The sequence below is a fragment of the Cognaticolwellia mytili genome (genome assembly GCF_002104475.1).
Classification (GTDB): domain Bacteria; phylum Pseudomonadota; class Gammaproteobacteria; order Enterobacterales; family Alteromonadaceae; genus Cognaticolwellia; species Cognaticolwellia mytili.
In genome coordinates, this window is record NZ_NBOF01000004.1 from 230,687 (window position 1) to 288,357 (window position 57,671).

50 protein-coding genes and 6 tRNA genes (2 of these 56 running past the window's edge) are annotated in these 57,671 nt (G+C 37.2%); 24 read left to right on the forward strand and 32 right to left on the reverse strand.

Annotated features, from left to right (window positions below; all coding sequences use genetic code 11):
* The 4 genes from B7C41_RS14565 to B7C41_RS14580 form a co-directional block, all read left to right on the forward strand.
* A protein-coding gene (locus B7C41_RS14565; protein WP_085299661.1) for an ABCB family ABC transporter ATP-binding protein/permease crosses the window boundary here: on the forward strand, positions 1 to 978 show its 3' portion. The gene continues 807 nt to the left of window position 1, outside the view; 978 of the gene's 1,785 nt are visible here — the last part of the coding sequence; the start codon falls outside the window, past its left edge; its stop codon occupies positions 976 to 978.
* An 89-nt stretch (positions 979 to 1,067) separates the two neighbouring features.
* Positions 1,068 to 1,616 (forward strand): DUF1415 domain-containing protein, encoded by a 549-nt coding sequence (locus B7C41_RS14570; RefSeq protein WP_085299663.1) that lies wholly within the window; start codon positions 1,068 to 1,070, stop codon positions 1,614 to 1,616.
* A 484-nt stretch (positions 1,617 to 2,100) separates the two neighbouring features.
* Entirely contained in the window at positions 2,101 to 2,889 is a 789-nt protein-coding gene (locus B7C41_RS14575) for a hypothetical protein (protein WP_085299665.1), read from the forward strand.
* Between the two features lie 65 nt (positions 2,890 to 2,954).
* The gene (locus B7C41_RS14580; protein ID WP_235839732.1) at positions 2,955 to 3,806 is read left to right on the forward strand and encodes a glucosaminidase domain-containing protein; all 852 of its coding nucleotides are present in this window, start codon (positions 2,955 to 2,957) and stop codon (positions 3,804 to 3,806) included.
* A gap of 112 nt (positions 3,807 to 3,918) precedes the next feature.
* On the opposite strand, the gene B7C41_RS14585 is transcribed toward B7C41_RS14580, so the two are convergent.
* From B7C41_RS14585 to B7C41_RS14650, 14 genes are all read right to left on the reverse strand, one after another.
* The gene (locus B7C41_RS14585; RefSeq protein WP_085299667.1) at positions 3,919 to 4,689 is read right to left on the reverse strand and encodes an outer membrane protein OmpK; all 771 of its coding nucleotides are present in this window, start codon (positions 4,687 to 4,689) and stop codon (positions 3,919 to 3,921) included.
* Between the two features lie 39 nt (positions 4,690 to 4,728).
* Positions 4,729 to 6,021: an NCS2 family permease gene (locus B7C41_RS14590; RefSeq protein WP_085299668.1), complete on the reverse strand. Its 1,293-nt coding sequence runs from the start codon at positions 6,019 to 6,021 to the stop codon at positions 4,729 to 4,731.
* Positions 6,022 to 6,070: 49 nt separating this feature from the next.
* The gene (ttcA, locus tag B7C41_RS14595; protein ID WP_085299670.1) at positions 6,071 to 7,006 is read right to left on the reverse strand and encodes a tRNA 2-thiocytidine(32) synthetase TtcA; all 936 of its coding nucleotides are present in this window, start codon (positions 7,004 to 7,006) and stop codon (positions 6,071 to 6,073) included.
* A gap of 121 nt (positions 7,007 to 7,127) precedes the next feature.
* On the reverse strand, positions 7,128 to 8,060 hold the full coding sequence (gene uspE / locus B7C41_RS14600) for a universal stress protein UspE (protein ID WP_085299672.1): 933 nt from the start codon (positions 8,058 to 8,060) through the stop codon (positions 7,128 to 7,130).
* Positions 8,061 to 8,226: 166 nt separating this feature from the next.
* A complete protein-coding gene (gene fnr / locus B7C41_RS14605; protein ID WP_085299674.1) occupies positions 8,227 to 8,946 on the reverse strand; it encodes a fumarate/nitrate reduction transcriptional regulator Fnr in 720 nt (239 codons plus the stop codon).
* 51 nt (positions 8,947 to 8,997) lie between these two features.
* Positions 8,998 to 9,660: a sulfite exporter TauE/SafE family protein gene (locus tag B7C41_RS14610; RefSeq protein ID WP_085299676.1), complete on the reverse strand. Its 663-nt coding sequence runs from the start codon at positions 9,658 to 9,660 to the stop codon at positions 8,998 to 9,000.
* A gap of 8 nt (positions 9,661 to 9,668) precedes the next feature.
* Positions 9,669 to 9,875 carry a cbb3-type cytochrome oxidase assembly protein CcoS gene (gene ccoS / locus B7C41_RS14615; RefSeq protein ID WP_085299678.1) on the reverse strand — a complete coding sequence of 69 codons (207 nt, stop codon included), beginning with the start codon at positions 9,873 to 9,875 and terminating at the stop codon, positions 9,669 to 9,671.
* Entirely contained in the window at positions 9,872 to 12,271 is a 2,400-nt protein-coding gene (locus B7C41_RS14620) for a heavy metal translocating P-type ATPase (protein WP_085299680.1), read from the reverse strand. Before B7C41_RS14620 ends, ccoS begins: the two co-directional genes overlap by 4 nt.
* A gap of 27 nt (positions 12,272 to 12,298) precedes the next feature.
* Positions 12,299 to 12,799, reverse strand: coding sequence for a FixH family protein (locus B7C41_RS14625; protein WP_085299682.1), 501 nt, complete (start codon positions 12,797 to 12,799; stop codon positions 12,299 to 12,301).
* Positions 12,800 to 12,976: 177 nt separating this feature from the next.
* Positions 12,977 to 13,945: a cytochrome-c oxidase, cbb3-type subunit III gene (gene ccoP / locus B7C41_RS14630; protein WP_085299683.1), complete on the reverse strand. Its 969-nt coding sequence runs from the start codon at positions 13,943 to 13,945 to the stop codon at positions 12,977 to 12,979.
* The gene (locus B7C41_RS14635) at positions 13,938 to 14,135 is read right to left on the reverse strand and encodes a cbb3-type cytochrome oxidase subunit 3 (protein ID WP_407919562.1); all 198 of its coding nucleotides are present in this window, start codon (positions 14,133 to 14,135) and stop codon (positions 13,938 to 13,940) included. The genes ccoP and B7C41_RS14635 overlap by 8 nt, the downstream gene beginning before the upstream one ends.
* Entirely contained in the window at positions 14,135 to 14,779 is a 645-nt protein-coding gene (gene ccoO / locus B7C41_RS14640; RefSeq protein WP_085299684.1) for a cytochrome-c oxidase, cbb3-type subunit II, read from the reverse strand. The genes B7C41_RS14635 and ccoO overlap by 1 nt, the downstream gene beginning before the upstream one ends.
* Positions 14,780 to 14,790: 11 nt before the next feature.
* Positions 14,791 to 16,212: a cytochrome-c oxidase, cbb3-type subunit I gene (gene ccoN / locus B7C41_RS14645; RefSeq protein ID WP_085299685.1), complete on the reverse strand. Its 1,422-nt coding sequence runs from the start codon at positions 16,210 to 16,212 to the stop codon at positions 14,791 to 14,793.
* A gap of 390 nt (positions 16,213 to 16,602) precedes the next feature.
* Positions 16,603 to 17,334: a Crp/Fnr family transcriptional regulator gene (locus tag B7C41_RS14650; RefSeq protein WP_085299686.1), complete on the reverse strand. Its 732-nt coding sequence runs from the start codon at positions 17,332 to 17,334 to the stop codon at positions 16,603 to 16,605.
* A gap of 190 nt (positions 17,335 to 17,524) precedes the next feature.
* Between B7C41_RS14650 and B7C41_RS14655 the strand changes: the two genes are divergently transcribed.
* Complete coding sequence (locus tag B7C41_RS14655) at positions 17,525 to 18,076, forward strand: hypothetical protein (protein ID WP_143764408.1); 552 nt, start codon at positions 17,525 to 17,527, stop codon at positions 18,074 to 18,076.
* Positions 18,077 to 18,131: 55 nt separating this feature from the next.
* Here the strand turns inward: B7C41_RS14655 and B7C41_RS14660 are convergent, their stop codons facing one another.
* Both B7C41_RS14660 and B7C41_RS14665 read right to left on the reverse strand, forming a co-directional pair.
* Positions 18,132 to 18,752 (reverse strand): LysE family translocator, encoded by a 621-nt coding sequence (locus B7C41_RS14660; protein WP_085299688.1) that lies wholly within the window; start codon positions 18,750 to 18,752, stop codon positions 18,132 to 18,134.
* A gap of 146 nt (positions 18,753 to 18,898) precedes the next feature.
* The gene (locus B7C41_RS14665) at positions 18,899 to 20,017 is read right to left on the reverse strand and encodes a DUF3083 family protein (protein ID WP_085299689.1); all 1,119 of its coding nucleotides are present in this window, start codon (positions 20,015 to 20,017) and stop codon (positions 18,899 to 18,901) included.
* Between the two features lie 263 nt (positions 20,018 to 20,280).
* Here B7C41_RS14665 and B7C41_RS14670 point away from each other — a divergent pair, with 263 nt between their 5' ends.
* On the forward strand, positions 20,281 to 21,915 hold the full coding sequence (locus B7C41_RS14670) for a M28 family metallopeptidase (protein ID WP_085299690.1): 1,635 nt from the start codon (positions 20,281 to 20,283) through the stop codon (positions 21,913 to 21,915).
* A 270-nt stretch (positions 21,916 to 22,185) separates the two neighbouring features.
* Here B7C41_RS14670 and B7C41_RS14675 read toward each other — a convergent pair.
* The 6 genes from B7C41_RS14675 to B7C41_RS14695 form a co-directional block, all read right to left on the reverse strand.
* Positions 22,186 to 22,274 (reverse strand) — tRNA-OTHER (locus B7C41_RS14675).
* A gap of 205 nt (positions 22,275 to 22,479) precedes the next feature.
* Positions 22,480 to 22,568 (reverse strand) — tRNA-OTHER (locus B7C41_RS14680).
* A gap of 195 nt (positions 22,569 to 22,763) precedes the next feature.
* Positions 22,764 to 22,839: transfer RNA gene (locus B7C41_RS14685), tRNA-Asn, on the reverse strand.
* Positions 22,840 to 22,887: 48 nt separating this feature from the next.
* Positions 22,888 to 22,963 (reverse strand) — tRNA-Asn (locus B7C41_RS14690).
* Positions 22,964 to 23,023: 60 nt separating this feature from the next.
* A tRNA-OTHER gene (locus B7C41_RS20195) sits at positions 23,024 to 23,116 on the reverse strand.
* A 58-nt stretch (positions 23,117 to 23,174) separates the two neighbouring features.
* Positions 23,175 to 23,250: transfer RNA gene (locus B7C41_RS14695), tRNA-Asn, on the reverse strand.
* Between the two features lie 557 nt (positions 23,251 to 23,807).
* On the opposite strand from B7C41_RS14695, the gene B7C41_RS14700 reads away from it, so the two are divergent.
* Together B7C41_RS14700 and uvrB are read left to right on the forward strand one after the other, a co-directional pair.
* On the forward strand, positions 23,808 to 25,181 hold the full coding sequence (locus B7C41_RS14700; RefSeq protein WP_085299691.1) for an MATE family efflux transporter: 1,374 nt from the start codon (positions 23,808 to 23,810) through the stop codon (positions 25,179 to 25,181).
* Positions 25,181 to 27,181: an excinuclease ABC subunit UvrB gene (uvrB, locus tag B7C41_RS14705; protein ID WP_328590807.1), complete on the forward strand. Its 2,001-nt coding sequence runs from the start codon at positions 25,181 to 25,183 to the stop codon at positions 27,179 to 27,181. The genes B7C41_RS14700 and uvrB overlap by 1 nt, the downstream gene beginning before the upstream one ends.
* A gap of 137 nt (positions 27,182 to 27,318) precedes the next feature.
* Here uvrB and B7C41_RS14710 read toward each other — a convergent pair whose 3' ends face one another.
* From B7C41_RS14710 to B7C41_RS14720, 3 genes are all read right to left on the reverse strand, one after another.
* Positions 27,319 to 27,531: a hypothetical protein gene (locus B7C41_RS14710; RefSeq protein WP_085299905.1), complete on the reverse strand. Its 213-nt coding sequence runs from the start codon at positions 27,529 to 27,531 to the stop codon at positions 27,319 to 27,321.
* Positions 27,532 to 27,726: 195 nt separating this feature from the next.
* Entirely contained in the window at positions 27,727 to 29,088 is a 1,362-nt protein-coding gene (locus B7C41_RS14715) for a sigma-54-dependent transcriptional regulator (RefSeq protein ID WP_085299693.1), read from the reverse strand.
* Positions 29,085 to 30,665, reverse strand: a complete 1,581-nt coding sequence (locus B7C41_RS14720) for a sensor histidine kinase (protein ID WP_085299695.1) — start codon at positions 30,663 to 30,665, stop codon at positions 29,085 to 29,087. Before B7C41_RS14720 ends, B7C41_RS14715 begins: the two co-directional genes overlap by 4 nt.
* A gap of 329 nt (positions 30,666 to 30,994) precedes the next feature.
* Here B7C41_RS14720 and B7C41_RS14725 point away from each other — a divergent pair, with 329 nt between their 5' ends.
* On the forward strand, positions 30,995 to 31,624 hold the full coding sequence (locus tag B7C41_RS14725) for a hypothetical protein (protein ID WP_085299697.1): 630 nt from the start codon (positions 30,995 to 30,997) through the stop codon (positions 31,622 to 31,624).
* A gap of 132 nt (positions 31,625 to 31,756) precedes the next feature.
* Here the strand turns inward: B7C41_RS14725 and B7C41_RS14730 are convergent, their stop codons facing one another.
* Together B7C41_RS14730 and B7C41_RS14735 are read right to left on the reverse strand one after the other, a co-directional pair.
* A complete protein-coding gene (locus tag B7C41_RS14730) occupies positions 31,757 to 32,239 on the reverse strand; it encodes a glutathione peroxidase (protein WP_085299699.1) in 483 nt (160 codons plus the stop codon).
* A 266-nt stretch (positions 32,240 to 32,505) separates the two neighbouring features.
* Positions 32,506 to 33,366, reverse strand: a complete 861-nt coding sequence (locus B7C41_RS14735; RefSeq protein ID WP_085299701.1) for an NAD(P)-dependent oxidoreductase — start codon at positions 33,364 to 33,366, stop codon at positions 32,506 to 32,508.
* A 198-nt stretch (positions 33,367 to 33,564) separates the two neighbouring features.
* Here B7C41_RS14735 and B7C41_RS14740 point away from each other — a divergent pair, with 198 nt between their 5' ends.
* Positions 33,565 to 34,380: a type 2 periplasmic-binding domain-containing protein gene (locus tag B7C41_RS14740; protein ID WP_085299703.1), complete on the forward strand. Its 816-nt coding sequence runs from the start codon at positions 33,565 to 33,567 to the stop codon at positions 34,378 to 34,380.
* A 21-nt stretch (positions 34,381 to 34,401) separates the two neighbouring features.
* Here the strand turns inward: B7C41_RS14740 and sbcB are convergent, their stop codons facing one another.
* Positions 34,402 to 35,865 (reverse strand): exodeoxyribonuclease I, encoded by a 1,464-nt coding sequence (gene sbcB / locus B7C41_RS14745; protein ID WP_085299705.1) that lies wholly within the window; start codon positions 35,863 to 35,865, stop codon positions 34,402 to 34,404.
* A 166-nt stretch (positions 35,866 to 36,031) separates the two neighbouring features.
* On the opposite strand from sbcB, the gene B7C41_RS14750 reads away from it, so the two are divergent.
* Entirely contained in the window at positions 36,032 to 37,201 is a 1,170-nt protein-coding gene (locus B7C41_RS14750; protein WP_085299707.1) for a tyrosine-type recombinase/integrase, read from the forward strand.
* A 93-nt stretch (positions 37,202 to 37,294) separates the two neighbouring features.
* Here the strand turns inward: B7C41_RS14750 and B7C41_RS14755 are convergent, their stop codons facing one another.
* Positions 37,295 to 38,218, reverse strand: coding sequence for a hypothetical protein (locus B7C41_RS14755; RefSeq protein WP_143764409.1), 924 nt, complete (start codon positions 38,216 to 38,218; stop codon positions 37,295 to 37,297).
* A 346-nt stretch (positions 38,219 to 38,564) separates the two neighbouring features.
* Here B7C41_RS14755 and B7C41_RS14760 point away from each other — a divergent pair, with 346 nt between their 5' ends.
* Positions 38,565 to 38,744, forward strand: a complete 180-nt coding sequence (locus B7C41_RS14760) for an AlpA family transcriptional regulator (protein ID WP_085299710.1) — start codon at positions 38,565 to 38,567, stop codon at positions 38,742 to 38,744.
* Between the two features lie 373 nt (positions 38,745 to 39,117).
* Entirely contained in the window at positions 39,118 to 39,798 is a 681-nt protein-coding gene (locus B7C41_RS14765; protein ID WP_158089141.1) for an inovirus-type Gp2 protein, read from the forward strand.
* A 93-nt stretch (positions 39,799 to 39,891) separates the two neighbouring features.
* On the opposite strand, the gene radC is transcribed toward B7C41_RS14765, so the two are convergent.
* Positions 39,892 to 40,377 (reverse strand): RadC family protein, encoded by a 486-nt coding sequence (radC, locus tag B7C41_RS14770; RefSeq protein ID WP_085299713.1) that lies wholly within the window; start codon positions 40,375 to 40,377, stop codon positions 39,892 to 39,894.
* Between the two features lie 143 nt (positions 40,378 to 40,520).
* Positions 40,521 to 41,081 (reverse strand): tyrosine-type recombinase/integrase, encoded by a 561-nt coding sequence (locus B7C41_RS14775; RefSeq protein WP_085299715.1) that lies wholly within the window; start codon positions 41,079 to 41,081, stop codon positions 40,521 to 40,523.
* 416 nt (positions 41,082 to 41,497) lie between these two features.
* Here B7C41_RS14775 and B7C41_RS14780 point away from each other — a divergent pair, with 416 nt between their 5' ends.
* The 10 genes from B7C41_RS14780 to B7C41_RS14825 all read left to right on the forward strand — a co-directional run bounded on the left by B7C41_RS14780 (position 41,498) and on the right by B7C41_RS14825 (position 56,873).
* Positions 41,498 to 41,782 (forward strand): DNA N-6-adenine-methyltransferase, encoded by a 285-nt coding sequence (locus B7C41_RS14780; RefSeq protein ID WP_211279537.1) that lies wholly within the window; start codon positions 41,498 to 41,500, stop codon positions 41,780 to 41,782.
* Between the two features lie 179 nt (positions 41,783 to 41,961).
* Complete coding sequence (mads1, locus tag B7C41_RS14785; RefSeq protein WP_085299716.1) at positions 41,962 to 42,135, forward strand: methylation-associated defense system helix-turn-helix domain-containing protein MAD1; 174 nt, start codon at positions 41,962 to 41,964, stop codon at positions 42,133 to 42,135.
* Between the two features lie 10 nt (positions 42,136 to 42,145).
* Complete coding sequence (locus B7C41_RS14790; protein ID WP_085299717.1) at positions 42,146 to 44,911, forward strand: type I restriction endonuclease subunit R; 2,766 nt, start codon at positions 42,146 to 42,148, stop codon at positions 44,909 to 44,911.
* A gap of 17 nt (positions 44,912 to 44,928) precedes the next feature.
* On the forward strand, positions 44,929 to 46,722 hold the full coding sequence (locus tag B7C41_RS14795; protein ID WP_085299718.1) for a restriction endonuclease subunit S: 1,794 nt from the start codon (positions 44,929 to 44,931) through the stop codon (positions 46,720 to 46,722).
* Positions 46,709 to 48,379 carry an AAA family ATPase gene (locus B7C41_RS14800; protein WP_085299720.1) on the forward strand — a complete coding sequence of 557 codons (1,671 nt, stop codon included), beginning with the start codon at positions 46,709 to 46,711 and terminating at the stop codon, positions 48,377 to 48,379. Before B7C41_RS14795 ends, B7C41_RS14800 begins: the two co-directional genes overlap by 14 nt.
* A complete protein-coding gene (locus B7C41_RS14805; RefSeq protein ID WP_085299722.1) occupies positions 48,379 to 49,296 on the forward strand; it encodes an HNH endonuclease family protein in 918 nt (305 codons plus the stop codon). The genes B7C41_RS14800 and B7C41_RS14805 overlap by 1 nt, the downstream gene beginning before the upstream one ends.
* A gap of 2 nt (positions 49,297 to 49,298) precedes the next feature.
* Entirely contained in the window at positions 49,299 to 50,837 is a 1,539-nt protein-coding gene (locus B7C41_RS14810) for a class I SAM-dependent DNA methyltransferase (protein ID WP_085299723.1), read from the forward strand.
* Positions 50,838 to 50,903: 66 nt separating this feature from the next.
* Complete coding sequence (locus B7C41_RS14815) at positions 50,904 to 52,304, forward strand: hypothetical protein (RefSeq protein WP_085299724.1); 1,401 nt, start codon at positions 50,904 to 50,906, stop codon at positions 52,302 to 52,304.
* Complete coding sequence (locus B7C41_RS14820) at positions 52,301 to 54,247, forward strand: phospholipase D-like domain-containing protein (protein ID WP_085299725.1); 1,947 nt, start codon at positions 52,301 to 52,303, stop codon at positions 54,245 to 54,247. Before B7C41_RS14815 ends, B7C41_RS14820 begins: the two co-directional genes overlap by 4 nt.
* Positions 54,237 to 56,873 carry a DEAD/DEAH box helicase gene (locus tag B7C41_RS14825; protein ID WP_085299726.1) on the forward strand — a complete coding sequence of 879 codons (2,637 nt, stop codon included), beginning with the start codon at positions 54,237 to 54,239 and terminating at the stop codon, positions 56,871 to 56,873. The genes B7C41_RS14820 and B7C41_RS14825 overlap by 11 nt, the downstream gene beginning before the upstream one ends.
* A gap of 112 nt (positions 56,874 to 56,985) precedes the next feature.
* Here the strand turns inward: B7C41_RS14825 and B7C41_RS14830 are convergent, their stop codons facing one another.
* Positions 56,986 to 57,342 carry a helix-turn-helix domain-containing protein gene (locus B7C41_RS14830; protein WP_085299727.1) on the reverse strand — a complete coding sequence of 119 codons (357 nt, stop codon included), beginning with the start codon at positions 57,340 to 57,342 and terminating at the stop codon, positions 56,986 to 56,988.
* 118 nt (positions 57,343 to 57,460) lie between these two features.
* Between B7C41_RS14830 and B7C41_RS14835 the strand changes: the two genes are divergently transcribed.
* Positions 57,461 to 57,671, forward strand: partial view of a C40 family peptidase gene (locus tag B7C41_RS14835; protein WP_085299728.1) — the beginning only. 284 nt of this gene lie beyond the right edge of the window; 211 of the gene's 495 nt are visible here — the first part of the coding sequence; it begins with the start codon at positions 57,461 to 57,463; its stop codon lies beyond the right edge, outside the window.

Here is a 57,671-nt window from a genome sequence, read left to right on the forward strand (position 1 = left end):
TCTTGCTCTATGACCGCGATGCTTGCATTGGCAGCCTATCAAGTTACTCATCAGCAAATGACTTTAGGTGACTTTGTCTTAATTAATGCCTTTATGATGCAGTTATTTATTCCTTTAAACTTCCTTGGTTTTGTTTATCGAGAAATAAAAGGGTCTCTAGCGAATATTGAGCATATGTTCGAGCTCATGCTGAGAAAACCAAAAGTAGAAGACACTGACAATGCTGGTGTGTTGGCATTGTCACAGGCGGAAATTAAATTTGAAGATGTGAGTTTTGCTTATGATGCAAAGCGTCCAATCATTAAGAACTTATCATTTACGATAAAGTCAGGGCAAAAAGTAGCGGTTGTCGGTGAAAGTGGCTCTGGTAAATCAACGTTAGTAAAGTTGCTGTTTAGATTTTATGATTGTGACTCAGGGGCCATTTCAATTGATGGGCAAAACATACATGAAGTTAGCCAGCATTCTTTAAGAAAAAATATAGGGATAGTACCGCAAGATACTGTGCTGTTTAACGATACCTTGTTTGCTAATGTTTATTATGGTGAACCGAGCGCAGACACAGCGGCAGTAAATAATGCATTTGAATTGGCACATTTGGCAGACTTTGTTTCACGACTACCTGAAGGTGTTGAAACCATTGTTGGTGAGCGTGGTTTAAAACTATCGGGTGGTGAAAAGCAGCGAGTAGCCATCGCTAGAACCATTTTGAAGAACCCTCGTATATTAGTATTTGATGAAGCAACGTCGTCACTCGATAGCCAATCAGAACAAGCGATTTTAACCGCGATTAAAGAAGTTGCAGAGCACCGTACTAGCTTGGTTATTGCTCATCGTTTATCAACTATCATTGATGCCGATAATATTATTGTTATGCAACAAGGTGAAATTATTGAGCAAGGCACTCATCAAGAACTACTAACGGAGCAAGGACACTATTTTGCCATGTGGCAGTTACAGCAAAGTAATGATGGCTAAGTAGTAACAGCTAAATAACACCAGTTAAGTGGTTAGTCGATAAATAGTTAGATTATTAGTAAAAAATTGCAAGGTTTATAACAATTAACATGACGACGAAAATTGAAATAGAACAAACAAAACAGTGGCTTGAACAAGTGATTATTGGGCTGAATTTTTGTCCATTTGCAAAAAAGGAATTTGTTAATCAAACCATTCATTATCATCTTAGTGATAAAGAGCAAATTAAAGCTGCGCTCAAAGAACTATTGCTGCAGTGTAACTACCTAAAGGACAACCCTGAAATTGAAACAAGTTTGGTAATTTATCAACAGGGCTTTAGGGACTTTAATCGTTTTTTAGATTTAGTCGACTATGGTAATGACTTGTTGGTTGATGAAGGCTTTGAAGGTATATTCCAAATTGCTAATTTCCATCCTGAGTACTGCTTTTCTGACGTTGACTACGATGATGCTGGTAATTACACTAACCGTTCCCCGTACCCAACTTTACATTTAATTCGTGAAGAAAGTATGGCGCGTGTGTTAAAGGTCTATAAAGATCCCGAAGCTATTCCGGAGAACAATATTGCTTTGGCGCATGAGAAGGGCGCAGGGTACTTTCAATCTTTATTGAAAAATATTAAGCAAGAGCCGTAATGGCTAGCGTTAACACTAACATACAATGATGGTATATGCTTTGACATATTACTATGCACTATTACATTTAGTTTACCGTTCATTTTGGTTAATAAATAGGCAATAAAAGCCTCTAATATAGGAAGCTTTATGAAAACAAGTTATCAAGGTCAAGTTTACCAATTCAAGTCATTTAAAGGTTTCTGGCACTTTTATAGCGAGAAACTACTGGCGATTAAAAATTAGTGCCTTTATGGAAAACAGGGGAGATCTTATTCTTCTATAACGTAAATTATCGCCTGGCACCAGCTAACCTTATTTACTATTGTCTGTAACTTCTCTTTGATTCATTTACTACTTTCTAATTCATATTTAACTTCACAGGGGTTCAAAATACTCTGAATCTCTCTAAGATTGTTCACAGACGTAGGTTATTTACGATATACTGCAAATAATTATGCAGTAATGAAGTATTTGATTGCTTCTCATTTAGGTAAATATTTTTGTGGAAAAACTTCCTATCATGAAAGTTGGCGGCAGTATCGATACTGCTATTAAAGGTGAGTATAACCTTGATGTTGTAGCTATTTTAAAAGAAGCTTGGCAGATCACACTCAAATCTCGTATGGCGATTAATTTGGGACTATTTTTCTGTTTATTCATCGGTATGTTTGTTTCAATAATTGCAAGTGCGCCATTAGGTGGGATTGAAGAGGTCATTAAAGATCCGCAATCGATGACTTTACTGAATATTATTGTCACTTTGGTGGTTTACCCATTTTTAGTGGGTGTTGAAATGATGGGCGTATTTCATTCTGTAGGCTTAAAAACACGCTCTCAATTGGTTTTTGCCTTTTTGAAACGGGGTAGTTGGGTTGCTGTTTGTGCCTTACTAACCTCTACGCTTGTTACCATTGGCTTAACCTTATTTTATCTACCTGGCATCTTTTTAGCGGTTGCACTGTCACTAGCGCTACCTTTAGTTGTAGAAAAACGATTATCACCGATGAAGGCCATTACTGTTTGTATTCAAGCAACACGTTTTCAATGGTTTAAATTATTTTCAATATATCTACTACTGGCACTAGCGGTGATTATTTCTGCACTGCCTGTTGCTGCCGCTGGCGGCTCAGAGCTTGGTTTTATCGCGATTGCATTTTTTCTGTTTTGTTTAACCTTTATAGCGCCAATGTTTTATAACGTGAAAGGTATTTTATACCGAGAGATTTTTGGTTTACAGACGCAATCTTCAACAGATAAACCTGATTCAATCACTGATACATTTTCAGCATAATAAATGATAGTTTATGTGTTGCTTATTATGAGTAATATTTACCGACGACATAGGAAGTTTAAGGCTTGATAATAATTAATAAACAATACTTGCTTGGCTTGATATTTATAGTACTGCTTGGTATTGGCTTAATTGCCCCTTTTACATTTTTACCAGTGCAAGTTAAAAATAAAGCGCCAGTAATTGTCGTTGAAGAGCCGAAAAAGGTTCCTAAAGTGGTTAAAGTGATAGAGCAACCATTGCATGATGTGGTTTTGCCTGATTTTGCCAGTATTCGTGATGTTAAAGAAAAGAAAAAACAATTTTTTGCTTTTATTAAACCGGCAATACTAGCTGAGAATGAAAGCATATTAACCTTGCGTAATGAAGTTGAGCGTTTGATTGCACAATTGACACTAGAACAACCTTTTACTGAACAAGAGCATAGCTTTGTTGCTGACTTAAGCAAGCAGTATCGAGTCAGTAAGAAGTTTTCACTTTTAAGACAACTTTATGAGTTGCAATTGAAGGTAGATGTCATTCCATCAGCGTTGATATTGGTGCAAGCCGCGAATGAATCTGCTTGGGGGACATCTCGCTTTGCTCGAATTGGCTTAAACTTCTTCGGTGTTTGGTGCTATAAAAAAGGCTGTGGCATGGTGCCTAGCGGCAGGAATGTCGGAGCAAAACATGAAGTTGCTGCCTATAGCTCTGTAAAGCAAGGTGTTGCACGCTATTTAAAAAATATTAATACTAACAGTGCTTATATGGTTTTTAGGACCATTAGAGGGCAATTAAGAGAGCAAGGCCAACCTTTGTCTCCTGAAATACTTGCGACTGGATTAATACCATATTCAGAACGCGGTACCGACTATGTTTTAGAGTTAACGGAAATGATCCGTCATAATCGACGTTATTTAGCGCTTAACGTTGATTAGTTATGATTGACTCCTGCTAGCTAACCTTAGTTTCTTTAAGCCCTAAAACAAAAAAACTCGTTAATGATTAACGAGTTTTTTATATCTGAATTACACTGTTTTGCTTATAGGGCTATAGGTGAACCTTTACCATTGCGCTAACGGTGTTTTCATTGTTGATACCACTAATGCCAAACTTGTTATGCCAGTACGAATACTCAATACCCGCTTCAACAAACTTTGCTTTACCAAAGTATTTACCAACATCTAAGCGTACTTGTGGATTAAAATGAAAATCAGCACTGTGATCATCAGCTGCAGAAGACCAATCTAAATAACCATCAATAATAATGTCATGCTTACCAATCGCAATTGGGTAACCCCAAGCAACTGTTAACTGGTAGTCATTATCGGTATCATCATTTTCAGCTAAATAGATATTACTTTGTAAGTAGTTAAAGCCCGAAATATCCCATGATGCACCAACTCCCACTAAGTAGTTGTTAAAACCAAAACCAAAGCCGTCATTATTACCTGTATCATGTTCATAAGTGCCTGCTAGGTATAAGTCGCTAATTGGCCCCATCGCTATTTTGTTACCGGTTAAATAGCTTAAACTTAAACGCGCAGATAATTCGCCATAGGTTTCTTCATAACGACCGTTGTTACTGTCTTTGCTTGCGGTAATTCGGTCAGCAAAAAAGAAAACATCACCCCAGTTATGCCCTGAAGCATGCTCAAAAGTAATAACATTAATATTGTCGTTTTCTAATAATTGAAAGTCATCAACATTTTTCAAATAACTAATGGAGTTATCACTCCATAGCGTTTCAGCATTGACTGAGCTGGCTAATACTATGCTTGTAAAAAGCACCGACTTACAAATTTTTGATGTGATAGACATTGGTCATTTTCCCAGAGAATAAAAGTTTAAAAGCAAAAGTTAAGCAAAAAAAGCAAACTTAAATAAGAACAACAATGCTAGACATAAAACACTGAGGTTAATCTTGTTGAAGTGACCACTAAAAGCACGTACCGCAACATAGCTAATAAAGCCGAACGCGATACCATTAGCAATTGAAAAAGTTAAAGGCATGGTGATACAAATAACGGCAACAGGGACTGCTTCTGATAAATCATCCCATTGCACATTAACTAAGCCAGCCAGCATTAATACAGCAACATAAAATAACGGCCCCGCTGTTGCGTAAGCAGGTACCATAGCGGCTAGTGGTGAAAACATTAGTGATAATAAGAATAGGATACCAACCGTTACAGCGGTTAAGCCTGTACGGCCACCAGCAGCAACACCAGCGGTACTTTCTACAAAGCTTGTTGTTGTTGATGTACCTAAAACACTACCCGCGACTGTTGCCGTTGAATCCGCTAATAATGCTTTTCCTAAACGGGGGAAGTTACCCTTTTCGTCTAATAAATTTCCACGCTGTGCAACGGCAATAAGAGTGCCTGAGGTATCAAATAAGTCAACAAAAAGAAAAGCGAAAATAACGGAAAGCATACCCACTTCGAGAGCGCCAGTAATATCAAGCTGCATAAATGTTGGCGCAACAGGTGGTGGCATTGAAACTATGCCTTGATATTGAATGTCGCCGAAAATAATTCCTAACAAAGTGATCACTAAAATAGAGATCATAACTGCGCCGCTAACACCTCTATTGGCTAAACCAACAATTAAAAACAAGCCAATAGCTGCGAATATTGCAGGTAATGCAGTAATGTCGCCTAAAGTTAATAACGTTGCAGGGCTATCAACAACAATGCCTGCATTTTTTAAAGCGATGAAGGCGAGAAACAGACCAATACCTGCAGCAATACCAAAACGCAATGAATGTGGAATACTGTTGATGATCCATTCGCGAATATTAAATAGGCTTAAAATAATGAATACTAAACCCGAAACAAAGACACCACCAAGTGCAACTTGCCAGGTGTAGCCCATATCAAGTACCACTGTATAGGTAAAAAATGCATTCAAGCCCATACCAGGCGCTAGTGCGATTGGATAGTTAGCAAGTAAGCCCATCACTAAACAACCAATGGCTGCTGCAATACAAGTAGCAACGAAAACCGCGCCATGATCCATACCAGCATCAGCTAGCATCGCAGGGTTAACAAAAATAATATAGGCCATGGTTAAAAACGTGGTAAAACCGGCAATAATTTCTTTTTTTACCGTTGTATTATGTTGTTGTAGCTGAAACAGTTTTTCGAGCATGAGAAGCCTTGTTTAAAATTGAGCTAAAGTTAAGTTTTGAATAGTAGGATTATTTTATTTCGACAACATTTAGTAAGTCAGCGGCATTAACTTGTACGGTAGATTTTTCAACCGAATTTGTACTGACAAAGCCTTCTTGATCAAAAGCAGTATCACCACCGTCAATAATACCTGAGTCGCTATTAATTGATTTAAAGTCAAATAGTTCGCCATCGCATAAATGTGAAGGAACAACGTTTTGCATTGCTGTAAACATAGACTCAATTCGACCAGGATGGTTTTTATCCCAATCTTGTAGCATGGCTTTAATATTTTGGCGTTGCAGATTCGGCTGAGAGCCACATAAATTACACGGAATAATAGGGAAATGTTTTAACTGTGCATATTGAATAAGTTCTTGCTCTTTACAAAAGGCTAATGGACGAATAACCACATGCTCGCCATTGTCTGACACTAGCTTTGCTGGCATTGATTTCAGCTTGCCACCATAGAACATATTAAGCATTAAGGTTTCAACCATATCATCTCTGTGATGGCCTAAAGCGATTTTGGTTGCGCCTAATGCCTTGGCTGCTTTATATAACAAAGCACGACGTAATCGTGAGCATAAGCTACACGTAGTTTTACCTTCTGGAATTTTTTCTTTAACAATAGCGTAAGTGTCTTCTTCAACTATTTGATAAGCAACACCAAGCGATTCGAGATAATTAGGTAAAATATGTTCAGGAAATCCGGGCTGCTTTTGATCAAGGTTAACAGCAACAAGATCAAAATGAATAGGTGCAGACTCTTTTAAGCGCATCAGAATTTCAAGCATGGCATAACTGTCTTTGCCGCCTGACAAACACACCATAATTTTATCGCCATCTTCAATCATATTATATTGGGCAATAGCTTGGCCAACGTGACGGCGTAAACGTTTTTCTAGTTTATGTAGTTGTGTTTCTTGACCTGGCGTAAGGGGGAGATTTAAATCTGCGCTCATAATTAATTCCTAATAAATTGCGGCGCGTAGTATAGCTGATGAGAGCAAATGAAAAAAGTTGAACATGGCACTTTATCGACCAAATTCAACTTCAATTTCATAAAGCTTGTACTAGATCAGATCATTCAATATCAAGCGGTGAAATATAGCCGTCAGGTTTCAATGCCAGTACGTCACAATTAAGCCTATCGATGACATGCTCTGCAGTGTTTCCAATTAACGCAGCAGACAACCCTGTGCGGCCAACGGTACCTAAAATGACCAGTTCAGCATCTAAGTTATTGGCAATACTTTGAATTACATCTTCAGGTAAGCCTTCTTTAATGTGAGTATTTTCCTGTTCAATATCAAAGGCTGCTGCGTGCTCATGCATAGATTTCTCATGGTGCAATAGCATTGAACGATTATAATCACTGGCATTAAACTCCGGAATTTCTATGGCAATATTTACTGGAGTTCCTGGAAATGAGTTAACTAAATGCAAATTTGCTTTCATTACTTGCGTTAACTGCTTTGCTTCTGTGGTGATCTTATCATTGAGTGACTTGTGCTCGTCTTCAGCACTACCAATGTTTAATGCCGCGACAATGTTACCGTTATCAGGCCATAAATGCTCTTTCACCAATAGTACCGGGCATGGGCACTTTCGTAAAAGATGCCAATCAGTTGGAGTAAAAATAACAGATTTTAGTTTATCGTGTTGATGAGTTCCTTTAATGACGATGTCATAGCCATTTTTAAGTACTTGTTCAATAATTTGTTCAAAAGGACGATTATGCCAAATAACCTGACAATCAATATTAAGCTCTTCAGCATTTAATTCTGAAAGTGCCGACCGTAACCATTGTGCTCTATCGTTAATAACTGATTTGCGCATGGCATCACGCTCATTACTTGACAGCATTGTGGTCATTTCATAAGAAAAGTCATATATAGTCAAAAAAGCTGTAATGCGAGCATTCGTTTTACGGGCTAACTCTATGGCGCGTTTTAATGCTTTTTGATCGTCAGTTGTTGGGTCAACAATAGCGAGTATTTTTTGATACTTTTCCATATTCAATTCCTTTATAAATTGTCTACTATAATTATAACAATAGAATATTTTGAATCAAAAATAATTGTTTTAAATCAAATTATTATCGTTTCAAATATAAAAATAATTCACGCTAAGCATAGCGTGAATTATTAGAATAAGGAAATTTTTAAAAGTAGGGAGGGAACTAAAGAGCAGCGCACTCATTTAGTTTATCAATGTCTAGAATGGTGATTAGTTTACCATCAACTCGGATTAAATCATTTTTATGAAAGCGATTAAGTAAACGACTGATAGTTTCTACTGTCAAGCCAATATAATTTCCAATATCACTACGCGTCATGGTTAGACGAAATTCTGATGCAGATAATCCACGAGCATGGTAACGGCTGCTTAAAGCACTGATGAATGTGGCAAGGCGTTGCTCAGCATTTTTACGATTAAGTAAGGTAAGCATCTCCTGGTCACCACGAATTTCTGTACTCATCATGCGTAAAATTTGTTTTTTCAATTTTGGCATGGTATTCGATAAACTATCGAGTGTATTATAAGGGATTTCACAAACCATCGAAGTTTCCAATGCTTTGGCAAAGCTTGGATGTTCAGACTCAGCAATAGCGTCAAAACCTAATAAGTCACCAGCTAAATGAAAGCCTGTAATTTGTTCTTCACCTTGCTCATTGACGGTATAAGTTTTGAACGTGCCAGAACGAATCGCATAAAGCGCATGCATAGGTTGGCCATCATTAAAGATTTGCTCACCTTTATGAATAGGTCGTTTACGATCGATAATGTTATCTAAAGAATCTAATTCTTTATCGTTCAGAGTAAACGGTAGGCATAACTCGCTTATACTGCAGTTTTGACAGTGAATATGTTGCTGACCTGTACACGATTTAGTACTCATAACGACCTATGGATTATTTGCATTTTAATGATATGGATCATATTAGATGCGTTATAGATATGCAATAAGTATAGTATAAATACCGTATAAAATCACCAGAATGGCCGCTAGCTTTCTAAATAAAGGGTTACTCAGTAAGGACTTGACGCTTATTGTACCTAACGAAACAGAAAGTAAAGCAGGTAAAGTGCCAAGGCCGAAGAAAAACATGATTAAAGCGCCATTTATGGCATCAGCGCTTGCCAATGCCCAAGTTAACGTTGAGTAAACTAAACCACAAGGCAACCAACCCCATAAAGCGCCTAATGCGAAAGCACTACGGGTATTTTTAATTGGAATGAATTTTTTGGTATTTGGAGATATATATCGCCAAAGCTTTTTACCAATATGCTCAACATGACTTAACCACATTAGCCATTGTCCAAGGTATAACCCTAACAAAATAAGAAAAATACCGGCAAGTATTTTTAGTGCAAAAACGGGAACACCAATTTCTTTCGTTGCCATTGAACTAGTCAGTGCCACTAACGCTCCGATAATACTGTAAGAAACAATACGGCCAAAATTATAGGCAAAGACGATAGTGTACTTCTTACGTTTTGAAACATCTGATATTGCGGTAGTAAGCATAGTACTAATACCGCCACACATAACAATGCAGTGCCCTGAGCCTAATAGACCGATGATAAAAGCTGAGAAAAAATCGAGTGTCATAGCTGCACTTATTCTTGTTTTTCTTGTTGGCTAGTTACGGAGTCACCTTTGCTGTTATTTTCCTTTTTCTCTATGGTTTTATCATCAAACAATATGCTCATGCCTTGTTTTTCCAAGTCGTCAAATTGCTCTGTTTTAACTGCCCAAAAAAAGATATAGATGCCTATAGCAGTTAAAAGTACAGCAATAGGGATCAAAACGTAAATTATGCTCATTTTTTTAAAAGCCTCAAAGAGTTACTTACCACTAAAATTGAACTAGCTGACATGCCAATTACAGCCATATATGGCGCAATGTAGCCCATAACTGCTAAGGGTAATACGACAGCATTGTAGCCAAATGCCCAAAGATAGTTTTGCTTGATAATCTGTGTTGTGTGCTCAGATACGCTTCTTAATGTTTGCACTGATTTAAGCTTATTATTAAGCAATATAACGTCAGCGCCATTTTTGGCAATATCGGTGCCGCTACCCATGGCAATGGATAAGTGAGCCGCGCCTAAAACGGGGCTATCGTTAACGCCGTCACCAATCATGGCAACGGTATGTGTTGTTTGTTGCTGCTTAATTGCCGTCACTTTATCTTGAGCTGATAAGTTTGCTTGCACACTTTGTAGTTGCAGCTGTGCTTGAAGTTTATTACAGCCTACTAAATGATCGCCAGAAAGCATCAACGTCGTAATATTTTCATGGTGCAAAAAGTCTATTAAATCTTCAGCATCTTCGCGTATACCATCATGTAAATAAAATTCAGCCACTAAGGTTTCATTTTCCATTAACACACATTGCGCGCTATGGGCTTGCTGGCTGTTATCGCTTAATAACCATGAATTTTTACCTATTCGGTAATGCTCATGGTTAACTTCACCTGAAATACCTGCGCCGGGAGCAACAACAACTTGTGTGGTTTTTTGGTTAAAATCACGGTAAGCGCTAAATGCTTTAGCCAGTGGATGAGCTGAGTGTGCTTCAAGGGCGGCGGCAATTGCTAATACTTGCGCTTTACCATCAGCGTTGTTTTCTAATGAAAACTTACCGTAAGTGACAACTTCTGTAACGGTAAACTCACCTGTAGTCAGTGTGCCCGTTTTATCAAACGCCATAGCATCAATGGCAGGCATGGTTTCTAAAACATGGCCGGATTTAACCATAATACCATCACGGTTTAATCGAGTCGTTGCGCAAGTTAATGCCGTAGGTGTGGCTAGCGATAGCGCACATGGGCAAGTAACTACTAATACAGATAGCGTGATCCAAAAGGCCTCAGTCGGCTGGTGTTGTGACCAATAAAATGCCGTGCAAGAGGCAGTGAAAAGTATCAAAGCAACAAAATACTGCGCTATTTTATCTGATAATTTTGCCAACTTAGGTTTATGGGTTTGCGATGTTTCACTTAAGCGAATTAATTGGCTAAGAAATGACTTTTGATTATTGTGTTTTACTTTCGCGGTTAAGTTGCCATCACCATTTATCGTACCGGCGTAGATAATGTCTTCGATATTTTTTTGTAAAGGATGCTGCTCACCAGATAACATCGCTTCATTAACTTGGCTACTACCTGAAATGATTTCACTGTCGGCAGGGATGGTTTCACCTGGCTTAATTAAAATAATGTCACCAGCGTTTAAGTTGGTTGCGACGATAAAACTTTCTTGATTGTCGATTAACTTAGTAGCCGTCATCGGCATTAATTTCAATAAATTTGCCGAAACATCGGCAGCACGAGAGCGAGCGCGAAACTCTAGGAACTTGCCAATAAGTAATAGAAAGGTGAACATTGATACAGACTCAAAATACACTTCACCTTGTTGAGTCGCCGTTGCCCACGCACTGGCTAAAAAAGCTAGACCTATCGCGATGGAAACAGGAACATCCATAGATAGCTGTTTAGCTTTTATCGCGAAAAAGGCACTTTTATAAAATGGAAATGCGCCGTAGCTAACAATGGGAATCGTCAGTAATAAACTTGCCCAGCGTAGATATACCAAGTTGTGTTCAGCCATATCGGAAAAAGCACCAAAGTATAAACCAAAGGCAATCATCATTACTTGCATCATTAAAATGCCTGAAATACCTAAACGTTTAATGAAGCTCTTAGCTTGTTTCTTATTTATCTCTTCAGCGGTACTCGCCTTAAACGGCAGAGCATGATAACCAATTTTCTCAATCAGGCTAAGAATTTCACTTAGCTTTACCTGTTCTTCTTGCCACTGGACCGTCGCTCTTTGCGTGGTTGCATTGACATTAACCTTATTAATACCACTAAGCTTGTTGACCTGCATTTCAATTAACCAAGCACAGGCTGAACAACTAATACCTTCAATGGTTAATATGGTTTCTTTAAACCCATCATGATAATAAGCAAACTCACTCTGTAGGTTTTCATCATCGAGAATTTCATTGCGTAGTAATTGCTCAGGAATGAGCACATCACTTTTTTGTGCGGGGGCACTGCGGAAGCGGTAGTAGTCTGTTAAGTTATTATCAACAATAGTTTGCGCCACTGCCTGACAGCCAACGCAACACATTGGCTGATTTCTATTATCTATTTCTGTATGTAAATCAATGCTATTGGGAACTACTTCGCCACAATGAAAACAACCCAAGCTCATAAATAAATACTCATCAATACCGATTCACTACTTTACGTCGGTTGGATTCGGTGTAATATCTATGAACTCTGATTGCGGTAGATTGATCACCGATTGAATCTTCCAATGATTTTCAAAAGAGCTAATCGTAACGCGCCATTTACCTGAAGTATCTTGATCAGACTCAAAAAAATGAGTGAAATTACCGTTGCCATCAGCGGTTAATGCCAAGTAAAAATCTCTATGAGCCAAAGTTGGATGATAAAAATTAACATTTAATAATGGAAATTCTTTTTCGATACCTGTTGGGCGAATAGTTAGCTGATCACCGTCAAGTTTTAAACCAAAGCGCATACCTAATTTTTGAGCTTGTTTAACTTTACCTAATTCAAGGTTAATTGCTTTGCCTTTTTTATAATAATCATCAATAACTAAGGTGTCAGGGTTTGTATTGGCAATAATGAAAGTTGCAATACCAGCAACTACTGCGGTGAAAGGCAATATAAACACAAGCCATGCCCATGGCTCTTGATACCAAAATGTTTTCATGAAGTTTTCTTACTTTGCAGATAGTATTGACATTATACGGCTTTTCTCAAATAGGAACTATTAAAAAAGCGTTAATTTTATGAAGTTTAGCTGCAAGGTGGAGATAAAAAAGCCTTAGTGTCGTTAAACACCAAGGCTTTATTTTTAGTACTAAACTAATTTTTTAAAAAGTAGCTTTTACTTTTGCGATAAGCTGTAAACATAAGCACTGATCACGTGAACTTTTTGTTCACCTAGAATTTTATCCCAAGCAGGCATTACACCAGCACGACCATTAGCAATAGATGTTTCAACGGCACGCGGAGAGCCACCATATAACCAAGTATTATCCGTTAGGTTTGGTGCGCCTAATGGAATGCCCATTTCTGCACTGCCTTTACCTTCTACGCCGTGACAAGCAGCACACATTGCAAATTTAGCTTTGCCCGCCTCAGCGGCTGTAGCATCAACTTCACGACCGCTTAGGCTGATTACAAACGCAGCAACTTCTTTAACGCCTTGCTCGCCACCTAATGCAGCACTCCAAGCCATCATGCCATTAGCCTTGCGACCATGCATAATACTCGCTTTGATCACATCAGGTGAACCACCGTATAACCAATCTTTATCAGTTAAGTCTGGAAAGCCTGTCGTGCCACGAGCATCAGAGCCATGACATTGCGAACAGTTTTGTAAAAATAGGCGTTGACCTACTTTAAGTGCTTCTTCATCACCAGCTAAAGTTTCAATGCTTTGCGCAGCATAAGCCTCAAAAATTGGGCCATATTTTGCGTCAGCAGCAGCAACTTCACGGTCATACTGAACTAACATGCCTGACTCTTTCGAGTTAATAACACTCGCTTTTGATTCAGATAAATTCAAAATACCTTGATTTGAACTTTTCCAGCCTAACAGACCTTCAAAGTTACCTAAGCCTGGGTATAGTAATAAATAACCAAAACCCCAAACGATTGTTAATAAGAAGAAAGTACTCCACCATTTTGGTAGTGGATTGTTTAATTCTTCAATTCCATCGAAGGTGTGGCCCATAGACTCACCTTCTTCAACACCTGCAAAGTTCTTTAAGCAAAAGCGTAATAATAGGTAACAACCTACTAATGTACCTAAGGTAAGAACTGAAATCCAAATACTCCAGAAGCTAGACATTATTATTAGTCTCCTGTTTGTTATTTTTGTCGTTGTGTTTAATTTCCGTATCTTCTTCGAAAATAGAATTTGCTACATCATCAAACGCTGATTTGCGTTTCTTTGAATATGACCAAACCACAATGACAATAAATAATGCCAATATTAATAGGGCAATTAACCCTCTAAGCGTGCCGTAATCCATCATCATTATTTCAACGCATGACCAAGGGATTGTAAATATGCAATCAATGCTTCCATCTCTGATTTGCCTTTAACTGCTGCTTTAGCACCAGATATTTCTTTTTCAGAGTAAAGAGGAATAGCATTGCCTTGCTCATCTTTATGGCTACGATTACGTGTCAAAAAATTGAATGTAGATAGCTTCTTCGCAGTCAACTCACCATCAAGTTTATTTTCAGCCAACCAGCTATATGAAGGCATATTTGATTCAGGCACAACTGAACGAGGATCAAGTAAATGTGCTAGGTGCCAATCATCACTGTAACGACCGCCCACACGTGCTAAATCAGGACCTGTACGCTTTGAACCCCATAGGAATGGATGTTCCCAAACGCTTTCTCCAGCAACAGAGTAATGTCCGTAACGCTCAGTTTCAGCTCTAAAAGGGCGGATCATTTGGCTATGACAAACGTGACAACCTTCGCGAATGTAAATGTCACGACCTTCCATTTCTAAAGCCGTGTAAGGGCGTAAGTCATCAACGGGTGTTGTTGTTGCTTTTTGGAAAAACAATGGCGTAATTTCAACTAAACCACCGATGCTGATAGCAAAAATGGTAAAAATAAAGAATAAGCCGACGTTTTTTTCAACTTTTTCATGTTTGTTGATCATGTTCTGGCTCCTTAAGCTACTTCAACAGGCTTAAGACTTCCGTCTTTAGCACCAATAGTTTTGAACATGTTATAAGCCATTAATAAAAAGCCTAGAACAACCAATACGCCACCAACAAAACGGATGAAGTAAAAAGGGTAAGACGCTGTTAAACTTTCAACAAAGCTGTAAGTTAATGTTCCGTCAGTGTTTACCGCACGCCACATTAACCCTTGCATTACGCCTGAAATCCACATCGCAACAATGTATAAAACGATACCGGCTGTGTGCATCCAGAAGTGAATGTTAATTAAACGGATGCTATACATACGGCCTTGATTAAATAGCACAGGGATTAAGTGGTAAAGTGCACCAATTGAAACCATAGCAACCCAACCTAGCGCGCCTGAATGTACGTGACCAACAGTCCAGTCAGTGTAGTGAGAAAGTGCGTTTACTGATTTAATCGCCATCATTGGGCCTTCAAACGTAGACATACCGTAGAAAGACAATGAAACAATTAAGAAGCGTAGAATAGGATCATGACGAAGTTTATGCCATGCGCCTGATAACGTCATAATACCGTTAATCATACCCCCCCAAGATGGCAAGAATAATACGATAGACATAACCATGCCAACAGACTGAGCCCAGTCAGGTAGAGCAGTGTAATGTAAGTGATGTGGACCAGCCCAAATATAAAGGGAAACTAGTGCCCAAAAGTGAACAATTGATAAACGGTAAGAGTAAACCGGACGTTCAGCTTGTTTTGGTACGAAGTAATACATCATCCCCAAGAAACCAGCAGTCAATAAGAAACCTACGGCATTGTGTCCATACCACCACTGCATCATAGCATCGATAGCGCCTGAATATAGCGAGTAGGATTTCATCATGGAAATAGGAATAGCCATACTGTTACCAATATGCAAAACGGCTACGGTAATAATAAAGCCGCCAAAAAACCAGTTAGCAACATAAATATGTGATGTCTTTCGTTTAACTAATGTACCGAAGAATACAATGGCATAGCTGACCCAGACAACAGCGATTAAAATGTCAATTGGCCATTCTAATTCAGCATACTCTTTCGTTGAAGTGTATCCTAACGGTAATGTTATCGCTGCCAATACAATAATTGCTTGCCAACCCCAGAAGGTAAAAGAGGCAAGCTTGCCACCAAATAAGGTCGTTTTACATGTGCGCTGCACGACATAATATGATGTAGCAAACAGGGCACTGGTACCAAAAGCAAATATTACCGCATTGGTATGCAGTGGACGAAGACGAGAATATGTTAACCATGGTGTTTCAAAGTTTAATGCAGGCCAAATTAATTGTGCTGCAATAAGAACACCTACTAGAGTACCAACGATCCCCCAAATAACTGTCATTACGGTGAATTGACGCACCACATTGAAGTTATAAGACGGATGATCAAGCGTTGTTGTCATTTTTATTGTTCCGTTACTTGGTTATATTTTACAATAAAGAATAAAAATCATTCATTTTCATTAAAAATTGCTGAGAAGCAGTGATAAATGTCACACTCGGTTACGAGTTGTTTCAAATTCATTGTAATTTTACCTTTCGCCTATGATATAAATCAACTATAAAGCTTGATTTAAATCAATAAAAAAAACGAAGTTGCCGCAATCTTATACGGTATTCAACAAACAAAAATTTAGATTAATATGGTTGAAGAGAAAAATCACTGTTAAAGGTAGGTGAATTTATCGAAAACAGCGAATTTATGGTTGTTTAAAAATCAACCGCTATGATAAAAAAGGAAAAATTAATGTGCCGAATGATTATTCTAAAGCACATTATAAAGGTGATTGTTATCAGTTGTATGCAACATCTTGCAAGCCAGGTAAATCTAATATTTCGACATCTTTTGCTTGGATGGAAAGTAAACCTTTTTGCTGAAATTTAGAAAATATGCGACTTAATGTTTCGCGGCGAAAACCTAAATGATTTGCAATTACATCACGGCCAACGGGTAAGTGTAGTTTCGATTCAGTTTCTTGATATTGCGCATTTCTTTTTAGCATATTGAGAATAAACGCTGCTAATAGGCTTTCTGCGGTGTGCTTTGCAACAACAGAAGTAAACTCTTCACGCAACATCGAATTTTGTTTACTCAACAAGGAAATTAAGCTTAGTTGTAATTCAGGCATTAATTTTCCACATTCATTAAGCTCGTCTAAATCCACTCGGCATACTGTAGTATTGCCAACAGCAACAGCGTTGTAATTGTAATTTGGAGTATGAATGGCATCTTCACCAATAAGTTCGCCAGGAAAGCGAAAACCGATGACTTTCTCTTTACCTTCTGGTGATGTTTCAGTGAGTTTAAAACTACCAGAGCATACTGCATAAATAGCGTCGGCCTTTTCTTTTTCTTGAAATAACGGTGTAGAAATGGTGACGATATTACGTTTAGATAAATAGCTATCCATTATTGATATTTCAGTCTTTCCCGCTTTCAACGGCAAACAAACTGGTTGCATTGAACAACTGTCGCAGTCTATATATTTGGTTTTAGGTTGTTTAACCTTAATGCATGTTGTCATTTTATGTCCTGCTGCCACTTAGTCGTTTATTAAGTACGGTGATTAATAAAAAGGTGATATTGCATAAAACTATAGCAACATTGAATGAAACGAGTTTTGTTTCAAATCAAAAATAACGATTAAAAAAGTGATAAATATCACCGTGTTTTAGGTATCATAATGAGTAAATTATCCACCAATCATATTGCTAATGAAAAATAGTAAAAAAGTAACATATATTCCCTTACTTATCGGATTAACCTTTCTAGTCACTGCTTGTAGTGATAAAAGTGAGCGAGCAACTAAAAGAGCTGAAATGCCAATTCGCGAAATGAGGTGCCTTGAACAGCAAAGCGCATGTTTTTTTGATGTTGCAGATGGACGAGTTGAAATATTATTTGATGTTAATAAAATAATCGCAGAACAAGCCTTTAATATGTCTATCAATTATACCGGTGCTAAAACTATTATCGAGGTTAATGGCTATATGGAAGGTGTTGATATGTTTATGGGGAAAATTCCTTTATTTTTAGAAAAAAAAACAGAAATGGATAACCACGCTAAATTAAATGCTGTATCGGCAGATGTAATTGCCGACAATGCTGAATCAATGAGTCAAAACAACATTCAAGCCTTTCAGGGGGAAGTCTTAGTCGGTAGTTGCTCTGCTGAAAAAATGACTTGGAAAATATGGCTAACCTTTACTGATAATGACAAAAAAAACTATACAAAAATGCTAACTATCATCAGCCATCGTAGCTAAGTTCTGTTTTGGCATTAATTATTGGTTCCAGTTGCTTTCTTGTTAACAAGGATAATTAACTAGTTGCTAACCAAATCGCGACCATAATCATCAAGCTACCCGATACTTTATTAAGTAATTGTACGTTATTACGCTGCGTTAACGCTTTGCCAATAGTTTTTCCGCCAGTGGCGTAAATCGTCATGCAAATAAACTCAGATAGTAATATTACGGCTACTAGCATGCTTAACTGAGGAGCTAGCTGTAAATCGGGATTAATAAAGGGTGGAAGCAGCGATACCATGAATGCCCAACCTTTTGGGTTAGCAATTGCAGTAAAAAAACCTTGCTTGAATAAACTTGATTTATCAATTGACTGAGTATTTTGTTCTGCAGAAAGTGCGAGCTTTCCTTTCGCTCGCCACATATTAATACCAACATAGGCAAGGTAAAGCGCACCAAGTATTTTAAAGCCTTGAAACAATTCAGGCAGTTTGCTCATTAATGTTGCAACACCTAACACAGAAGCAATAGCGACTGTTGCGACTCCTAATAATTCACCATACATCATCCAAAATGTTTTTCTTACGCCTATGGTAATGCCTAAGCTCATGGCTAAAGTCATACACATGCCCGGTGTTACGCTAACGATGAAAAATGTTGGGATAAAAAGGCTTAATAAAGTAAAGTCAATCAATGCTTGAATACCTATCGGTGAATAATAAAAATAAAATACTAAGTTGAGTTGAATGGTACTGTAATTTAATCGCCTTTCGTAGTTAAAAGGTAGAAATAAAAAAACGTGGCATTAGCCACGTTTTAATAATGTTCAAGAAGTGGTGTTTACTTTTCTTGATAAAAGCCAAGATGTTGATGGAAGCGTACGTTTAGTTCTTCTTTGTCATCTACATATTCAAGCTTTTCAGCGATGCTGTGTAAAGCATGCTCTATTTGAATGAGGAACTTACCAAAACCGTGACTTGTTTTGTCTTGTTCACTCGCAACAAAAACAAATTGCACACTATCAACTAGCTGATCTGCAGACCATTTGCAGGTGTAACCGCCACTGGTGTTTTTCGGGTTATAACCCAGCATGATTAGTTCACCCTTAGCAATTGTGTTTTCATCATCACTACGACGAACGATAGGTACTAACCCGTTTGCAATCACTGCACCATTATTTAAGTGATGTTTTTTGGCTGCGCTAATAAAGGCGTCAGCAATAAAGTTATAAAGTGGGTTGTAATTTTCACCTTCACTATGGTCGAGTTCAACTAAGTTGCGTAAACGGCGGTTGATTGGCATATCAACAATAGCGTAAGTCAATTCATCAGTGTTTTCTGGTAATGAAATATCATCAGGGGCATAGCGATTTGAAATACTGCGCAGTTTATGAACTTGATTACCTTGAACGCCTTTGTCTTTAGCAAATAAGTCATAGGTTAAATGCTGATGATCGCATATGCGCATTTCATCTGTGGTGATACCTGTTTTTTCAGTAAATTTGGTAATAGCATTTAGTACTTTCTGATGAAATATTGCAGAGTTATGTCTAACTTCATCCCCATTGGCTAGAAAAACTAAATGAATTTTACTTGCTTGTTTATGACCATCGTAATGGGCACTTTGACTAAAATGATAACGAGAGTTATAAAGGAATAATATTTGTTGCTCAGTTTGAGCGGTTATTCTTTCAGGGCTAAATCGAATGCGGGTAAATTTGTCATTGGCAACAAATTGGCCACTTTCAATATCGAATTCTTCATTAATTTTAAAGAACATCTCGGATAATTTTTTATAAAACGGTAAAAATGGTTGGTCGCTATTTAAATCGACAGGGCCCGCAATTTTTTCAATTAATTGCTCGGTGATATTAAATTTGGCGAGTAAATATTGATTTTCACGAGCTGAAGACGGGATGTAAACTTTATGTTGTGTACTTCTTTTGCGGGAAAGCGGCATAGCAATTAACCTATTGATTGAAAACGTTAGTATAATAGCAACATTAAACAGGAGTAAATATGATTTATATCAAAGAGTAAGATAGCCTATTTTATTTAATAAATATGATGATTACATCCTATTGTCAATGTTATAAATTTGCTAAAACAATATTGCTATTCATTTGTAGCTCTCAAAGTGTATAAATTTCTCTGTTAGATCTACCTAACTCTGCCCGTATTTGTTTATAATCGTGGCGTCATCCGTAACTAAAGAATAAAAATATGAAAAAAATATTAGCGCTAACTCTGCTTGCATCGGCGACACTAACCGGCTGTGGTGCGGAAAATGTTGGAAAAAGTAATACCGCTTCAGATATTGCAGCAAGTTATGACAGTATTAATAAAGAACAGCTTACCGAACATATTAAAGTACTTGCCTCAGATGAGTTTGAAGGCCGTGCACCATCGAGTAAAGGTGAAGAACTTACGCTTGATTATTTAACTAAGCAGTTAACAGCTATTGGTTTTAAGCCTGGCAACGGTGATAGCTTTTTACAAGCTGTGCCTATGGTATCAATCGAAGCGTCGCCAGAAATGACTTTATCGATTGGTGGTAAAGATTATCAATATGGTCACGATATGGTTATGGGTTCAAGCCGCATTAGCGATTTTGAGCAACTTAAAGATTCTGAACTAGTTTTTGTTGGCTATGGTGTTAATGCGCCTGAGTACCAATGGAATGATTATGACGGGCTGGACGTAAAAGGCAAAACGGTTGTTATTTTAGTGAACGACCCAGGTTTTGCCACTAAAGATCCTGCATTATTTAATGGCAATGCTATGACATATTACGGTCGTTGGACTTATAAATATGAAGAGGCGAGTCGACAAGGTGCTGAGGGTGCAATTATTATTCATGAAACTGCACCTGCATCATATGGTTGGTCAGTAGTTGAACACTCATGGACTGGACCTCAATTTGGTTTTGTTCGTGAAGATCTTAACAAAGGTCGTGTTGCTGTTGAAGGCTGGGTTAACACCGACGTAGCGAAAGAGTTATTTACAAATGCAGGCTTAAACTTTGAACAAGCAAAAGCAAAGGCTGCTAAAGGTAGCTATCATGTTGATATGGGAGACTTAACGGCTTCTGTTACTGTGAAAAATACTGTTAAAAAATCAACATCATATAACTTTATTGCCACCTTACCTGGTAGTGTGAAATCTGATGAGCACATTCTTTATACGGCACATTGGGATCATTTAGGAAAAGATACCAGTAAAGATGGTGACCAAATTTATAATGGCGCCGTTGATAATGCATCAGGTACTGCAGCACTAATTGAAGTGGCTGAAGCATTTTCGAAATTACCTGTAGTACCTGAACGTTCAATTACTATTATGGCGGTAACTGCAGAAGAGCAAGGCTTATTAGGCTCTAAATTTTATGCTGCAAACCCTGTGATCCCTGCAGCTAAAACTGTTGCTAATATTAATATGGATGCATTAAACGTTAATGGTCGTAGTAAAGATGTTTCTGTCTATGGTCTAGGTCAGTCACAACTTGATGAATACTTAACGGTTGCAGCTAAAAAGCAAGGTCGCATTATTTCAGGTGATCCGCGTCCGGCAGCAGGTATTTACTATCGTTCAGATCATTTCGCCTTTGCCAATATCGGTATTCCAGCACTTTATGCTAAAAGTGGTCCAGAACCAGTTGATGCCGCGACTAAAGCCTTACGTGAAGTATTGAATCCTATTTTAGCTAAGTGTTATCACAATGCTTGTGATGAATATAATGAGCAATGGGATCTTTCGGGGGCAGTTGAAGATATGCAAGCTTTCTTTGAAATTGGTTACGAGCTATCTAACGTAGGTGTTTGGCCAGAATGGAGCAAAACCTCAGAGTTTAAACGTTAGTTATGTAATTACTGTCGAAGGCTAGCCAATAACTAGTTAGTGCTTATCTAAGACATAATTATAAATTATCAAAGCAGCAATTATTTAATTGCTGCTTTTTTATTTCCAGCTAAAAAATTTATTATTCATTGAAATAGCGGGTTGGATCAGGGACAAATGCCTGTTTGCTATAAGAGTACAGTCCCTTGCACTACCAGATGAGTCATTATGAGATAAGTTGACATCGAATTCAGAGCAAAAAAAAACCTGCTAAAAGCAGGTTTCTTAATGTGGCTCCTCAACCTGGACTTGAATCAAGGACAAACGCCTGTTTATTATAAAAGTACAGTCCGTTACTCTACCAACTGAGCTATTGAGGAATTGTTCTTTTTCTAATATAACCGCTAATAATAAATTAATAGCCATTATTTAATAATGTGGCTCCTCAACCTGAACTTGGATCAGGGACAAATGCCTGTTTGCTATAAGAGCACAGTCCGTTGTGCTACCAGATGAGTCATTATGAGGTAAGCTGATATCGAATTCAGAGCAAAAAAAAAACTGCTAAAAGCAGGTTTCTTAATGTGGCTCCTCAACCTGGACTTGAATCAAGGACAAACGCCTGTTTATTATAAAAGTACAGTCCGTTACTCTACCAACTGAGCTATTGAGGAATTGTTCTTTTCTAACATAACCACTATTAATAGTGGTTACTTATAATGTGGCTCCTCAACCTGAACTTGGATCAGGGACAAATGCCTGTTTGCGATAAGAGCACAGTCAATTGTGCTACCAGATGAGTCATTATGAGGTAAGCTGACATCGAATTCAGAGCAAAAAAAAACCTGCTAAAAGCAGGTTTCTTAATGTGGCTCCTCAACCTGGACTTGAACCAGGGACAAACGGATTAACAGTCCGTTGCTCTACCAACTGAGCTATTGAGGAATTGTTCTTTTCTAACATAACCACTATTAATAGCAGTTACTTATAATGTGGCTCCTCAACCTGGACTTGAACCAGGGACAAACGGATTAACAGTCCGTTGCTCTACCAACTGAGCTATTGAGGAATTGTTCTTTTCTAACATAACCGCTAACAATAAATTGCTAGCCATTATTTAATAATTTGTCTCCTCAACCCAGACTTGAAATAACCAACAGGGACAAACGCCTGTTTATTATAAAAGTACAGTCCGTTACTCTACCAACTGAGCTATTGAGGAATTGTTCTTTTTCTAATATAACCGCTAATAATAAATTAATAGCCATTATTTAATAATGTGGCTCCTCAACCTGGACTTGAACCAGGGACAAACGGATTAACAGTCCGTTGCTCTACCAACTGAGCTATTGAGGAATTGTTTTGAAAGCCGCTAGTGGCTAACGGGGCGGAATATTAAAGACACCTTGCCAGACTGTCAACACAAAATTTAGAAAAAAAATCATTTAATTGACTGTTTGCTTAAATTGCAGGCAAAGTTGTGAAGTTTTCTTCAAGTTTAGCTTGAAAAGCATTCAGTAGGCTGCGGATGATGCAAAAAGCATAGTTATCCACTTATTCTGTGGATAACTATGTGAGTTAAAGTGTAAAATTAGGTGGCCTAAACCGTATAATGCGGCTTGTAGCACGTCATGCTTTTTCTGGATGTTATGATAATAGCTATATATAACATGTTGTTAAGTTTTATTTGTTATGTTTTTTTACATGGTCGTGTGTTTTTTGTGCAAGGATGATCTTTCTCACATTTTCTGTGTATTTCTACGAAATTCAAGCTAGTTTAAAATGTGTTCAAGTAAATAACTTTTTAATGAAATGGCTTTATTATCTTAAATGCAATATTTACATAGCGAGTCTAATCACTATCTTTTACAATAAAGAATGCATTCTATTTACTTCTACATTTGAAAATATTAATGACCAAAACTCAAAAAAATCGCCAAATTAATTTACTTGAAGATCCCGTCGCACCGACCTTAAAAAATATGACCGTTCCGATGATCTATGGCATGATTTTATTGATGACTTTTAACTTAGTTGATACTTTTTTCGTTGGTTTATTAGGTACACAACCATTAGCGGCTATTAGTTTTACTTTTCCTATTACCTTTACCGTAATTAGTTTAACCATTGGCTTAGGAATAGGTACGTCAGCGGTTATTGCAAGAGCACTAGGCAAAGGTGATAAAGAGTCAGCAAAAAACTTAGCCACTAGCGCATTATATCTAGCTGCTGCTATTGTCGGTATTCTAGCGGTAATTGGTTATCTTCTTATTGATGAAACTTTTTTATTGCTAGGAGCAAGCGAAGTTCTATTACCTTTAATTCATCAATACATGGATATTTGGTTTCTAGGCTGTATTTGCTTAATAGGTCCTATGATAGGCAATGCGGTGTTACGTGCGTCTGGCGATACTAAAACCCCGAGTTTAATTATGGGCAGTGCAGGGTTGATAAACGCAGTGCTAGATCCTATTTTTATTTTTGGCTTTGGCCCTGTGCCTGCGATGGGCATTCAAGGTGCAGCCATTGCAACTTCAGTTTCATGGATATTCGGTTTGGGCTATGTACTATATATCCTAAGCGTTAAACGAGGGCTGATTCACAGCAAGCTAATGTCAGTTAAAGACTTTATTACCTCAGCGCGTGGTATTTTACATATAGGCTTACCGGCAGCCGGCGCGAATATGCTAACGCCGGTTGCTGCAGCTGTATTAACTGCCATCGTAGCAAAGTATGGTGAATCTGCTGTCGCTGCATTTGGTGTCGGCTCTAGAATTGAATCTATTGCGTGTTTAGTTGTATTGGCTTTGTCGATGACTTTACCGCCATTTATCAGTCAAAATTTCGGTGCCGGCAATATGAAGCGCGTTGCAGAAGGCTATAAAGCATCAATAAAGTTCGTTTTAGGTTGGCAAGTACTTATTTATGTTGTGCTAGTGTTAGCTGCGCCTTTCATTGCTGATGTCTTTTCTAAAGAACAAGCGGTAGCCGATATTATCAAACTTTTCATTTGGATTTTACCATTAGGCTATGGTTTACAAGGTGTAATCATTCTAACTAATTCATCATTTAATGCGCTTCATAAGCCAATGGTTGCGTTAATGCTAAGCATTGTTCGTTTATTTGTTTGTTATGTACCTGCTGCCTATTTGGGGAGTTTATGGTTTGGTCTTGAAGGTTTCTTTATCGGCGCCTTAATTGGTAATGTTGTAATGGCGGTAATTTCTTACGGTTTGTTTAACAAACAATGCAAGGAAGGCCGAGAAACGGTTGAGGTTGCTGCTTGATGAAAGCTTTAAAAATACATTCAGACTATATTCCAAGTGGCGATCAGCCAACGGCAATTGCTAAATTACTTGATGGTATTGATTCCGGGCTTGCCCATCAAACCTTGCTAGGTGTTACAGGCTCAGGTAAAACCTACACCATTGCTAATGTTATCGAAAAACTAAATCGTCCTACGATGATGTTAGCGCCAAATAAAACCTTGGCGGCACAATTGTACGGAGAAATGAAAGAGTTTTTTCCTAACAATGCAGTTGAATATTTTGTTTCTTATTATGATTACTACCAGCCTGAAGCTTATGTTCCTACAACAGACACTTTTATTGAAAAAGATGCCTCTGTAAACGAACATATTGAGCAAATGCGCTTGTCGGCAACCAAGTCCTTACTAGAGCGACGAGACGTTATTATTGTTGCTTCTGTGTCGGCTATTTATGGTTTGGGTGATCCTGATTCTTACTTGAAAATGATGTTGCATATCAGTGTCGGCGACATTATCAATCAGCGTGACATTTTAAGGCGATTGGCAGAACTACAATATACTCGTAATGATGTCGCTTTTCAGCGAGCCACTTATCGAGTACGTGGTGACGTTATTGATATATTCCCTGCTGAATCTGACCGCATGGCACTACGTGTTGAGTTATTTGATGAAGAAATTGAGCGTATAAGCGTATTTGACCCTTTAACAGGGGCAGTTGAGCGCACTGTAGCTAGAGTTACGGTTTATCCAAAAACGCACTACGCGACGCCTCGTGAAAAAATACTTGCCGCTGTTGATAGAATAAAAATTGAATTAAAAGACCGCTCAGCACAACTGAAAGAAAATAATAAGTTAGTAGAAGAGCAACGAATAGTACAACGAACTCAATTTGATATTGAGATGATGACGGAGCTAGGTTATTGCTCAGGCATCGAAAACTATTCTCGCTATTTATCGGGAAGAGGGGCAGGTGAAGCGCCACCGACATTGTTTGACTACCTTCCTGATGACGGTCTGTTGATTATCGATGAATCACACGTTACCGTACCGCAAATTGGTGCTATGTATAAAGGTGACCGTTCTCGTAAAGAAAATCTTGTGGAATATGGTTTTAGATTACCTTCTGCACTTGATAATCGCCCAATGAAGTTTGAAGAGTTTGAAGCGTTATCGCCACAAACTATTTATGTATCAGCAACACCAAGTAATTACGAAATTGAAAAGTCGGCAGGAGAAATTGCTGAACAAGTGGTAAGGCCAACGGGCTTGCTTGATCCACAAATAGAAGTTCGTCCAGTTGACACTCAAGTTGATGATTTACTTTCTGAAATTCGCAAGCGTGTAAAAATTAATGAACGTGTTCTGGCTACGACGTTAACCAAACGCATGGCAGAAGATTTAACTGACTACTTAGATGAGCATCAAGTAAAAACTCGTTATTTACATTCTGATGTTGATACCGTTGAGCGTGTGGAAATTATTCGTGATTTTCGCTTAGGAAAGTTTGATGTACTGGTTGGTATTAACTTACTGCGTGAAGGCTTAGATATGCCAGAAGTGTCTCTAGTTGCCATTCTAGATGCTGACAAGGAAGGCTTTTTGCGCTCAGAGCGTTCTCTTATACAAACTATTGGACGAGCTGCTCGTAATATTAATGGTCGTGCAATTCTTTATGCAGCTCGCATTACCGGCTCAATGCGAAAAGCAATTGACGAAACCGAAAGGCGCCGTGCTAAACAACATCAATACAACATAGATAATAATATAACCCCTCGTGGTGTTAAGCGCATTATTGCTGATGTAATGGATCTAGAGGGTGGTAAAGTTAGAGCAGAATATGCAGCTAAAGCTGCAGAGCCTGAAGCTAAATACGATACACTAACGACTAAAGAAATAGATGTTAAAGTGCAAGAACTAGAATCGTTGATGATGGATCATGCACAAAACCTAGAATTTGAATTGGCAGCATCAGTACGAGATGAAATTAAGTTGCTGCGAGACAAGCAGTTAATTACATAGACCTTACTGATTTGGTGGTAAGTAGCCGATTTTAAATACGACTAACACTTACAAACATTTCCATGCCCGCTGGCTGTTAGTAAGTGTTAGGGTTATGAACTGATTTTCAGTAAAAGTAGTGGGTAATTATGTTACAACTATTTCATTTCAAACATCATATATTGAGTAATGATATTTGCGACATCATCAGTGTTGCAGTGTTTTAAATTGCTCACGTCATTGATAATCTTATCTTGAATATCAACAGGAAACAGCATTAATTGCTCTAAATATAGATGAGCGTGGGTGTCGTTATTACTGTTGATTAATTCTATCAAGCGATTCGCATGGTTAGTCCAAATGGCACTCATACAAGCATCCTCATAAATCATTTCGAGCTCAAGTTTTATTACTTGAGCAACCTGATGACACCCAAGATATTGCATGTCATGACTTAAGTTTAGAGCATATGTGGCGGGGCATTATACGTATTGGTAATTAAAAAGAAACTTTGGTAATTAAGTAATCTAATACAGAAACATGCTCAGACAATCATTAAGCGAGTGCTAACTTTTTATTTCGAATTTTTCTAAGCGATATAAAAATGCTTTATATGACATATTCAAGTATTTAGCAGCTTTGGTTTTATTGCCCTGATTTATTGTCAGTGTTCTTGCTAAGCAGTCTCGTTCGAATTGCTGCCAGCAAAACCCTTGCTCTGGCATATTAAAAGCAGGCACGTCGCTTCTTTCTTTGCTTGAAAGATTAGTCGTGAAGTTTTGTGTTAACTCGCTTTCATCATTTAGCAATACATAGCGCTCAATGCGATTTGATAATTCACGAACATTACCTGGCCAATGGTAATCAAGAAGTTGACGATATAGTTCATTTGATAAACTTGGCGCATCACACTTGTATTGCTTTGCATGCTGGGCAATAAAATGATCCGCTAAAATGGCGATATCTTGCTGGCGTTCTCGAAGCGGTGGCATGTTAATAGGTACTACGTTTAAGCGATAATATAAGTCTTCACGAAAATCCCCTTTACTAACATCTTTAGGTAAATTTCGATGAGTTGCTGCTATCACGCGAATATCTAACTTAATTTCATCGTTACTGCCTAGGCGGGTAATAGTGCCTTCTTGTAAAAATCGCAATAAATGCGCTTGTAAACTAGGGCTTAACTCGCCAATTTCATCAAGAAAAATAGTACCATTGTTTGCGGCTTCGAACCGGCCAACTTTCAGGGTGTTCGCGCCAGTAAAAGCCCCTTTTTCTGCGCCAAATAGTTCTGCTTCGGCAATTGACTCAGCAATAGCAGCACAGTTTATGGCAATAAATTTCTCATGTTTTCTGTCAGATTTCTCATGCAATGCGCGCGCTGCTAGCTCTTTACCTGTGCCACTTTCACCAAGAATAAGTACCGTTGCATTCGTTGCCGACACTTTATCAATACGCTGATAAACTTTTTGCATGCAAGGAGCTTTACCAACAATGCCCACCAGCTTATTTTGTTCAGATAAGCGTGCAGATAACTCTTTGTTTTGCCCGCGAAGATTCTTTGCTTTTAGTGCTTTATCTATTGTTAATAATAGCTCTTGGCGCTTAAATGGTTTTGGAATGTAATCATCAGCGCCTTGTTGAAGCGCTTGTACTGCGTGATTAATAGTGCCGTAAGCTGTCGCGATAACAAAACCAATTTCGGGAATATTTTTTCGGCAGTAATTAAGCAGGTCGATACCTGATAGTTCGGCTAATTTCCAGTCAGAAAAAATCACATCTATTGGTGATTTTTTGATGGTCAATATAGCGCTTTCCACACAGTCAGCCTGTAAAACATTAAAGCCACTAACAGTTAAAATATTACAAATAAGCTCTCGTTGGTCTGGCTCATCTTCAACAACTAAGATAGTAACGACTTCACTCATGAATGTTCCTTAAGGTTAAAGTGGGCGGTAGCAATGCAGCCCGAGTCAGCTGCGTTTTCTAAGGCTAAACTTCCTTGATAATGCAGTGATATGATTCGATTTGCGATATATAACCCCATTCCCGCACCTTCTGGCTTAGTTGATATGTGAGGTTGAAATAGTTTACTTTCTACCGATTTTGCTAAGCCACAACCAATATCTTTAACGTATAGCGTAGTACTGTTATCTTTCTGCTTTTCAACGGAAATTGTCACTATACCGTTAATCGGGTTTGCATCGCAGGCATTATAAATTAAGGTATGAAATACACTGCGAATTTCCGATTCGGCGCCAAGCAATTCAATGTTGGGTGCTACATTAATGGTAAACTGTTGAGGCTTGTTTTGGCATGATTTATATTCAAGTACTATATCTTGTACCACTGCTAACAGCGGTACTTTTTCTTGGCGGCTAATCCCTGTCGTGGTTAAGGTTAACAACGCTTTTATATTGCTATCAATGTGGGTGATTTTATTTTGCACTGTGCGTACTAAGCTTTGGCGCTGCTGTTGTGACAACGACTCCTGCGCAAGTTGCTCAATGGATAACCCTATGGTGTGTATTGGGTTTCTTAACGCATGGGCGAGGCCTCGGCTGACTTCACCTAGCTCGGCGAGATGTGCAATTTCGCTATGATGTTTTGCCGCTTGTGTTAGTTCGCTAAGATGATTCACCATATCATTGAAATGGACAATGGTTTCGCGGATCTCATTAACACCATCTTCAGCAACTTGATGAGTATAATCACCTTGTGCTAGCTTTTTGAATCCAAAGCTTAAATTTTTCAGTGGTTGGTTGAATTTTGCACTTAGCCAGTAGGCGATAACAAGTGCGAATAAGCCACAAATTATTAATATCCATTGAATGTAATTAATCAGTTTACTCGTTCCGCTTTGTGGAATTTCAGTTTCGTGTTCAAGCCAATGTTCGCTGATTATTTCAGGTGAGCGGACGAATACCGCAATATCATTATCATCAGTTAACGTTACTTTATTATCGTTATGAATTTTTTCAACTAGCGACTTTAATTCTCGCCCAATAATATGTCGCTCGCTGATCACTTCAGTATTATTACTGCTACTTTCGTATGTAGTTGATTGAACACCACTAGTATTCGTTTTGTCTTGGTTATCAGATACTTTTTTAGGAATGATTTTTTGAATAACGGGGGACTCACCTTGCACTATTGTCACTACACTGTTTTCATTTTTGACGGCAGAGCCATCAATTTTTTCAATAAATTTGATATTCGGTGATATGTTTTTAATGATTTTTTCAAGCTCTTCTTCACTACGAAATGGCTCATGGGGTGAATTACTTTCTCTAATAATTTTATGACGAAGCACCTTATTGGTTTTACTTGCTTGGTCGAATTCTTCTAGTGCGAGTTCTATAACTTGCTCACTGAAAAACTTAGCTTTGATGTTTACCTCTTCAGCAAGGTTTTGCTCAATCCAGCGCACTAAAAATAACTGACTAATGGTGAGCAATACTATAAGACCGCCAATAAGGCTAAATAGGTAACTACGTAATGACATATATGTGTGCTTTATGAGTTGTTGAAAAAGTTACGACGAATATAACAAGTATAATGCCAATTTGTGCTGAATATTAAAAGCAAATAAAACAAACACTTAATAAACTGATTATATCCCTCCATCGAATTTTCCCCATATCAGGAAAGTGAGTTCCTTATATCAGGTTATTAAGATATTTATTTTTTCGAATGTTTAACCTTTAACTCTTTAAGTTTTTGATTAATAACGGATAAGGTGTTTTGGTATGGTTCTGGCAATATCCTTGTTGAAAGTACATTAATTTAATCAATGCAAATTGAAATACAAAATAGTCAACAAGGAATTATCAAATGACATTACTTAACAAATTAAATTTTAACCTTAACCTAAACAGTAAAAAAGCGAGTAAAATTACCGCTGCTTTAATTCTTTCGCTAGGTGGAGCTATTAGCAGTATGTCTGCTATTGCAATGGCTACAGACAATACCGAGTTGCGCACAGAGGTGCGTGAAATATCTATTGAAGCTGAGCACGGTAAAGAAGTAAAACTATTTGTACATGACAATGGTGAAATGGTAAACGTTACTATTCCTCACACAGCGTTGAGTGATAAAGAGCAGTTGAGTAGTTATTTGGCTGAAGTACCTGATGGAGTAAAAGAAAAGCTGCTAAATGAATTAGCCAATTTATCTGATAATGTGCACATTTTGGCGAACCATGACAGTGGTGGTGAAGTAATGCGTTGGGTAAGTGAGGGGGAAAGTGAAAAAGTTATCATTATTGAGCGTGATGGCGATGAAAGTGTTGATATTGAAAAGCACATTGTTAAAGAAATGATGGCTGATGGCCATCATAAAATATTTAAATTTGAACATGGCAGTGAAATGGGCGCTAAAGGCATTATTAAAATGCTACAGCATGGCAACTATAGTGCTGAAGAGTTAAATAAAATTCAGCAAGTGTTAGACTCGAAAAGATAAAAGCATTTAAAAAGGTTAGTTGTATTAAAATATGATTTTAATACAACGCTTTATAACTTAAAAAGCCAGCATCATACGCTGGCTTTTGCTTGTGGCTTTTTATTCGTAGAGCTTAGCTGTATAAAGCAAATATTAAAGTAGTGCAGCGATATCTGCAGCAATATCTGCTGGCTTTGTTGTTGGGCTATAACGCTTTATGACTTCGCCTTGGTTGTTAACGAGGAACTTTGTGAAATTCCACTTTATGCCTTTGCTACCTAGTATACCCGGCGCTTCACTTTTTAAATGTTGGTATAATGGGTGTGTGTTCTCGCCGTTGACTTCTATTTTACTAAATAGCTCAAATGAAATATTAAAATTAAGATCACAAAACTGCTTAATTTCAGTGTTATTACCTTTCTCTTGTTTACCAAATTGGTTACATGGAAAAGCAAGCACTTCAAAATCTTGGTCTTTGTATTGTTGATAAAGTGCTTCTAAGCCTGCATATTGTGGAGTAAAACCACATGCGCTAGCGGTATTAACAATCAGCAGTGTTTTGCCTTGATACTTAGCAAAATCAACCGTTTCATTTTTGAAGTTTTCAGCACCAAAGGTGTAAATAGTTTGAGTCATTCTGTTCAACTGGTCGGATCAATATTAATGATAGAATAAGATAATTTCTTGAAATTAACAACAATAGTACTTTGCATGATATTTTAATTGGTTGTGCTAATGACTATGGAAGAAGGGTATTAGAAGGATACAAATAGACGAATACCCTAAATGCAGTTGGTTGCTATGCTGAGCTTTTTATCTGTAGAAGCAAAAGGCGAAACTGATTATTAAGTTTCGCCTAATTTTGAGATATTATTGCTAAATCTGATACTATAGTTATAGCACTATAAACGTGTAAGTAAACTTGACGTGTCCCAACGGCCGCCGCCATTTTTTTGCACACCTGCATAAAATTGGTCAACTAATGCCGTTAACGGTAGGGTAGAACCGTTGTTTCTTGCTTCAGTCAGGGCAATATCGAGATCCTTCCTCATCCAATTAACAGCAAAGCCAAAATCGTATTCACCTTTTATCATGCTTTGATGACGATTATCCATTTGCCATGAGCCTGCAGCACCTTGGCTAATGACTTCTACCACTTGTTCACAATCTAAACCTGCATTTTGGCCAAAATGTAATGCTTCTGCTAAGCCTTGTACAACGCCAGCAATACAAATTTGGTTCATCATTTTTGCCAATTGCCCACTGCCAATAGGTCCTAATAATTTACTAATTTTGGCATACGCCTGAACAATTGGTTCTATTGCCTCGTAAGCAGCTTGTTCACCACCAACCATAATAGAAAGTTGACCATTTACAGCGCCGGCCTCACCACCAGAAACGGGCGCGTCTAAAAAGGCTAAACCAATAGACTTTGCTTGCTGTGCTAGTTCTCTAGCAACAGATGCTGAAGCGGTTGTATGGTCAACAAGTACGGCGTTGGCCTTCATGCCAGAAAATGCGCCATTAGTACCTAAAATTACTTGCTTTAAATCATTGTCGTTACCTACACATACAAAAACAACATCGCTGTCTTTTACTGCTTTTGCTGGTGTCGTGGCCATTTCGCCGCCGTATTGCTCTACCCAAGCTTGCGCTTTTTGCTGTGTACGGTTATACACGGTTACTTGGTAACCTGAGTTTTGTAAATGACCAGCCATAGGAAAGCCCATAACACCTAAGCCAATAAAAGATACTTTTTTCATACTGTTCAAACTATTACGATTAATGTTACTAATGTTTATATCATATCTTTAGTGATAAGTTTTAGCTATTTGACCTTGAAAATGTAGTTTAGGAATATGCTAATTTTTAATTTAAACAACATCACTATTTCGTCTGACTACAGTTTTAATCTATAATTAACGAAACTTCCAAGGATGGCTAACTTTTGAGTTGTTATTATGCCGTATCGCTACCTTGTAATTTTTATTGTTTTGCTTTCCTTACCCGTAACTGCTGTGCCTGTTTCTGTGCATTTGCTTATTCCTGGCCCTAGTGCACCTTTTAAAGTTAGGAACCCTTTTATTGAAAAGTTATTGAAACTTATTTTTTCGAAACAGAATATCGAACTTAAGCTAGAGTATGCACAAGAAGATATTAGTCAAGGTAGAGCATTAAAAGAGCTTAATAATAGCGATGTTATTGATTTAACTTGGAGTGTTACAACCCATGAGCGTGAGCAGTCGTTAATACCCATTCGTATTCCTTTATATCAAGGCTTTATTGGTTGGCGAGTTTTTATTATACATAAAGATAACCAGAAAAAATTTAAGCATATAAACCGCTTAGTAGAGTTAGAAAAGCTACTGGCAATACAGCGATTTGACTGGCCAGATCATCAAGTTTTTGTCGATAACAATTTAGCTGTGGACGGCAGTTTACCTTTTGCGCAAATGTATAAGGCAATTGAAAATGGCTTAGCTGATTATTTTCCTCGCTCTGTGCTAGAAATAACTCGTGAGCTCAATTCAGTACAATCAGAGCAGTTAACTATTGAGAATACTTTGCTTTTAAAGTATCCAACGTCGTATTATTTTTTTGTGGGTAAAGGCAATGTTGAGTTAGCAGAGATGATAGAAAAAGGTTTCGAATTAGTATTAGCAGATGGTAGCTATCAATTGTTATTTCAAGAGTGCTTTGGCAGTGCATTAAAAGCACTAAATTTAGAAAAAAGAAAAGTGTTTAATTTAAAGAGTTCACTCATGCCTAACCAGTAAACTCTTTAAATTGTTTACTGGTTATTTATTAATATACTCAAACAAGGCTTTTAATACCTTCATTTTTTCGGTGTTACTTTCATTTTCAAACGCTAAATTTTCCAACTTGATCATAAACTCATCGGCACTTAATAATCCTTTAGCACCATATTGAATACGATTTTGACAATGAGCTTGCCATTTTTTTTGCTCGCTATCAGTAAGGGTTAGTGGAAAGTTACGAGCGCGATATCTAAATAATAAAGTCGCTAATCTATCATCTTGAAATCTAAATGGGTGTGTACCTAATTGCTCTGGAGGTAATTGGTGCAAAATTTCCATTTGCGCTTTATCACTGTGTGAGAAAAACTTACCGCCGTAAAGCGAAAACTCGGGATCAACAGTTTCATCACCAAAATCACTATTGGCAAAAACATCCGTTAACTTATCTCTAAGTTCAGTAAATTGCTTAAGTTGTTTTAGGTTATCAAGACACAAATCACGAGGAATACTCAAACGCTCAGCATTTTCAGGTAATAAGGTTTTGGCCGGCGCAACAACAGGGCACTTATTCAAATGAATGAGCTTGATTGGAATTGGCAGTTCATCTTCAGCTAACTCATCAAAACGGGTATATAATCGCGCTTTAATTTCCTCACTCGACAACTCAAATAATGGCGTTGGGTCGCGCGCTAAATCTACCGCCACAACAGCATTTTTATTAACTGGGTGATAACAAACTGGCGCAAACCAACTTGTACAACCGTGTAGTGATGAAACTTTACTTGAAGTATGAACAACAGGCGTCATGTTATAAACGTCAATAAGTTCAGCAACTTGCTTTTTATTTTTGAGATTAAAAATAAACTCATATAGCTTTGGCTGTTTTTCTTTAATGAGTTTTGCCATGGCAATAGTGGCGTAAACATCGCTCATTGCATCATGAGCCGCTTCATGACTAATACCATTGGCTTGTGTCAATAGTTCTAAACGAAAGCTAACCACTTGTTCACCGTCACGTTCAACCGTTGGCCATTCAATCCCTTCTGGGCGTAGCGCGTAACAAGCACGCACCATATCGATGATATCCCAACGGCTATTACCATTTTGCCATTCACGTGCATATGGATCGTAAAAATTACGATAGAGCATGTAGCGAGTAACTTCATCATCAAAGCGAATACTGTTGTAGCCTGCAACACAGGTATCTGGTTGTGAAAACAAATCATGAATACGCTCTGCAAACTCAGCTTCTGTTAAACCTTCTCGTAAGGCTTTTTGTGGAGTAATGCCCGTAACTAAACAAGCTTCAGGTTGTGGCAAGTAATCTTGCGGCGGCTGACAATAAAACATCTCAGGCTCACCAATAATATTTAAATCTAAATCGGTGCGAATGCCGGCAAACTGAGACGGCTTATCAAACTTAGGATTTACACCCCAGGTTTCGTAGTCGTGCCACAAAATACTAGGTTGTTCGCTGGTGTTCAAAGATGTTTTATTATTCATGGCTTTTGTTATTAAACTCTATATTTTGTAGTTATTTAGTTTTATTTTTTGTCCGTAAAAGTCCACTGATGTTTTTTGTTCTCAAATCAAAAGTGTGCATCGTAATGTGCATCATAAAAGTGTAAGCTGTGCCCATAGACGGATTTTAACTGTTGAGTAAATACCTATGCCATTATCAGATAGCAAATTAAGAAACATTAAAGCTCCTTACGAAGGTAAAACGGAGCTAGCTGATCGTGATGGATTAACCGTTAGGATCACACGCAATGCAATCATTTCATTCAATTATCGCTTTAGATGGCGCGGTAAGCAACAACGAATAAAAATAGGACGCTATCCTGATATCAAACTATCAGATGCTCGAGCTAAAGCTTGTGAGTATCGGCAGGCGTTACAAGAAGGACTTGATCCCCGAAGTTATGCAACTCGCAATCAGGAAGGCCGCCTATTGGGAGAACTCTGCTGTGATTTTATGGAGAAATACGCACTAAAAGAACTATCACCTAAAACAATTGTTTTATACGAATCATTTTATAAAAAATACGTTAAACCAAATGAGAATATTGATATTGAACGCTATAAATATTTAGATTGGATTAAGTTTTTCGATGAAATTAGAGAAGCGACTACTGCGAGTAATGCTGGCAGCATATTAAAGCGGATTAAAACGATTATAAGGTGGTCGAAATCTAGAGGTGAAATCGAAAACTCTCATTGCTTGGATATTCCTGTAAAAGCCATAGGGGCTCACCAAACTAGAAGGGATCGAGTTCTAGAGTGGAAGGAAGTCACAGAGTTATGGAGACAAATAGAATCAAGTAAAGCTACACCTAAGTGTAAAATATGTGTTCAGTTGTTGATTTTAACCGGAGCTAGAAACAGTGAGATTCGTGAAGCGAATCGTGATGAGTTTGATTTAGATGATGCGTTATGGATTTTACCTAAAGATCGATCAAAAACTAAAAAAGCTATCAGACGCCCGCTTAGTGATAAAAGTGTTGAGTTAATTAAACAACTAGATCTTATTTACGGTAAAGACCGTAAGCACTTAATAGAGGGGGATAAAAAAGGCTCACCGTTAACTACTCATTCAATTAACCGTTTTGTACAGAGAATGAATAACCATTTAAAATTTGAGCCTTTTGTACCCCATGACTTTAGGCGTACAATTTCAACCAGGCTAAGTGAGAATAAAGTTCACCCCCATGTAACAGAAAATATGCTCGGCCATGTTCTTGGCGGTGTTATGGCTATTTATAATAAGCATGATTGGCTAGACGAGCAACGAGACGCTTACCAGTTATATTGGGAGCTTATTGAGAAAAACTTACGCTAGAATTGTTTAAATATGGTATATCCCTCACTTCACGTGTATTGGCATCAAATAAGCGACCTCAGAGGCTTTCCTAGGTATTATTTTAGTTTATTTTTAATCGCCCAAGTCTAATGCATTATGTTTTTCATTTATAAGGTCGGTTAATACTTTATTACGGGTAACTCCTAACTGTCGTGAAATTTCAGTCATTTTATCTTCGATATTTAATGGCATTGAATAGGTATAGGTTTTTTCCTTTTCTTTTTTACTTTCTTTTTTATTTTGTCTATAGGATTTTTGTCTATAAGCTTTTTTTAATTTTTCAAGAAATAATCCCTTTTCCAATTTGTCCATAGGCTCCCAGTCATCGTACAACTCAATCGCTGAATACAGGTAATTCTCAATTAGTGAGTCGGTTGTAAAGTTGATATTTTTGCTAGGAAATTTATCTTTCATATAACAATAAAGCCATTTATGTAGCGCTTCATTTGGTATAGCCCATTCAAAGTCATCTGTTGCTACTGTTGCTGAATACTGTTTCTTTAGTCTTTCAATATAATATTCTTTGCATTCTTTTCTAAGGTTCATTGTATCGATGGAAATGTTAATAGCATTTATTTTTCCCACAAGTGACGTGGCATCTTTTTCTATCCAAATATCTTCAGCGGTCGTACTTCTATAATTAGACGCTTGCGACGGTAAATAAAGGCGGTTAACCTCTATCATTGTTTGTGTTAATTTTTGATAAACAAAATAACAAGCTCTATGGTTATTTTCATTAACCCAACTCAATTTATCTTCAGTTATCAAATTGTAATCACACTTGTTTTTCAATTTTCCATAAAAATAGTTTTTGTCTCTGTTTTCTTTTTTGTATGGCGAGAGTCTAGCGCTCTCAATTCTAGACTTAAACTGTTCAATACTAGCTGGTAGATATTGGTGCCCTAGTGCTTGACTGTTCTCATGCACTATTCCCCAGGCTGCGCGGCAATACCTTACATTTATTAAGAAACTATCAGGCTGGTTTGTAACTGTCATGCTTAATTCAAATAAGTTTATACTACACAGTAGTGATTATGAGGTTTTTATGAGGTTATTTCGAGGTTTTTTTGAGGTGTTTTGCGGTAGGGGTTGAGTATATTATGAATTACTCTTGACTTTTGAATGTATTAATTCCCTATAGATACTGGCTTATATAGCCAAATAGCTTTAATAATCACGAGATATAATTATTTTTATCCATTCATTGTATCTGTTTCGTAATCAGGATAACTGAGCACTATTTTAGTTAACGCTAAGGTGTGAATCTTAGTCATAAATAGAAGTGAAAACTTCAGAGATACAACCCAGCGAATCTTTATGAGTTAAACAACAAGGATCACTCATGAGATTAATTAAACTAAAAGAAGTAATGCACTTAACTGCACTTGGTCGTTCAAGTATTTATAAAATGATGGAAGAAGAAAGTTTCCCTAAAAGCATTAATTTAGGCATCAGGTCTGTTGCATGGATCGAAGGTGATATTCTTGAGTGGATTGAAGAAAAAATAGCGAATAATCAATAAATGAATGACGAAGGTAAAAGCCTTAATGCCCACATTAGTTTTTAAAGCTAAATTTATAAAACCCTATACTATTATCAAAAAAGCCGTTTTTTGGAGTTTCTATCTGTGTAAAATTATTTATTGGATTTTAATAGGGGAAGCCATATAGACAAGGCTTGAGACAAAATAAAGGTACTTAAAACAATTCATATCTCTTTATATTCTATAGGTACTGTTAGGAGGTTATTAATCAAATTTTAAATGTAATAACGGGAGATTTTAATAGTTGTAGTAATATTAGGGCACAGTCATATAGTAAATAACAAACTTATTTGAAAATACAACACCGTAAATATTCTATGAAATAACATCATAGGATATAAACATGCAATCAATGCAAACACAGTTAACAAATAGAAATTATACATTACCACAGCAACGGGTTACTTCATTAGCCAATACACTTAACCATGCATTAAGTGCCTTTAATATAGTAGCCGCTGTCCGATTAGACTTTGCTTATTCAGGGAGAACAGTATTAGATCACCCATCCATCAGCATTTTTAACGCGTTTGATACTTTCATGAATCGTTTAAGAAGAATGAAAGTGAAAGGTGAAATAATTAACTTTTTTGTAAGTTGGAAGAAAGAGTTTTCTCAAGCTAAAGGTGAGCACATTCATACTGTATTTTATTTTAACCATAGTCGCTTTTCAAGTTTTGATGCCACAAGCCATATTTTCAAAAAGATGAATACTCTATGGCAAACATGCTCAATGAACTTACCGTTAGGACAAAAGGCTTATATTAATATTATCCCAGCTTATTATTGTGAGAACGATGATGTTTTTAGGGCTAAACCATCGAATAAGGTTAATGGGCACCAATATAAAATTAAAAATTATTTTACAATATTAACGAAGGATAAAATGGCGCGAGAACAATTGCCTGAATACCATAAACAAAAGCATTTGTTTCATAAAGCTTGTGGCTTTTTTCATTGGATTTCATATCTAGCAAAAACAGAACAACAAGCAGCAGTAAGAAAAAGTCTGGGAAGTGTACGAAACGGTTAAGTAAGTCAAATATAAAAAATAAAGGTGTTCAACACGCCTTTACTTAACTTGTTATAACCAGCTTTTAGCAAATATTAATTGCTGTTAAGTTAGTTACAATATGCCATGCTCAGCAAATGAATAACAGCCTTCACCCACAACAAAGTGGTCAAGTACGCGAATATCAATTAACTTTAATGCTTGCGTTAACTTTTCCGTAATCACCTTATCCGCTAATGACGGTTCGCTGATACCAGAGGGGTGATTATGGGCAAATATTACTGCAGCAGCATTAAACTCAAGAGCTATCTTAACAACTTCTCTTGGATAAACGCTGGCGGCATCAATAGTACCGTAAAATAATTCGCTAAAATTTATTAACCGGTATTGGCTATCAAGTAATAAAACAGCAAAAACTTCTTTGTCATATTTACCAAGTTTATATTTTAGGTACTCTTTACTTTTCTCCGAACTAGTAAAGCTTTCACCACGTAGATATTTATTTGCTAATATTTTTGCCGCTTGTTCAAGTATTTGAACATCAGAACGTGTTGTTTTGTTTTTGTAACTCTGGCTATGAATACATATAGGCTCATTCATATAGTGCTCCTGTGTAAATTAGTTTTAGGTGGTTGTTCTGTCAAGGTGTAGTATTAATCGTAAAATTGAGTTCGTTTTTTTGCCGTACAAGGATAGGTAGCTGGTGCTCCCTAAATTCAAAGGTATGTTCAATAAACTTAAACTTAAACTTCAAGTTCAATAAAGTCTTTATCAATTTCTTCTTGAGTAATACCAATGTAGCGAAGGGTAACGCCTTCGCTACTGTGTCTAAGCATTTTCATTACCCGTGCAATATCTTTAGTTTGTTGGTAAAGCATATAACCGCGGGTTTTTCGCATAGAATGCGTACCCAAATTAATGTTTAATTCTTCACCAACTAAAGCAAATGCTTTAGCAACCGCTCTGCGTGTTAATGGTTTAGGCTCACGATAAAGTGATTGTTGGTTACGGTACGATTGAAATAAATAAACATGTACAGGGTGTTGAACCTGTATTCGTTGAATAATAGTTAGAGCTTTATTGTTCAATTTAATACGCGCTACCTTGCCTGTTTTAGACTCGCAAATAATTAAGGTGTTATTTTTGATGTCTTCAAAGCGAACGGCTAACAAATCTGAAATACGTAATGCTAGGTTTAAGCCTACATTCCAAATGTCAGCCATTTGCTCACTGCATCGAATCGCCAACAAGTGACTAATTAAATTAACTTGGTCAATGCTTTTCACTGAATATACTTCTGCCATGTTAACTTCCTTTTTTGTGGTATGTTTTTGTTTTGGGTACTTCAACGCTTGTTTTTACTGCCAGCCCGTATATAAAAGGGGATGGCAAGTTCCCAAAATAGTAATTTGGGAACTTGAAAATAAACGACGAAAATTGTTGGACTGTTGATTTGGTTAATTGAGCTAAATGGTGACCGTTACTCGAAAATTTTCTATTGAATAAGGCATGCCTCCCAAGTAAAGGTTAGTCAGCAAAAATTAGCCAAATATAAAGATTTAAAATATTGATATCTAGACTCCTAAATATTTATCTGCTTGATATTCATATATATAGTGTAGGGTTGTAATTTTCTAAAAACACACTTTACGTTCAATTTTGATATAAATGAGTGAGGCTGAATATGATAAGCCAAGAGATAAGGCTGGAATAGCAAATTGTGTTCTGCAGCCCTCTATATTCAACGTTAAGTGTGTTCGCCCATAAAGCGAAAGAAGAAGCTGAGAAGGGGGCAACAGTCGTTATGTTAGTACCAGCAAGAACTGATACGCGCGCTTTTCATGAAAGTTTGGCTGACGGGGAAGTGAGGTTTATTAAAGGCAGGCTTAAGTTTCAACAAAATGGGAAAGAGAAAGACCCAGCACCGTTTCCTAGTATGGTTTGTGTAATGGGGCCTGATATAGAACCAACTATGAAAACGGTAAATAAGGATAGCCTGAAGTAAAAAAAGCAATAATGGTCTAGGTTGAGCATAACCTAGACTTTATGCAGTTTAAATAGTCTACATCAAAGAGTTATTGCATATGGTCGTTACAATAACATACATTGACCATTCCCCAATTTTCCCATATTCTCTCATTATCTTTTTTTATAAATTGACCCCCTCACGAGATAACACTCTGAATGGTAGACCAAATATTAACACTTAAAGAAGTTGCTGCTTATTTAAAGCTTACTGAAAAAACGGCTTATCGATTAGCAAGTGAAGGAAAGCTTCCTGGCTTCAAAGTCGGCGGATCATGGCGTTTCAAACGTGATGATTTAGAAAAATGGATTGAAGAAAGAAAGGCTAAATAAGGATGTAAACATGGACCAACATATAACACCTGAAGATCAAGCCAGATTAGTTATTGACAAAAAACTAGTCGAAGCGGGTTGGACTATCCAGAACAAAAAACGCATGAATCTTTACGATGGTAAAGACGGTATTCATGGTGTTGCTATTCGAGAAATGGATACATCAACAGGCCCTGTCGATTACATGTTGTTTATCGATGGTAAAGCGTGTGGTGTGCTTGAAGCGAAAAAAGATGGCATTTCATTGGGCGGCGTTGCTGGCCAAAGTGAGCGCTATAGCTTTTCAAAATCAGCCTTTACACAACGTTGGTTAGATGATTTACCTTTTACCTACGAAGCTAACAGTCATGAAGTGCGTTTTTGTGATTTCAGAGACCCTAAAGCACGTAGTCGTAATGTATTTCATTTCCATAAGCCCGAAACTCTTAAAAAGTGGCTTGAAGAGGAAAACACCCTTCGAGCACGCATGCATGATTTGCCTGAGCTAAATACTGACGGCTTACGTGATTGCCAAATAGATGCCATTGCAGGTATTGAAGACTCACTTAAAAAGAATAAGCCCCGAGCTTTACTGCAAATGGCAACAGGCTCAGGTAAAACCTTTACCGCAGTTACTCAAATATATCGTTTAGCTAAATACGCAAAAGCAAAGCGAGTTTTATTCTTGGTTGACCGTGGTAACTTAGGACGTCAAGCAAAAAAAGAATTTGAACAATATGATACGCCTTTAGATGGCCGTAAGTTTACCTCTCACTACAATGTAAACATGCTTGGCACAACAGGCGTTGCTGATACCACTAAAGTCACCATATCTACTATTCAACGTTTGTACTCACAATTATCAGGTACAGAGCTAGATGATGATGCCGATGAACGCTCAGGCTATGAAATAGAATCTAATACCGAATCAAAGCAACCACGTAAAGTGCTTTATAACGCTGAAATTCCAATCGAAACATTCGACCTTATCATTATCGATGAATGTCATCGCTCTATTTACAACTTATGGCGACAAGTCATTGAGTATTTTGATGCGTTTCTTATTGGCTTAACAGCAACACCTACAAAGAAAACTATCGGCTTTTTTAATCAAAACCTAGTGTCTGAATATACCCATGAAGACGCAGTAATCGATAAAGTTAACGTAGGTTACGACATCTATCGCATTAAAACAGAAAAGTCCGAAAAAGGTGACTTAATTGAAGCAGGTACTGCCGTACAAGTACGTGACCGCTTAACAAAAAAGAAACGCCAAGAAATTCTTGATAAAGACGAAAAATATACTAAAACTCAGCTTGATCGGAGCGTTATCGCGCCCAATCAAATTTTAACCGTATTAACAGCATTTAAAGATAATTGCTTACCCGATTGTTTTAGTGAACGTACTTGGGTGCCTAAAACCCTTATCTTCGCTAAAGATGACGACCATGCCGACCGTATTGTTGATAAAGTACGAGAAGTGTTTAATGAAGGTAATAGCTTTTGTAAAAAAATCACCTATCGTGTTGGTAAAAAAGCGGCTGAAAATACCATTAAAGAGTTTAAGATAAGTCCTCATCTGCGAGTAGCCGTTACGGTTGACATGATAGCAACAGGTACAGACATTAAACCGCTAGAGTGTATTATCTTCATGCGTGATGTACGTAGCCAAGCCTACTACGAGCAAATGAAAGGTCGGGGTACACGCGTTATCGATGTTGATTCACTGCACCTAGTCACCCCTGATGCTAAAGCAAAAACCAAGTTTGTATTAGTCGATGCTGTAGGCGTAACCGAAACTGATAAAACTGAAAGCCAAGCAATGGAACAAAAGCCGTCAGTTTCCACTGAAAAGCTCATGGAACAAATAGCCCGTGGTGACAGGTCGGCTGAAACCATACGTAGTTTAGGCAACCGCTTAATACGATTAGATTTAAAGCTTGATGATAAGCAACGAGCAGAACTAGGCGAATTAATGGGTAAGCCGCTGGCATTGGTCGCCGGCGAATTAATACATGCCACCAATGAAGATTATTTAGAGCAACAAGCAAAAATTAAATTCGGCACAGACGCACCAACTCAAGAGCAACGTGACCAAGTATTTAAACCCTTAGCTAATGCAGCAGTAAAACCTTTTCATAATCCTGATGTACGAGAAACTATCGAAAAGGTTAGGCGCAATACCGACCAAATTATTGATGAAAGTGCCGACGAGCTAATAGATGCAGGTTTTGATGAAGAAAAAGCACAACACATCATTGAAAGCTTTAAGCAATTTATTGATGATAATAAAGACGAATTAACCGCGATTGAGTTAATTTACAGCAAACCGTATCAACAAAGACATTTAAGTTACGAACAAATAGAAGAATTGGCTGAAAACATTCAAGCACCGCCGTATAATCTCGCCCCAATTGAAGTGTGGAAAGCCTATCAACAACTTGAAGCCGCGAAAGTAAAAGGTGTGCCGCCTGCAAAGCTTCTTACCAATATTGTTAGCCTAATTAATTATGCTACAGGTTTAAAAGATGTATTGGAGCCATTCCCGCAAGTGGTAGAACGTCGTTTCGATACCTGGTTAACCCAACAACAGCAAACAGGTGTTGAGTTTGATGATTCACAACTTGAATGGCTGGCGCTGATAAAAGAACAAATTGCACAAAATGCAGAAATGATGATAGAAGACTTTGATTATGCCCCGTTCACCCAACAAGGTGGTGTACTCAAAGCAAAGCAGTTATTTGGTGACAATCTAAATAATGTAGTTAATGAATTAAATGGGTATTTAATTGCTTAGATATCAAATGAGAAACTATGAAAATGATAACAGAACTACCAGAATCCTGGAGTTTAGTAAGCTTCGGAGACATTTTAGATATTCAAGGTGGCAGCCAGCCACCTAAGAGTGCCTTTAAAAGTGAACCAAGTGATGGTTATATTAGACTTTTACAGATTCGAGATTTTGGTAAGAAACCTGTACCTACTTATGTCCCTGAAGATTCAGTAACAAAACTATGCGAAAAAGATGATATTTTCGTTGCTCGATATGGAGCTTCACTAGGTAGAATCCTTACCGGTATGGAAGGTGCGTACAATGTTGCGTTAGCAAAAGTTATTTATAGTAAAAACCTATTCGAAAAAAAATACCTTTATTATCTATTGAAAACACCTATTTTTCAGACGCCTATCATGATGATTTCTAGGTCTGCTCAAAATGGCTTTAACAAAGGTGACTTATACCCAATTCAGATTCCAGTAGCGCCAAAAAAGCAACAACTTGCTATTGCGAATAAGATCGAAGAACTTTTTTCTCATATCGATGCAGGTGTTGAAGGGCTAAAGCAAGCGAAATATAAATTACAGCAATACCGCCAATCAGTGTTAAAAGATGCCGTAACTGGCAAGTTAACTGAAAAGTGGCGTAAACAAAACGCCGATAAACTTGAACCTGCAAGTGAATTACTTGAACGCATTCTAGAAGAGCGCTGCGAAAACTGGGAAGCTGAGCAACTCAAAATATTCGAAGTAAAAGGCAAAACACCTAAAGACGATAAGTGGAAAGATAAGTATAAAGAGCCAATGACGTTTGGGAATGATGAACAAGCTTTTGATATCCCAACGGCTTGGGAGTGGTGTTATTTTGAGGCTATTGGGCAAGTAACTGGAGGTCTAACCAAAAATAGTAAAAGAAACAATCTAGAGAAAAAGTTACCTTATTTAAGAGTTGCAAATGTATACGCGAATGAATTGAGATTAGATGAAATAAAAGAAATCGGTATTTCTGATTCTGAATTAGATAGGGTTTTGCTTAAAGATAAAGATTTGCTCATAGTCGAAGGAAATGGCAGCCCAGATCAAATTGGCCGTCTTGCTGTTTGGGATGATTCAATTCAACCTTGTGTTCATCAAAACCATTTGATTAAAGTCAGGTTGGTAGAAAAGTTACTCTGTGATTTTATTGTTTTTTGGCTTACTTCATTAAAAGGGCGAGAACAAATAAAAGCTGTAGCGAGTTCAACTTCAGGGCTATATACGTTGAGTATATCGAAAATCTCTGGCCTCCCTGTTCCATTACCTTCATTGAAAGAAGCAATCGAAATATCCAATATACTCTCAGAGAAATTATCGGCAACAGATAGAGCAGAAGAAGAACTTATAAAAAAAATAGAACACAGTGAACAACTTAAGTCATCAATATTAGCAGACGCATTTTCAGGTAAGTTAGTTGAGAATATCGAAACGGATGAAACTGCTGAACAATTACTAGAAAAAATCCAAACGGAAAAACTGCTTTTAGAAGAAAAAGCCAAACTTGCCAAAAATAAACCTACAGCGAGAACAAAAAAAATGGATAAACAGCCAATTATTGATGTGCTTAAAAAAGCAGCTGGAGCAGAAAAAAAAGATAAAGCATTGACTGTAGATGAGTTGTTTGAGCAAGCGGGCTTTCAAAATGACGTTTCTCCTGAAGGCATTGAAGCTTTTTACCAAGAATTAAAAATAGTTACGGAGAATGAAAACGTAACAGTAACGCCCGTTATGTTGAAAGAACAGAAGCAAGGTGACAAATTTGAATACAAGGAAGTAAAAGAAAATGAAGCTGGATAAACTATGGATCAGTGAGTTTAAAAACCTCAAAGACATTGAAATAGATTTTGATCAAGATGAACTAGTAACCGTTATTATAGGCTGGAACGGTGCAGGTAAATCAAATGTCATAGAAGCTTTGGTTATTATTTTTCGTGATTTAGATTTGCACAAAGCACCTTCATTTTCATATAAATTGGAATATCTCTGTCGTGGTAACCGAATTGTTGTCGAAGCCACTAAAACAGACGTTAAAAAAGAACAATATATAATTGGTTATCATCCCGTAATTAAGTCAGATGAAGAAAGTGAATTAATTCCATTAAGCAATAAACAATTTTTTGATGATAAACCAAGGCATTACTTACCTTCTAATGTATTTGGATATTACTCTGGACCGAGTGACCGATTAGCAACACATTTTTATGAACACCAACGAAAGTTTCGTGAGCAATTGTTGCACCCAGATAAACAAAAACCAAAGTTGGATGAAAAAACGCTGCCTTTAAGGCCTCTTTTTTATGCTCAAAAAGTGCATAGTAACTTTGTTCTGTTAGCTTTCTTTTTAGGTGCTGATGAAAAAATTAAGAAGTTCTTAAAAGATAAACTTTACATCGAAGATATTGAGTCAGTTCTATTTGTTTTAAATAAACCTGATTGGAAAGGAAGCAGTAAAGGTGACCCGCGTTTTTGGAATGCTACAGGTGTTGTACGGCCCTTTCTAAATAGACTTTACGATGCATCGTTAGCACCAATGAAAAAGACATTTACTCTTCCTGACCCTATGAAAAAGAACGGTAAAAAGGTTGATGCATTATTTTTATATTTAAAAGATTTAGAAGCATTAAAAGAAGTTGGTAAAGACACATCAGATAAAGATTTTTTTAAACTCCTAGAAAGTATTTATTTTTCAAATTTAATTCATGAAGTACGTATACGTGTAAAGATTAAAAATAAAAATGGAACAGATGAAACATTAACTTTTAGAGAGTTAAGTGAAGGTGAACAACAGTTAATAACGGTTCTTGGTCTTCTTCGTTTTACACGTGACGATGAATCGTTATTTTTACTTGATGAACCTGACACACATTTAAACCCTGCGTGGAGTATGGAGTACATTAGCTTCTTGAAAGAAGTTGCTGGTTTTAATTTAGATGTTAAAGAAGACTCGGATGAGGAAGGTTCTGATGCGGTTGATAATAGCCATATTGTGCTAGCAACTCATGACCCTATTGTGATTTCTACGCTGAAGCAGGAACAAATTAAAATAATGAAGCGTGATGAAGATAGCTTAAAGGTATTCGCTGCATCACCGCTTTATGAACCCAAAGGAATGGGGTTCTCTGGTATTTTGATGAGTGACATGTTTGGCCTACGCTCTGACTTAGATCCTAAAACACTAGAAAAATTAGATGAACACGCAATTTTATTAGCGAAAGAAGAACGCACAGCGCCAGAAGAAACGCGTTATAAGCAGTTACAAGAACAATTAGATAAATCAGGCTTTCTTGATGCCTATTCAGACCCATACTTCTCAGCCTTTGTTAAAGCGTGGGGAAGAAAGCATGGTGATAAATTGTTCACTCAAACCTTTTTGTCAGACGGAGATAGACAGCAACTTGCCGATATGACGGATGAAATACTCGCTGAGCTTGATGCAGAAGAGGCAGGTGAGTAATGCGATATATTGACATAGATGAAGTCGACTTGGAGCTTCCTGATAACTGGGATGACACAGTCGAGCAGGCTTGGGAATATGTGAATGGTAAGGTCGAAGAAGCGGAAGCTGCAACTATTGTTAAAGCAGGGGAAGAGGGGTGGACTCCTGAGCAGCAAACAGAGAAGATTGCTGTAGCTAAAGATAAAGCCCGAAAAAAAGCTATCGGTGCAAAAAGTAATGTATGGGGGCAATTAAGTACCATTTTGTCAAAGCGCTCACATGGTAAATGTTGGTACTGTGAAAGCAATGAGCTCAGGTCAGACAATCCAATTGATCACTTTAGACCTAAAGGAAAAGTCGCAGAATGCCCTGAACACCCAGGCTATTGGTGGCTAGCTTTTGATTGGGGAAATTACCGTTTTGCGTGTACTTTTTGTAATTCTAGACGTGTTAATGTAGAAACTGCTGGTGGTAAACAAGATCATTTCCCTGTTTTTATTCCACCAGACTGGAATAAGTCTGAAGGTGATAATAATTTAGAAAAGCCTAAACTGTTAGATCCTACAGATGAAGATGACTACAAGCTTCTTACATTTAATAAAAATGGTGAAGCTTGTCCTAATTGTGATGATGAAGAGACCGAAGATTTTCAAAAAGCAAAAGAGTCTATTGAAAAATTTCATTTGAATCATGGTCCAACAAAAAAAGCACGAAAGGCAATAAAACAAAAAATTATGCAAGTTGTCGCTGATACAAATGAGTTGTTAGCGCAAGGCATTGATATTAAATCAGGCCAAATCAAGTCTAATAAAAAGGAACTTATTAAATTAATTAGACCTTCTTGTACCACCACAAAATTTAATACTGCGGCAAAACTATATCTAAGAGAATTCGAAGATAATGTGTGGGTTAAAGAAATATTAGATAGAGACTAGTGATGAATAATGTAAGTACCACAGAAATAGTAAACCGCGTTTGGAATTATGCCCACGTATTACGTGATGAAGGTGTAGGCTATGGGGATTATGTAGAGCAACTCACCTATCTAATTTTCCTTAAAATGACCGCTGAACGAGTTGCAGGTGGTCAAGAAGGCGAAAGTATAGCGACAGAGCAGTGGACCAAGTTAGTGAAACTTGATGGCTCAGATTTAGAAAAAGAGTATCGTCATACGTTAGAAACACTTGGTGAACAAAAAGGTACTTTAGGTACTATTTTCCGTAAAGCTCAGAATAAGATTCAAGACCCTGCTAAGTTAGAGCGCTTAATTGACATGATTAATAAAGAGTCATGGTCCACATTAAGCATTGATGTAAAAGGGGCAATATACGAAGGCCTTTTACAAAAAGGCGCTGAAAGCGAAAAGAAAGGTGCTGGCCAGTACTTTACACCTCGCCCCATTATTGAAGCTATTGTAGAAGTAATGCAACCCCAACCAATGCAGATTATTGCTGACCCTGCATGTGGTACAGGTGGTTTTTTAACAGTTGCCCATGACTATATTACAAACAATAAAGCACGCCCACTTTCTAAAAAAGAAGCGCGCTTTTTAAAGCATGAAGCATTCAGAGGAAACGACATATCTGATTCAGTTGCTCGATTATGTGCAATGAATTTGTATCTTCATGGTATTGGTACTGATGAATGTCCTATATCTACTTCTGATGCCTTAGCAAAAGAAGTTGGCGAAAACAAAGTAGATATGGTGTTAGCAAACCCACCATTTGGTAAGAAAAGTTCAGTTACTATCATTAGTGAAAAAACAGGTAAAGTTGAGAAGGAAAAACTGACGTATGAACGTGATGACTTTTGGGCTGACTCATCAAACAAACAATTAAATTTTGTTCAACACATCGGCAACATGCTGAAAGTTGAAGGCAAGGCAGGTGGTAAAGCTGCGGTTGTTTTACCCGATAATGTTTTATTTGAAGGTGGTGCCGGTGAAACTGTTCGTAAAGAACTGCTTAACCGATTTAATCTTCATACGATTTTAAGGCTTCCAACCGGTATTTTTTACGCGCAGGGGGTTAAAGCGAATGTTTTGTTTTTTGATGCTAAGCCCGCGTCAAAAAAAGCATGGACCGAAAATGTGTGGGTTTATGATTTTAGAACCAACGTGCACATGACACTTAAAACTAAAAAATTAACACGTTCAGACTTTGATGAATTTGTAGACTTATTCTCAGCTTCAGACATTAAAAAACGCATTTCAAATTGGAAAGAAGAAGAGCGCGAAGAAGATGGCGGCCCAGGTCCTGATGGTCGCTGGCGTAAGTTCAGTTACGATGAAATTATTGCCCGCGATAAAACCAACCTTGATATATCTTGGTTAAAAGATGATTCGTTAGAAGATACAGAAAACCTTCAGCCACCCGCTGTTATAGCCAGTGAAATTGTCGAGCTGCTTACTGCAGCTTTAGAAGAGTTCAAAAGTGTAGAAGAAGCACTTGTTGACGATGATGAAGACGAAGTTTAATAAATAATAGAAAGGTAATTATGTAAAAACACATAGTTACCTTTCCTTCAATAAATGGATTTTTTCTTGTATTTAAAAAGATTTTTTACTGAATATGATGATTCATTAACACATACGTTAAATATTGACCCATTGGGCATGACAGTCATTTGGTCAGCGTTTGGTCAAAAAATATTTAACAACAGAGTCAGCTCTATTTCAAATGATGTACGTAATTACACGCTTAACTTGGTACATCACTTAGCGATTAAAGAACTGGTTGAATCAGGACTTACCCTTCAAGGGCAACTTGCCCATCTATACCCTCAAACAGATGTTCTTGAATTCAAACAAGCTTGTTTAATTCATGCAGAAAATCTATTCGTATACTCAATTTTAACCAGTGAAAAGCCAGTAGATACGTTTGGTATTCTAGGGGCTTCAAAAGGGCGAGCAAAATTAGGTAAAGGAGAAGGGATCACATTAAAATTTTCCCATACTGAAGTTAGCCACTTGTTAGTGCGTCAATTAACATTAGGGGTAAGTGGCCGTTATAAAACCCCGTTTATCGATATGAAATTCTTCGATAAAGATTACCGGTATAAGCACCCTAAATATGTTGAACAGTGGAATAAAACTTCCAAATTTATAAATAGTTGTGAAGAGTTGAAAAAAGTTAAAGACTTATTGATTGTTCATTTCAAAAAACTATTAAAAAGTACTCATAAGAAACCGACAATAAATTTTGATGAAGTACCTATGGAGTTAAATAACGCTTATCAAACGGCATTTAACTCTGCTAAGCACGTTGGCTCTATGTGTAAGGATTTTTGGCTTGATGTTTCTGAACTAAATATCGGTGCAGCTGGTTGTTTGTATGAGGTGATTCAAGCTAATGAAGAGCAAATTAATCGACAACAGGTATTTGAACAGGCACTGAGTTTAACTACAGATTTCGAAGTAAAAACAAAATTACAAAACATTATTGATATTGAACCATTTCTTGCTGAATGTGACCTGTTGTTTACGCTATTAATGAGTCAGCGAAAGCAAACAATACAAAATGTCTTAGAAAGTTATCAATTGCTAGGGCGAGATATTAATACATTACCGTCATTAGCGAGAGCACTTGTAGATAATATTCAAGTGAAAAATGTATTGGGAACTACTGCAAAAGGGCGATTTGAATCGTTATTAAAACTTTCAATGATAGCGCAAGGTGATGATGAAGATATTCTTAAAAGTATCATTTCTGTTTTGCTAAAATACCATGAAAGTATTATGTCTAAGCGAGGGCAAAGTGTCTGGGTTGAAAATGATGCGAATGGGAATTTCAGTTGCAACGTTAAGTTATCTAAGGTGCCTTCTGTTGAGAAAAGGCCTACAGCTACATGGTATCATCGATATTACCTTAGTGAATTTAAACAGCTTATTCATGGATTAGAAGGTCAGAAAGAAATAAAAGATATTGAGGCTGATGCTGCATGAAACTTTTAGAAGAACTTGCAGAACAAATAAAAGATTTAGGATCAATTAAACGAGTATGGTTCACATCGTTTAACTTAAACTTAGATTTTTTTGAACGACATGTTTTACCGACTATCTTACAAATGGATAAACCTAAAAATCGTATTGATTACGAGTTAATGCAACAGAGAATAAATGGAAGTATTGCTTTAACTGAAGGAACAGAAGCACTAAATAAATTGGATATTGCTATTTTTGCTGACGTTCGAATGTACGATGCTAGCGATTTGAAACGTACCGCTATTGATGTTCATTCTATAAACCCTAGTTTACTAAACAATGCAGTGAACTTTTCGAAGCAGACTCTTTTTCACCCCAAGGTCATTTACTTAGAAGCTGACGATGGTCGTGCAATATTAGGCGCTGGGAGTGCAAATTTAACGTTAAGTGGTTGGTCTAACAATCAGGAAGTCTTTGCGTTTAGAAAGATAGCTTCAAGTGAACAAAAAAAATCGGTTAAGGCTTTCTTTTCTCCCTTGTTCACTTCAATTAATCAGACTGAACAATCAACGTCTATTGCTCGTAAATTGTATTCAGGAGCAGATCAGCAATGGAAGTTTATTCATAGCTTTGCACAGCCTAACTTTTTAGAATCGTTATTTAAAGATTTAGCAAAGAATGAGGAGCATAAACTTGCTGTTTGGTCTCCCTATTTTCCTGCCGACTTACCAAAATACATTTCAAACTTAGAAGCTAAAATTCAGCGTATTACAGGCAACCCGATACCACTTTCATTGCATATTACCCCTGATAGAGTAGAAAATAAGCTCATTAGAACAAAATGGAGTGACGAGCTAGGGCGACTACAAAAATTAGAAAAACTAACTTTTTATAACAATGCGGTTGAAAAGCATGATAGCTGTGATTTATGTCATGCAAAAGTTTGGATGACGCCAGATCGCTTAGCCATTGGCTCATGGAATTTCACTACACCTGGCTCAAATTTATTATTAGGTAACGAGAACGCTCACGTAAATATTGAAGCTGGTTTTGTATTTGAACATGATGAGTTGTTAGATAAGCAACTTGGTAAAAACTTTATTGCTGATACATCTGACTTTATGAACCAAGAAAGTTTAGATAAAGAGGGGTTAGAAGTACCTGAACTATTGCCGTTTGCTATTCAAGTTAGCTTTGACTGGCGGTATCTGAAATACACTGTACACCTTTCAAATGATTCTTCTTTATTAGATGGTTATCAGCTTTTACTTCCGGATATAGATAATTTAATTAATGTCGAGTCGCTTAGCAACGTTACTACAGAGTTTCCTGTAATAAAGCCCCAGTGCTTACTTTCACAACACTCATATGAAGTTCGTCATCATAACCGTATTGTTCACCGTGGATTTATTATTGAAAAGCAAGCCGAACTTCGTCGCGTTGAAGACTTCGATTCGCTAGATGATATTTTTAGTAACTTGATTTCTGGTGCTGAATTGGAGGGTAATGGTAATACATCATTGCGGCGTGAGTTAAATACGGACCAAGATCCGGACGATGATAATATTAATGACTTTACTGATAGTGACGTTAAACCTGTTTCTCTTAGTTATTTTAGAATGTTCCAGGCTTGTGCTGAGTTTGATACTCGCTTGGAAAAAATTAATAGTGTTAGTCTTCTAGAACAATATGCTTTTGTTGTCCCTGGCTGTATGACAGAGCTAAAAGAGAAGATTGGAGTAGAAATAGAACGAGAGGTTAACGTGTTGAACTGGTATATGACACAAGAATATAACTCGTTAGTTAATAAAGCGTTAACCCTAGAAATTGGTATTGATGAAGGACTAAAACTACGTTTGAATTCTTTACTTATTGATATTGAAAAAAACTCTCACGAACCCAAAAAGCTAGGTTCAAAAAAATATCGAAACCTGATTCAGAAAGAGTGCAAATATGTCTCTTGAAAACTGGCCTCCTTTGACTGCGCTGGAAGTGTCCAAATTAATGACTTTCGAAAAAGGTATTACTGATTGGTGCTATCAAATTGATAAACTTGAAGCAGATAAAACAATGGCCGATAAACAGGCTGAAGGTGTTGCTTATCTTTGGAATTTACTCGGAAAAGAAAATTTAGCTATTCTGGCGGATGAAGTAGGAATGGGAAAAACATTCCAAGCGATTGCTTTGATACTGCATTTATGGCTCAGAAAACCTAACGCTAAGGTATTGGTTATAACGCCAAACAAAAACATTTGTGGGCATTGGCGCAATGAATTTAAAAGCTTTATAGCTCATCATTATCATTCGTCAGATATTAAAATTAAATTACCTCAGCCAGAAAGTAATTTAATTAGACTAGTCGACTCAATTAAAGAAAATAGCGATAATATTTTCTTTACAACAGTGCACTCTTTTAGCGGATTAACAAAGGGTTATGAAGGAGATAAAAATTTAGAGGCTTCAAGAGTTGGCTCATTATTGAATGAAAATGTAAGAAGTTACCTTGAAGATGGTGAGTTTGATTTGGTAGTCATAGATGAAGCGCATTACTTTCGGACAATTAATGGTGGTTCACAAAAAGTAAACGCTGCAAAAGCTTTTTTTGGTAGTGGTAAAATGAAGTTATCAAAAAAAGTACTGCTTATGTCTGCTACACCTACCCACTCTTCACCTGCTGATGTTTATAATATTTTGAGCTATTTTTTCCATGAGGAAACCATCAATGTTGGTGGTAAAAAAAGAGATGCGCGGTCTTTACTCGAACAGTTCGCCTTGCGGCGTTTTCGCTTGATGAAAGGCAAAGATAACGCACACCATTCTAAATATGATTATCGAGTAGAGACTGACTTACCTGTTACATTTAAAGATAATCCAGAAGCTGAATTGTTTTTTGGTTTATATCAACGCCAGCTTGTACATAGACTAAAAGAAAGTAGAAAAAGTGGTAATGCAAATAAGCAATATCTTTATGGTTACCTAGAAGGTTTTGAATCGTTTGGGGAGTACGATGAAGAATTACCAAATGACGCTACAGATGATAATGATGCAGAATCGGCGAAAGATTCTTTTAGTAAGGCAACAGACTCAGAAATGCTTCATAGCCTTAGTAAGCAATATTTTGATTGTTTTGGTAAGCATCCAGAGCATCCCAAATATAATGCGTTAGTGAAACAATTTGTTCCTAATACCTTAAGCTATGATGCTTTAGATGACATTAAACACCTTGTTTTTGTGCGCCGTATACCATCTGTGCGTGAATTAACTAAACGTACCAATAGCTCTTATGATGAACTCTTCGCCCCCCAAATAGCTAAAGCTATTGGCTTGAGTAAAAAGCAAATTAGAGAGTGGAAAAAAAGTAAGTGGGACCGTGAGTTGTTTAATAAATGGCAACGAGCAGAGGATGTATTAGAGGAAGCTGACGGTTCCAATGATGACCAATTAGACCAAAAACTGACTTCAAAAGTCGCTAATCTGTTTGTAGTGAAAAAAGACGAAAAAAATACTGTTTGTACAAATGTTGCGCTGAGATTTAAAAAGCCTGAAAGTATCTTCTCATTATTCTTAGAGCCTCTTAAAGATTATTTAACTGGTGATTATACATACCACTTTGAACATGATTCAGCGGGAAAATCCCGTGCTTTATATTCTAGTGCCGCATTACATGCAAGAATAGGTAAATGTAGCCAAATACCAGAGCAAACAAATATAGTTAAAGGTGGGTTTAATGTTACGACTATATGGGCTGATATTATTCCATTATTAGCGCCTGAGCAGCAATCGAAGTTAACAATATGGAAAAAGAATGATGAAAGAATATTAGAGAATTTTGCTAACTACCTAAAGGCAGGCCTTCTACATGCAAGTCCTGTAATGATTGAATTGTTTATTTGGTATTCTACGTTTGAAAAGCAACAGAAAATAAAAAAGGTTAAAAGTGCAGAGGTACGATACAAAAAATTTATAACTTATGTGAAACCTAAATTAAAAAAATCTTGGTTGCTTTGGTATTTCAATGCTGCGATTAAAACGTTTGAAGATGTTTGTGAAAAAATTGAGGGCGTAAATATCAACGACTCTGAGAATAAATGGAATTCGTTAAAAACACTGACTTCTCCATCTGCATTTGCAAGTGGTCAATCTGGAAATAGGCAGAGGCTAATAACCGGTTTTAACTCACCTTTTTACCCTAATGTATTAGTCGCTACCTCAGTGTTTCAGGAAGGGGTTAATTTACATATGCAATGTAATAGTGTTCATCACTACGGCATAGCAGGAAACCCAGGGGATAATGAGCAAAGAGTCGGACGACTAGATCGATTGTTTGGCAAAGTAAATCGCTCTCTTCAAGAGAACGATAGTGCTGAGCTTAGTATTAATTACCCATATCTAAAAAACTCATTTGATGAAGATCAGTTAGCATCATTCGTTGAAAGGAAATTCGTTGCTGAAGAAAAGTTGGATGCTTGCTTAGATGTTCGTTCGTCTAATGAAATCGATGGTAAAAAGGCAGGTAATTGGAAAGAGTTTCTAAAAAAACCAGATAAAGAAAGGCGAGAAGTTAATGACCCATACCCACCGAAGCTTTAATACAAATTTTATATGAAGCCATTTAAGGCTTAAATGATGTTATCTGCGAGACTATAGGGTGGTTACACAGATTTAGTTACAGGGTCGGTCTATCTACATCAAAAGGGAATTATTATTTCCCTTTTGTCAAAAACAACGTCAATAAAGCTCCAATAGCAGCACCAGTTAATACAGCTCCAGATGTATTGGCTTCTTTGGTGGTTGTAACGTTAACAGCGTCCTCTGTACTAAATGCTTCTACTCCCTTTGAAGCTTTAGAAATTATATTTTCAGGTTTAACCCCTAGCGCACCACAAACGACAAACAATTGGTCAATAGTGATCATGGCTTTGCCTTTCTCTAGCCTTGATAGCACAGGTTGAGATATACCAGTAGCGGTCGAGATCTCCGATTGTTCCTTTCCTAATTCTTTTCTAATGCTTTCTAGTTCAAACCCAACTAATGCGTTGTAGGTTATTTGTTGATTCATAGCAAATTCTCAAAATCAATTATTGACAACTATCCGATATAAGGATAGTATCCGTTTTGTGGTGTATATTCGTATTTAGAATATATGTATTTTTTAACGTAATATAAGGATAACAGAAATGTTGTTGAATGAGAATATGTTTACTGAGCAACTATTAGTATCAGTGACAAAGGTGTATAGAAAGAAAGTGTCTGGTTTAGTAGCTCATGCAGGATTAATGCTTAATTTCGAGCAGGGTGAGCAATTGGTTTTGCATACGAATCCAGAAAGAAATACTCATCTAAGTACTATTGAAGAGTTTTCAGATGGAGAACGCCTCGTAATAAAAG

Bases quoted from the DNA above. Each gene is read 5' to 3' on its own strand.
- B7C41_RS14585 (WP_085299667.1), bottom strand. From the start codon at position 4,689: ATGTCTATCACATCAAAAATTTGTAAGTCGGTGCTTTTTACAAGCATA.
- B7C41_RS14750 (WP_085299707.1), top strand. From the start codon at position 36,032: ATGCCATTATCAGATAGCAAATTAAGAAACATTAAAGCTCCTTACGAA.
- B7C41_RS14610 (WP_085299676.1), bottom strand. From the start codon at position 9,660: ATGACACTCGATTTTTTCTCAGCTTTTATCATCGGTCTATTAGGCTCA.
- ttcA (WP_085299670.1), bottom strand. From the start codon at position 7,006: ATGAGCGCAGATTTAAATCTCCCCCTTACGCCAGGTCAAGAAACACAA.
- B7C41_RS14810 (WP_085299723.1), top strand. From the start codon at position 49,299: ATGAATAATGTAAGTACCACAGAAATAGTAAACCGCGTTTGGAATTAT.
- radC (WP_085299713.1), bottom strand. From the start codon at position 40,377: ATGAATGAGCCTATATGTATTCATAGCCAGAGTTACAAAAACAAAACA.
- B7C41_RS14665 (WP_085299689.1), bottom strand. From the start codon at position 20,017: ATGCCGCTTTCCCGCAAAAGAAGTACACAACATAAAGTTTACATCCCG.
- B7C41_RS14800 (WP_085299720.1), top strand. From the start codon at position 46,709: ATGAAGCTGGATAAACTATGGATCAGTGAGTTTAAAAACCTCAAAGAC.
- B7C41_RS14700 (WP_085299691.1), top strand. From the start codon at position 23,808: ATGACCAAAACTCAAAAAAATCGCCAAATTAATTTACTTGAAGATCCC.
- B7C41_RS14735 (WP_085299701.1), bottom strand. From the start codon at position 33,366: ATGAAAAAAGTATCTTTTATTGGCTTAGGTGTTATGGGCTTTCCTATG.
- B7C41_RS14570 (WP_085299663.1), top strand. From the start codon at position 1,068: ATGACGACGAAAATTGAAATAGAACAAACAAAACAGTGGCTTGAACAA.
- B7C41_RS14795 (WP_085299718.1), top strand. From the start codon at position 44,929: ATGAAAATGATAACAGAACTACCAGAATCCTGGAGTTTAGTAAGCTTC.
- fnr (WP_085299674.1), bottom strand. From the start codon at position 8,946: ATGAGTACTAAATCGTGTACAGGTCAGCAACATATTCACTGTCAAAAC.
- ccoO (WP_085299684.1), bottom strand. From the start codon at position 14,779: ATGATCAACAAACATGAAAAAGTTGAAAAAAACGTCGGCTTATTCTTT.
- B7C41_RS14725 (WP_085299697.1), top strand. From the start codon at position 30,995: ATGACATTACTTAACAAATTAAATTTTAACCTTAACCTAAACAGTAAA.
- ccoS (WP_085299678.1), bottom strand. From the start codon at position 9,875: ATGAGCATAATTTACGTTTTGATCCCTATTGCTGTACTTTTAACTGCT.
- B7C41_RS14760 (WP_085299710.1), top strand. From the start codon at position 38,565: ATGAGATTAATTAAACTAAAAGAAGTAATGCACTTAACTGCACTTGGT.
- B7C41_RS14740 (WP_085299703.1), top strand. From the start codon at position 33,565: ATGCCGTATCGCTACCTTGTAATTTTTATTGTTTTGCTTTCCTTACCC.
- B7C41_RS14775 (WP_085299715.1), bottom strand. From the start codon at position 41,081: ATGGCAGAAGTATATTCAGTGAAAAGCATTGACCAAGTTAATTTAATT.
- B7C41_RS14590 (WP_085299668.1), bottom strand. From the start codon at position 6,021: ATGCTCGAAAAACTGTTTCAGCTACAACAACATAATACAACGGTAAAA.
- B7C41_RS14730 (WP_085299699.1), bottom strand. From the start codon at position 32,239: ATGACTCAAACTATTTACACCTTTGGTGCTGAAAACTTCAAAAATGAA.
- B7C41_RS14755 (WP_143764409.1), bottom strand. From the start codon at position 38,218: ATGACAGTTACAAACCAGCCTGATAGTTTCTTAATAAATGTAAGGTAT.
- uvrB (WP_328590807.1), top strand. From the start codon at position 25,181: ATGAAAGCTTTAAAAATACATTCAGACTATATTCCAAGTGGCGATCAG.
- ccoN (WP_085299685.1), bottom strand. From the start codon at position 16,212: ATGACAACAACGCTTGATCATCCGTCTTATAACTTCAATGTGGTGCGT.
- uspE (WP_085299672.1), bottom strand. From the start codon at position 8,060: ATGGAAAAGTATCAAAAAATACTCGCTATTGTTGACCCAACAACTGAC.
- ccoP (WP_085299683.1), bottom strand. From the start codon at position 13,945: ATGTCTAGCTTCTGGAGTATTTGGATTTCAGTTCTTACCTTAGGTACA.
- B7C41_RS14805 (WP_085299722.1), top strand. From the start codon at position 48,379: ATGCGATATATTGACATAGATGAAGTCGACTTGGAGCTTCCTGATAAC.
- B7C41_RS14720 (WP_085299695.1), bottom strand. From the start codon at position 30,665: ATGTCATTACGTAGTTACCTATTTAGCCTTATTGGCGGTCTTATAGTA.
- B7C41_RS14620 (WP_085299680.1), bottom strand. From the start codon at position 12,271: ATGAGCTTGGGTTGTTTTCATTGTGGCGAAGTAGTTCCCAATAGCATT.
- B7C41_RS14790 (WP_085299717.1), top strand. From the start codon at position 42,146: ATGGACCAACATATAACACCTGAAGATCAAGCCAGATTAGTTATTGAC.
- B7C41_RS14765 (WP_158089141.1), top strand. From the start codon at position 39,118: ATGCAAACACAGTTAACAAATAGAAATTATACATTACCACAGCAACGG.
- B7C41_RS14635 (WP_407919562.1), bottom strand. From the start codon at position 14,135: ATGATGATGGATTACGGCACGCTTAGAGGGTTAATTGCCCTATTAATA.
- B7C41_RS14830 (WP_085299727.1), bottom strand. From the start codon at position 57,342: ATGAATCAACAAATAACCTACAACGCATTAGTTGGGTTTGAACTAGAA.
- B7C41_RS14710 (WP_085299905.1), bottom strand. From the start codon at position 27,531: ATGAGTGCCATTTGGACTAACCATGCGAATCGCTTGATAGAATTAATC.
- B7C41_RS14820 (WP_085299725.1), top strand. From the start codon at position 52,301: ATGAAACTTTTAGAAGAACTTGCAGAACAAATAAAAGATTTAGGATCA.
- mads1 (WP_085299716.1), top strand. From the start codon at position 41,962: ATGGTAGACCAAATATTAACACTTAAAGAAGTTGCTGCTTATTTAAAG.
- B7C41_RS14715 (WP_085299693.1), bottom strand. From the start codon at position 29,088: ATGAGTGAAGTCGTTACTATCTTAGTTGTTGAAGATGAGCCAGACCAA.
- B7C41_RS14650 (WP_085299686.1), bottom strand. From the start codon at position 17,334: ATGACAACATGCATTAAGGTTAAACAACCTAAAACCAAATATATAGAC.
- B7C41_RS14625 (WP_085299682.1), bottom strand. From the start codon at position 12,799: ATGAAAACATTTTGGTATCAAGAGCCATGGGCATGGCTTGTGTTTATA.
- B7C41_RS14655 (WP_143764408.1), top strand. From the start codon at position 17,525: ATGAAAAATAGTAAAAAAGTAACATATATTCCCTTACTTATCGGATTA.
- sbcB (WP_085299705.1), bottom strand. From the start codon at position 35,865: ATGAATAATAAAACATCTTTGAACACCAGCGAACAACCTAGTATTTTG.
- B7C41_RS14825 (WP_085299726.1), top strand. From the start codon at position 54,237: ATGTCTCTTGAAAACTGGCCTCCTTTGACTGCGCTGGAAGTGTCCAAA.
- B7C41_RS14670 (WP_085299690.1), top strand. From the start codon at position 20,281: ATGAAAAAAATATTAGCGCTAACTCTGCTTGCATCGGCGACACTAACC.